This window comes from Pseudomonas sp. TE24901, from assembly GCF_054058375.1.
This window is the reverse complement of record NZ_JBSSAF010000006.1, coordinates 337,445-389,360: the sequence shown is the minus strand read 5'-3', so window position 1 is coordinate 389,360 and position 51,916 is coordinate 337,445. Positions and strand designations below refer to the sequence as shown.

70 protein-coding genes and 1 pseudogene (2 of these 71 cut by a window edge) are annotated in these 51,916 nt (G+C 58.4%); 15 read left to right on the top strand and 56 right to left on the bottom strand.

Features of this window, described 5'->3' with window-relative positions; translation table 11 throughout:
- From ACVWVP_RS15090 to ACVWVP_RS15060, 7 genes are all read right to left on the bottom strand, one after another.
- Nucleotides 1–1,375: the 5' portion of a TonB-dependent siderophore receptor gene (locus ACVWVP_RS15090; protein WP_457406883.1), read on the bottom strand. 1,016 nt of this gene lie to the left of the window's left edge; 1,375 of the gene's 2,391 nt are visible here — the first part of the coding sequence; the start codon lies at nt 1,373–1,375; its stop codon lies beyond the left edge, outside the window.
- A 228-nt stretch (nt 1,376–1,603) separates the two neighbouring features.
- Nucleotides 1,604–3,214, bottom strand: coding sequence for a gamma-glutamyltransferase family protein (locus ACVWVP_RS15085; protein ID WP_457406881.1), 1,611 nt, complete (start codon nt 3,212–3,214; stop codon nt 1,604–1,606).
- Nucleotides 3,215–3,231: 17 nt separating this feature from the next.
- Nucleotides 3,232–4,323 carry a polyamine ABC transporter substrate-binding protein gene (locus tag ACVWVP_RS15080; protein ID WP_178925223.1) on the bottom strand — a complete coding sequence of 364 codons (1,092 nt, stop codon included), beginning with the start codon at nt 4,321–4,323 and terminating at the stop codon, nt 3,232–3,234.
- A 20-nt stretch (nt 4,324–4,343) separates the two neighbouring features.
- Nucleotides 4,344–5,123: an amino acid ABC transporter ATP-binding protein gene (locus ACVWVP_RS15075; RefSeq protein ID WP_259173510.1), complete on the bottom strand. Its 780-nt coding sequence runs from the start codon at nt 5,121–5,123 to the stop codon at nt 4,344–4,346.
- Nucleotides 5,124–5,125: 2 nt separating this feature from the next.
- Nucleotides 5,126–5,902, bottom strand: coding sequence for an amino acid ABC transporter permease (locus tag ACVWVP_RS15070; protein WP_176998767.1), 777 nt, complete (start codon nt 5,900–5,902; stop codon nt 5,126–5,128).
- 11 nt (nt 5,903–5,913) lie between these two features.
- Entirely contained in the window at nt 5,914–6,720 is an 807-nt protein-coding gene (locus ACVWVP_RS15065; protein WP_259173511.1) for an ABC transporter substrate-binding protein, read from the bottom strand.
- Between the two features lie 77 nt (nt 6,721–6,797).
- Nucleotides 6,798–7,466 carry a GntR family transcriptional regulator gene (locus tag ACVWVP_RS15060; RefSeq protein WP_457406878.1) on the bottom strand — a complete coding sequence of 223 codons (669 nt, stop codon included), beginning with the start codon at nt 7,464–7,466 and terminating at the stop codon, nt 6,798–6,800.
- 349 nt (nt 7,467–7,815) lie between these two features.
- Between ACVWVP_RS15060 and ACVWVP_RS15055 the strand changes: the two are divergent.
- Together ACVWVP_RS15055 and ACVWVP_RS15050 are read left to right on the top strand one after the other, a co-directional pair.
- Nucleotides 7,816–7,914 (top strand): annotated as a pseudogene (locus ACVWVP_RS15055) (glucose 1-dehydrogenase); the annotation flags it as partial.
- Between the two features lie 10 nt (nt 7,915–7,924).
- Nucleotides 7,925–8,758: a CmcJ/NvfI family oxidoreductase gene (locus ACVWVP_RS15050; RefSeq protein WP_457406876.1), complete on the top strand. Its 834-nt coding sequence runs from the start codon at nt 7,925–7,927 to the stop codon at nt 8,756–8,758.
- 223 nt (nt 8,759–8,981) lie between these two features.
- Here ACVWVP_RS15050 and ACVWVP_RS15045 read toward each other — a convergent pair whose 3' ends face one another.
- From ACVWVP_RS15045 to ACVWVP_RS15035, 3 genes are all read right to left on the bottom strand, one after another.
- Entirely contained in the window at nt 8,982–9,302 is a 321-nt protein-coding gene (locus tag ACVWVP_RS15045) for a hypothetical protein (RefSeq protein ID WP_178925211.1), read from the bottom strand.
- Nucleotides 9,303–9,308: 6 nt separating this feature from the next.
- Nucleotides 9,309–9,497: a Com family DNA-binding transcriptional regulator gene (locus ACVWVP_RS15040; RefSeq protein ID WP_457406872.1), complete on the bottom strand. Its 189-nt coding sequence runs from the start codon at nt 9,495–9,497 to the stop codon at nt 9,309–9,311.
- A gap of 344 nt (nt 9,498–9,841) precedes the next feature.
- Nucleotides 9,842–10,633, bottom strand: coding sequence for a LexA family transcriptional regulator (locus tag ACVWVP_RS15035; protein WP_259173515.1), 792 nt, complete (start codon nt 10,631–10,633; stop codon nt 9,842–9,844).
- Nucleotides 10,634–11,026: 393 nt separating this feature from the next.
- On the opposite strand from ACVWVP_RS15035, the gene ACVWVP_RS15030 reads away from it, so the two are divergent.
- Entirely contained in the window at nt 11,027–11,389 is a 363-nt protein-coding gene (locus ACVWVP_RS15030) for a hypothetical protein (protein ID WP_457406870.1), read from the top strand.
- A gap of 28 nt (nt 11,390–11,417) precedes the next feature.
- Nucleotides 11,418–12,119, top strand: coding sequence for an SOS response-associated peptidase family protein (locus ACVWVP_RS15025; protein WP_457406868.1), 702 nt, complete (start codon nt 11,418–11,420; stop codon nt 12,117–12,119).
- Here ACVWVP_RS15025 and ACVWVP_RS15020 read toward each other — a convergent pair.
- The 11 genes from ACVWVP_RS15020 to ACVWVP_RS14970 all read right to left on the bottom strand — a co-directional run bounded on the left by ACVWVP_RS15020 (nt 12,103) and on the right by ACVWVP_RS14970 (nt 21,580).
- Nucleotides 12,103–12,654, bottom strand: coding sequence for a hypothetical protein (locus ACVWVP_RS15020; protein ID WP_457406866.1), 552 nt, complete (start codon nt 12,652–12,654; stop codon nt 12,103–12,105). The genes ACVWVP_RS15025 and ACVWVP_RS15020 overlap by 17 nt on opposite strands.
- A gap of 167 nt (nt 12,655–12,821) precedes the next feature.
- A complete protein-coding gene (locus ACVWVP_RS15015) occupies nt 12,822–13,325 on the bottom strand; it encodes a lysis system i-spanin subunit Rz (protein WP_457406863.1) in 504 nt (167 codons plus the stop codon).
- On the bottom strand, nt 13,322–13,753 hold the full coding sequence (locus ACVWVP_RS15010) for a lysozyme (RefSeq protein WP_457406862.1): 432 nt from the start codon (nt 13,751–13,753) through the stop codon (nt 13,322–13,324). Before ACVWVP_RS15010 ends, ACVWVP_RS15015 begins: the two co-directional genes overlap by 4 nt.
- Nucleotides 13,754–13,811: 58 nt before the next feature.
- Nucleotides 13,812–14,180, bottom strand: coding sequence for a hypothetical protein (locus ACVWVP_RS15005; protein ID WP_457406859.1), 369 nt, complete (start codon nt 14,178–14,180; stop codon nt 13,812–13,814).
- Entirely contained in the window at nt 14,177–15,544 is a 1,368-nt protein-coding gene (locus tag ACVWVP_RS15000; protein WP_457406857.1) for a hypothetical protein, read from the bottom strand. Before ACVWVP_RS15000 ends, ACVWVP_RS15005 begins: the two co-directional genes overlap by 4 nt.
- 8 nt (nt 15,545–15,552) lie before the next feature.
- Nucleotides 15,553–16,182: a hypothetical protein gene (locus ACVWVP_RS14995; RefSeq protein WP_457406854.1), complete on the bottom strand. Its 630-nt coding sequence runs from the start codon at nt 16,180–16,182 to the stop codon at nt 15,553–15,555.
- Entirely contained in the window at nt 16,183–16,527 is a 345-nt protein-coding gene (locus ACVWVP_RS14990; protein ID WP_457406851.1) for a hypothetical protein, read from the bottom strand. It lies immediately after the preceding gene.
- A complete protein-coding gene (locus ACVWVP_RS14985) occupies nt 16,524–20,093 on the bottom strand; it encodes a host specificity protein J (protein WP_457406849.1) in 3,570 nt (1,189 codons plus the stop codon). The genes ACVWVP_RS14990 and ACVWVP_RS14985 overlap by 4 nt, the downstream gene beginning before the upstream one ends.
- A 59-nt stretch (nt 20,094–20,152) precedes the next feature.
- On the bottom strand, nt 20,153–20,746 hold the full coding sequence (locus ACVWVP_RS14980; protein WP_457406847.1) for a tail assembly protein: 594 nt from the start codon (nt 20,744–20,746) through the stop codon (nt 20,153–20,155).
- 55 nt (nt 20,747–20,801) lie between these two features.
- Nucleotides 20,802–21,224 carry a hypothetical protein gene (locus tag ACVWVP_RS14975; RefSeq protein WP_457406933.1) on the bottom strand — a complete coding sequence of 141 codons (423 nt, stop codon included), beginning with the start codon at nt 21,222–21,224 and terminating at the stop codon, nt 20,802–20,804.
- A gap of 2 nt (nt 21,225–21,226) precedes the next feature.
- Nucleotides 21,227–21,580, bottom strand: a complete 354-nt coding sequence (locus ACVWVP_RS14970) for a hypothetical protein (RefSeq protein ID WP_457406844.1) — start codon at nt 21,578–21,580, stop codon at nt 21,227–21,229.
- Between the two features lie 148 nt (nt 21,581–21,728).
- Between ACVWVP_RS14970 and ACVWVP_RS14965 the strand changes: the two genes are divergently transcribed.
- Entirely contained in the window at nt 21,729–22,226 is a 498-nt protein-coding gene (locus tag ACVWVP_RS14965; protein ID WP_457406843.1) for a hypothetical protein, read from the top strand.
- Between the two features lie 25 nt (nt 22,227–22,251).
- On the opposite strand, the gene ACVWVP_RS14960 is transcribed toward ACVWVP_RS14965, so the two are convergent.
- From ACVWVP_RS14960 to ACVWVP_RS14865, 20 genes are all read right to left on the bottom strand, one after another.
- Entirely contained in the window at nt 22,252–23,007 is a 756-nt protein-coding gene (locus tag ACVWVP_RS14960; protein ID WP_457406840.1) for a C40 family peptidase, read from the bottom strand.
- A 2-nt stretch (nt 23,008–23,009) separates the two neighbouring features.
- Entirely contained in the window at nt 23,010–23,762 is a 753-nt protein-coding gene (locus ACVWVP_RS14955) for a phage minor tail protein L (RefSeq protein ID WP_457406838.1), read from the bottom strand.
- Nucleotides 23,763–23,773: 11 nt separating this feature from the next.
- Nucleotides 23,774–24,112 (bottom strand): phage tail protein, encoded by a 339-nt coding sequence (locus ACVWVP_RS14950; RefSeq protein ID WP_099491173.1) that lies wholly within the window; start codon nt 24,110–24,112, stop codon nt 23,774–23,776.
- On the bottom strand, nt 24,112–27,192 hold the full coding sequence (locus ACVWVP_RS14945) for a phage tail tape measure protein (protein ID WP_457406836.1): 3,081 nt from the start codon (nt 27,190–27,192) through the stop codon (nt 24,112–24,114). The genes ACVWVP_RS14950 and ACVWVP_RS14945 overlap by 1 nt, the downstream gene beginning before the upstream one ends.
- Nucleotides 27,193–27,219: 27 nt before the next feature.
- Nucleotides 27,220–27,492, bottom strand: a complete 273-nt coding sequence (locus tag ACVWVP_RS14940) for a DUF1799 domain-containing protein (RefSeq protein WP_457406930.1) — start codon at nt 27,490–27,492, stop codon at nt 27,220–27,222.
- Between the two features lie 47 nt (nt 27,493–27,539).
- Nucleotides 27,540–27,920, bottom strand: a complete 381-nt coding sequence (locus ACVWVP_RS14935) for a phage tail assembly chaperone (protein ID WP_457406833.1) — start codon at nt 27,918–27,920, stop codon at nt 27,540–27,542.
- Between the two features lie 3 nt (nt 27,921–27,923).
- Nucleotides 27,924–28,580: a phage tail protein gene (locus ACVWVP_RS14930; protein ID WP_457406832.1), complete on the bottom strand. Its 657-nt coding sequence runs from the start codon at nt 28,578–28,580 to the stop codon at nt 27,924–27,926.
- Between the two features lie 72 nt (nt 28,581–28,652).
- Nucleotides 28,653–29,069 (bottom strand): phage tail terminator-like protein, encoded by a 417-nt coding sequence (locus tag ACVWVP_RS14925; protein WP_457406830.1) that lies wholly within the window; start codon nt 29,067–29,069, stop codon nt 28,653–28,655.
- A complete protein-coding gene (locus ACVWVP_RS14920; protein ID WP_457406828.1) occupies nt 29,066–29,662 on the bottom strand; it encodes a hypothetical protein in 597 nt (198 codons plus the stop codon). The genes ACVWVP_RS14925 and ACVWVP_RS14920 overlap by 4 nt, the downstream gene beginning before the upstream one ends.
- Nucleotides 29,659–30,030: a hypothetical protein gene (locus ACVWVP_RS14915; protein WP_457406826.1), complete on the bottom strand. Its 372-nt coding sequence runs from the start codon at nt 30,028–30,030 to the stop codon at nt 29,659–29,661. Before ACVWVP_RS14915 ends, ACVWVP_RS14920 begins: the two co-directional genes overlap by 4 nt.
- Before the next feature lie 17 nt (nt 30,031–30,047).
- Nucleotides 30,048–30,551 (bottom strand): DnaT-like ssDNA-binding protein, encoded by a 504-nt coding sequence (locus ACVWVP_RS14910; protein ID WP_457406824.1) that lies wholly within the window; start codon nt 30,549–30,551, stop codon nt 30,048–30,050.
- 57 nt (nt 30,552–30,608) lie between these two features.
- Entirely contained in the window at nt 30,609–31,184 is a 576-nt protein-coding gene (locus ACVWVP_RS14905; RefSeq protein ID WP_457406821.1) for a hypothetical protein, read from the bottom strand.
- Nucleotides 31,185–31,233: 49 nt separating this feature from the next.
- Nucleotides 31,234–32,202 carry a major capsid protein gene (locus ACVWVP_RS14900; RefSeq protein ID WP_008431834.1) on the bottom strand — a complete coding sequence of 323 codons (969 nt, stop codon included), beginning with the start codon at nt 32,200–32,202 and terminating at the stop codon, nt 31,234–31,236.
- Between the two features lie 11 nt (nt 32,203–32,213).
- Nucleotides 32,214–32,921: a hypothetical protein gene (locus ACVWVP_RS14895; RefSeq protein ID WP_457406819.1), complete on the bottom strand. Its 708-nt coding sequence runs from the start codon at nt 32,919–32,921 to the stop codon at nt 32,214–32,216.
- An 86-nt stretch (nt 32,922–33,007) separates the two neighbouring features.
- Nucleotides 33,008–33,241 (bottom strand): hypothetical protein, encoded by a 234-nt coding sequence (locus ACVWVP_RS14890; RefSeq protein WP_457406817.1) that lies wholly within the window; start codon nt 33,239–33,241, stop codon nt 33,008–33,010.
- A 29-nt stretch (nt 33,242–33,270) separates the two neighbouring features.
- Nucleotides 33,271–34,356: a minor capsid protein gene (locus ACVWVP_RS14885; RefSeq protein WP_457406815.1), complete on the bottom strand. Its 1,086-nt coding sequence runs from the start codon at nt 34,354–34,356 to the stop codon at nt 33,271–33,273.
- On the bottom strand, nt 34,331–35,791 hold the full coding sequence (locus ACVWVP_RS14880) for a DUF4055 domain-containing protein (RefSeq protein ID WP_457406813.1): 1,461 nt from the start codon (nt 35,789–35,791) through the stop codon (nt 34,331–34,333). Before ACVWVP_RS14880 ends, ACVWVP_RS14885 begins: the two co-directional genes overlap by 26 nt.
- On the bottom strand, nt 35,788–37,089 hold the full coding sequence (locus ACVWVP_RS14875) for a terminase large subunit domain-containing protein (RefSeq protein ID WP_457406811.1): 1,302 nt from the start codon (nt 37,087–37,089) through the stop codon (nt 35,788–35,790). Before ACVWVP_RS14875 ends, ACVWVP_RS14880 begins: the two co-directional genes overlap by 4 nt.
- A complete protein-coding gene (locus ACVWVP_RS14870; protein WP_457406809.1) occupies nt 37,076–37,537 on the bottom strand; it encodes a DUF2280 domain-containing protein in 462 nt (153 codons plus the stop codon). Before ACVWVP_RS14870 ends, ACVWVP_RS14875 begins: the two co-directional genes overlap by 14 nt.
- A 31-nt stretch (nt 37,538–37,568) precedes the next feature.
- Nucleotides 37,569–38,192: a putative metallopeptidase gene (locus ACVWVP_RS14865; protein ID WP_457406807.1), complete on the bottom strand. Its 624-nt coding sequence runs from the start codon at nt 38,190–38,192 to the stop codon at nt 37,569–37,571.
- Nucleotides 38,193–38,265: 73 nt separating this feature from the next.
- Here ACVWVP_RS14865 and ACVWVP_RS14860 point away from each other — a divergent pair, with 73 nt between their 5' ends.
- Nucleotides 38,266–38,475 (top strand): hypothetical protein, encoded by a 210-nt coding sequence (locus ACVWVP_RS14860; RefSeq protein ID WP_057014259.1) that lies wholly within the window; start codon nt 38,266–38,268, stop codon nt 38,473–38,475.
- Nucleotides 38,476–38,506: 31 nt separating this feature from the next.
- Here the strand turns inward: ACVWVP_RS14860 and ACVWVP_RS14855 are convergent, their stop codons facing one another.
- The 13 genes from ACVWVP_RS14855 to ACVWVP_RS14795 all read right to left on the bottom strand — a co-directional run bounded on the left by ACVWVP_RS14855 (nt 38,507) and on the right by ACVWVP_RS14795 (nt 46,222).
- A complete protein-coding gene (locus ACVWVP_RS14855) occupies nt 38,507–38,935 on the bottom strand; it encodes a hypothetical protein (RefSeq protein WP_457406805.1) in 429 nt (142 codons plus the stop codon).
- Nucleotides 38,936–38,983: 48 nt separating this feature from the next.
- Complete coding sequence (locus ACVWVP_RS14850; RefSeq protein ID WP_457406802.1) at nt 38,984–39,187, bottom strand: hypothetical protein; 204 nt, start codon at nt 39,185–39,187, stop codon at nt 38,984–38,986.
- Between the two features lie 49 nt (nt 39,188–39,236).
- Entirely contained in the window at nt 39,237–39,581 is a 345-nt protein-coding gene (locus ACVWVP_RS14845) for a hypothetical protein (RefSeq protein WP_178905153.1), read from the bottom strand.
- Nucleotides 39,578–39,916 carry a hypothetical protein gene (locus ACVWVP_RS14840; RefSeq protein WP_003218335.1) on the bottom strand — a complete coding sequence of 113 codons (339 nt, stop codon included), beginning with the start codon at nt 39,914–39,916 and terminating at the stop codon, nt 39,578–39,580. Before ACVWVP_RS14840 ends, ACVWVP_RS14845 begins: the two co-directional genes overlap by 4 nt.
- 142 nt (nt 39,917–40,058) lie before the next feature.
- Nucleotides 40,059–41,189, bottom strand: a complete 1,131-nt coding sequence (locus ACVWVP_RS14835; RefSeq protein WP_457406800.1) for a RelA/SpoT domain-containing protein — start codon at nt 41,187–41,189, stop codon at nt 40,059–40,061.
- Between the two features lie 299 nt (nt 41,190–41,488).
- On the bottom strand, nt 41,489–41,788 hold the full coding sequence (locus ACVWVP_RS14830) for a hypothetical protein (RefSeq protein WP_457406798.1): 300 nt from the start codon (nt 41,786–41,788) through the stop codon (nt 41,489–41,491).
- Nucleotides 41,789–41,949: 161 nt separating this feature from the next.
- Nucleotides 41,950–42,627, bottom strand: a complete 678-nt coding sequence (locus tag ACVWVP_RS14825) for a hypothetical protein (RefSeq protein ID WP_457406795.1) — start codon at nt 42,625–42,627, stop codon at nt 41,950–41,952.
- Entirely contained in the window at nt 42,624–43,259 is a 636-nt protein-coding gene (locus ACVWVP_RS14820) for a recombination protein NinG (RefSeq protein ID WP_457406793.1), read from the bottom strand. Before ACVWVP_RS14820 ends, ACVWVP_RS14825 begins: the two co-directional genes overlap by 4 nt.
- A complete protein-coding gene (locus ACVWVP_RS14815; RefSeq protein WP_457406790.1) occupies nt 43,256–43,771 on the bottom strand; it encodes a hypothetical protein in 516 nt (171 codons plus the stop codon). Before ACVWVP_RS14815 ends, ACVWVP_RS14820 begins: the two co-directional genes overlap by 4 nt.
- A gap of 1 nt (nt 43,772) precedes the next feature.
- Nucleotides 43,773–44,579: an ATP-binding protein gene (locus ACVWVP_RS14810; RefSeq protein WP_457406787.1), complete on the bottom strand. Its 807-nt coding sequence runs from the start codon at nt 44,577–44,579 to the stop codon at nt 43,773–43,775.
- Nucleotides 44,569–45,420: a replication protein gene (locus ACVWVP_RS14805; protein WP_457406784.1), complete on the bottom strand. Its 852-nt coding sequence runs from the start codon at nt 45,418–45,420 to the stop codon at nt 44,569–44,571. The genes ACVWVP_RS14810 and ACVWVP_RS14805 overlap by 11 nt, the downstream gene beginning before the upstream one ends.
- Nucleotides 45,421–45,485: 65 nt before the next feature.
- Nucleotides 45,486–45,911: a phage regulatory CII family protein gene (locus ACVWVP_RS14800; RefSeq protein ID WP_457406782.1), complete on the bottom strand. Its 426-nt coding sequence runs from the start codon at nt 45,909–45,911 to the stop codon at nt 45,486–45,488.
- A gap of 77 nt (nt 45,912–45,988) precedes the next feature.
- Entirely contained in the window at nt 45,989–46,222 is a 234-nt protein-coding gene (locus ACVWVP_RS14795; RefSeq protein ID WP_073842711.1) for a helix-turn-helix domain-containing protein, read from the bottom strand.
- A gap of 103 nt (nt 46,223–46,325) precedes the next feature.
- On the opposite strand from ACVWVP_RS14795, the gene ACVWVP_RS14790 reads away from it, so the two are divergent.
- The 7 genes from ACVWVP_RS14790 (at nt 46,326) to ACVWVP_RS14760 (ending at nt 49,506) form a co-directional block, all read left to right on the top strand.
- Nucleotides 46,326–47,060 carry a S24 family peptidase gene (locus ACVWVP_RS14790; protein ID WP_457406779.1) on the top strand — a complete coding sequence of 245 codons (735 nt, stop codon included), beginning with the start codon at nt 46,326–46,328 and terminating at the stop codon, nt 47,058–47,060.
- Nucleotides 47,061–47,081: 21 nt separating this feature from the next.
- A complete protein-coding gene (locus tag ACVWVP_RS14785; RefSeq protein ID WP_457406777.1) occupies nt 47,082–47,516 on the top strand; it encodes a hypothetical protein in 435 nt (144 codons plus the stop codon).
- Nucleotides 47,517–47,635: 119 nt separating this feature from the next.
- Nucleotides 47,636–47,824 (top strand): hypothetical protein, encoded by a 189-nt coding sequence (locus ACVWVP_RS14780; protein ID WP_457406775.1) that lies wholly within the window; start codon nt 47,636–47,638, stop codon nt 47,822–47,824.
- A 2-nt stretch (nt 47,825–47,826) separates the two neighbouring features.
- Entirely contained in the window at nt 47,827–48,054 is a 228-nt protein-coding gene (locus tag ACVWVP_RS14775; RefSeq protein WP_457406772.1) for a hypothetical protein, read from the top strand.
- Between the two features lie 24 nt (nt 48,055–48,078).
- Nucleotides 48,079–48,312, top strand: a complete 234-nt coding sequence (locus ACVWVP_RS14770) for a hypothetical protein (RefSeq protein ID WP_457406769.1) — start codon at nt 48,079–48,081, stop codon at nt 48,310–48,312.
- Nucleotides 48,309–48,524, top strand: coding sequence for a hypothetical protein (locus ACVWVP_RS14765; RefSeq protein WP_457406766.1), 216 nt, complete (start codon nt 48,309–48,311; stop codon nt 48,522–48,524). The genes ACVWVP_RS14770 and ACVWVP_RS14765 overlap by 4 nt, the downstream gene beginning before the upstream one ends.
- A gap of 73 nt (nt 48,525–48,597) precedes the next feature.
- Nucleotides 48,598–49,506 (top strand): DUF7946 domain-containing protein, encoded by a 909-nt coding sequence (locus ACVWVP_RS14760; protein ID WP_457406764.1) that lies wholly within the window; start codon nt 48,598–48,600, stop codon nt 49,504–49,506.
- A 48-nt stretch (nt 49,507–49,554) separates the two neighbouring features.
- Here the strand turns inward: ACVWVP_RS14760 and ACVWVP_RS14755 are convergent, their stop codons facing one another.
- A complete protein-coding gene (locus tag ACVWVP_RS14755) occupies nt 49,555–49,743 on the bottom strand; it encodes a DUF2188 domain-containing protein (protein ID WP_457406762.1) in 189 nt (62 codons plus the stop codon).
- Between the two features lie 1,228 nt (nt 49,744–50,971).
- Between ACVWVP_RS14755 and ACVWVP_RS14750 the strand changes: the two genes are divergently transcribed.
- Nucleotides 50,972–51,163 carry a hypothetical protein gene (locus ACVWVP_RS14750; RefSeq protein ID WP_457406760.1) on the top strand — a complete coding sequence of 64 codons (192 nt, stop codon included), beginning with the start codon at nt 50,972–50,974 and terminating at the stop codon, nt 51,161–51,163.
- 229 nt (nt 51,164–51,392) lie between these two features.
- On the opposite strand, the gene ACVWVP_RS14745 is transcribed toward ACVWVP_RS14750, so the two are convergent.
- Nucleotides 51,393–51,677, bottom strand: a complete 285-nt coding sequence (locus ACVWVP_RS14745; RefSeq protein WP_457406757.1) for a hypothetical protein — start codon at nt 51,675–51,677, stop codon at nt 51,393–51,395.
- Between the two features lie 214 nt (nt 51,678–51,891).
- Between ACVWVP_RS14745 and ACVWVP_RS14740 the strand changes: the two genes are divergently transcribed.
- Nucleotides 51,892–51,916, top strand: the 5' end (the start) of a protein-coding gene (locus ACVWVP_RS14740) for a hypothetical protein (RefSeq protein WP_457406755.1). Its footprint extends 413 nt past the window's final position; 25 of the gene's 438 nt are visible here — the first part of the coding sequence; its start codon is at nt 51,892–51,894; the stop codon falls past the right edge of the window.

The following is a 51,916-nucleotide window of genomic DNA, read 5'->3' as shown; positions in this document are numbered from 1 at the left end:
TGACCTCGTGGCTGACCGGCCCGGTGTGGAACCAGTTACGCACGCCAGCCGTGTAGGTGCGTACGTTTTCATCACGGGTGAAGTCGCGCGGCAGCACGCTGAAATCGCCGGCCGCATTGGTGACGGAGACCGCATGGCGCAGGAAGTCGTGGTTGCTTTTGCGTAAGCCGACACCGCCGTACAGCATCACGTCATCGCTCACATCATATTCAGCGTTGAACGTACCAAAGGTGTCCTTGGTGCGCGCCTTGCTCCAGGCTTGCGCATAGTTGCGGCGCACGTCGTTGGCGCTGGGCACCGGAGCGGCAGCCGCGACCTGGACACGCTCCTGGGGGGCGTCGGTGTTGCGTTCGGTGTGACCGATATCGGTGGAAAGGCGCAGGCGCTCGCCACGGAAATCCAGGCCCAATACGGCCATTTCGCGGTCGACGCTCTGGTGGTCCCAGTCGGTATCGCCAGCCTGTTTCACGCCGTTGAAGCGAATACCGAACTTATTGTCTTCACCAAAGCGCCGGCCCACGTCCACCGCCCCACCCGCCTGGCTTTCGGAGGCCCAGGTGCCGGTGAACGAGTTGATGTCTTTGTCGGTGGCACGCTTGGGCACCACGTTGATCCCGCCGCCCACGCTGCCCCGTGGCGAGATGCCGTTGATCAACTGGCTGGGGCCTTTGAGGATGTCGACGCGGTCGGCCATTTCCATGTCGATGGTGTAGGTGGGCAGCACGCCGTAGAGACCGTTGTAGGCCACGTCACTGTTGAATAGGCTGAAGCCGCGAATGGTGAACTGCTCGTAACGCCCACCGGCCGGGTTGGTGGCGCGCACCGACGGGTCGGCGGCGATCAGGTCGCCCAGGGTGCGGGCCTGCTGGTTCTTCACCGCCTCGGCGGTGTAGGTGGTGATGCTGAACGGGGTCTCCATGAAGTCCCGCGTACCGAGCATGCCCTGCGCAGTGCGGCGCGCCACCTGGCCGCCGGCGTAGGTGTCGCCGTCGTACAGGCCGGTGGTGCCGAGGATCGCAGTCGGCGCCAGTTCCAACGTACTGCCGTCCGGTATCGGCACCAGCATGTAGGCCTGTTCACCCATCGGCTGCAGTTGCAGGCCGGAGCCTTGCAGCAAGCGGGCAAAGCCCTCCTCCACACCGAACTCGCCCGACAGCCCGCCGCTGGTGCGCCCGCTGACCAATGCAGGGTCTACCGACAGGTTGACCCCCGCCAAACCGGCAAAACGGGTGAGCGCCGCGCTCAGGCTGCCGGCCGGCACCTGGTAGCTGCGGCGGGTGGTGGTGTCTTCGGCATAGCTGACGGCGGCGAAGAACGGGCTGGCGCTGAGGCTCAGCAGCAGGCTCAACTTGAGCAAGGGACGGACAACGGGCATTGGAGGAAGCTCTCGATTTTGTTCACTTACCTGGAATGACCGGTGACGGCAAAAAAAGGGACAGGCTTGTTCAATTATTTTATCAACGCCTCCTCCGAAATCTGGGTGGCCCCCCGAGCCTCTATACGCCACCCCGAAATCTATGAACCACCCAAAACCTGTAGTGAGCGGGCTTGCCCCGCGCTGCGGTGTGTCAGGGTAGACCGCAGCGCAAAGGTTGAAGCCGGGTTACCACACCGCGATGTGGGAATCTGTGCGGGGCTCGCTGCCGCCGCACAGCACGCCGCTGACCGGGTCGCGCAGGATGATCTGCCCTCGCCCATAGTCGGTGAGGTCACTGTCGATCTGCACCTTGTGGCCGCGCCGCGCCAGGGCGTTGGCCAGGTCGCGGGAGGCGCCCTGTTCAATGCCGACCTTCATGTCGCCCAGCCATTGCCAGCGCGGTGCATCCAGAGCCGCTTGGGGGTTGAGGCCGAAGTCCACCAGGTTCATCACCATCTGCACATGCCCCTGGGGCTGCATGTAGCCGCCCATCACGCCGAACGGACCGAGGGCCTGGCCGTCCTTGGTGAGGAACCCGGGGATGATGGTGTGGAAGGTTTTCTTGCCCGGCGCCAGGCAGTTGGCATGGGCCGGGTCGAGGCTGAATTCCTGCCCGCGGTTTTGCAGGGCAATGCCGCTGTCAGGCAGCACCACGCCGGAGCCAAAGCCGTGGTAGTTGCTCTGGATGAACGAAACCATGTTGCCCTCGGCGTCGGCCGTGGCCAGGTACACCGTGCCGCTGGCATGGGGATCGCCAGGTTTGGGCGGCTGGGCTTGCTCACCGATCTGAGCGCGGCGCCGGCTGCTGTAAGCATCGCTGAGCAAATCCGCTACGGCCACGCGCATGTGCAGCGGGTCGGTGATGTAGTGCAGGCCGTCACTGTAGGCGAGCTTCATGGCCTCCAACTGACGGTGCCAGGTCTGCTGGCTGTCGCGGTGATCGAAGCTGAACCCTTCGAGGATCTTCAGCGCCATTAACGCCACCAGGCCTTGGCCGCTCGGTGGGATTTCCCACACGTCCACGCCCCGGTAATTGATGTGGATCGGGTCCACCCACTGGGCGCGGTAGTCCTTGAGGTCGCTGGCCCGCAGGTAACCACCGCTGGCACGCGAATGGGCGTCCAGGCGTTCGGCCAGGGCGCCGCGATACAGGCTTTCGCAACGGGTGGCGGCGAGTTCTTCGAGGGTGCGAGCCTGGGCCGGGTTGCGGAATATCTCCCCGGCGCGAGGTGCACGGCCGTCCATCAGGAAGGTGTCGAACCAGGCGTCCAGTACCGGGTCGCGATGGGGGCTGAACTCATCCAGCGCGGCCTGCCACAGCTGGGCGATCACCGGCGACAGTGGGAAACCGTCGCGCGCCAGGCGGATGGCCGGTTGCAGCAACTCGGCAAACGGCAACTGGCCGAAGCGCTCGGACAGCTCGGCCCAGGCCGATGGGCAGCCCGGCACCGTGACGGGCGTCCAGCCATACAGCGGCATCTGGTCGTGCCCCGCCGCTTTCACCGCCTCGATGCTCAAGGCGGCCGGCGCGTGGCCGTTGCCATTCAAGCCGTGCAGTTGGCCTTTACACCAGACCAAGGCAAACGCATCGCCGCCCAAACCGCAGCCGGTGGGCTCCACCACGGTCAACGCGGCCGCCGTGGCGATGGCCGCATCGATGGCGTTGCCGCCCCGTTGCATGATCTCGATACCGGCCTGGGCGGCCAAAGGTTGGGAAGCCGCGACCATGCCGCGCCTGGCGAACACGCTCTGGCGTTGCGATGGATAGGGATACTCGTGAGCAGAAAATTTCAACATGGCAGGGACTCTTCGATTCATTGGCCGGACTTGATGCGGTTCCATTCCCGGGTCATCAGGCGCTGGATGTTTTCCGGCAGGTCGGCGGAGACAAAGGTGTGGTTGATCACATCATCACCGGGGTAGATGCCCGGGTTGCCACTGACTTTGGGGTCCATCAGGGGCGTGGCGTCTTTGTTCGGGTTGGCGTAGCCCACGTAGTCGCTGACGGGCGCGATCACCTCGGGGCGCAACAGGTAGTTGATCAAGGCGTGGGCGTTGGCGGGGTTGGCGGCGTCCTTGGGAATGGCGAGCATGTCGAACCACAGGTTCACGCCCTCCTTGGGGATCAGGTAGCGGATGTCGATATTTTTACCGGCTTCCTTGGCGCGGCTCTGGGCCTGCATCACGTCGCCGGAATAACCCACCGCCACGCAGATGTCACCGTTGGCCAGGTCGGCGGTGTATTTCGAGGAGTTGAAGTAGGTCACCGACGGGCGCAGCGCCATCAGCCGGGTCGAGGCCTGCTTGTAGTCATCGGGCCGGGTGCTGTTGGGGTCCAGGCCGAGGTAGAGCATGACCTGGGGGATGATCTTCACCGGCGCATCGAGGAAGGCCACGCCGCAGCTTTTGAGCTTGGCCAGGTTGGCCGGCTCGAAGACCATCGACCAGGAATCCAGCACCGCATCCTTGCCCAGCACGGCACGCACTTTCTCTGCGTTGTAGCCGATGCCCACGGTGCCCCACATGTACGGCACGGCGTAGCGGTTGCCGGGGTCGGCGGCTTCCAGGCGTTGCATCAGGCGTGGGTCGAGGTGCTTCCAGTTATCCAGCAAGTTACGTTGCAGCGGCTGGTAGGCGCCGGCGCGGATCTGCTTGGACAGGAACTGGCTGGACGGCACCACCACGTCATAGCCCGAGTGACCGGAGAGCAGCTTGGCTTCGAGCATTTCGTTGGTGTCGAAAATGTCGTATTGCACCTTGATGCCGCTGTCTTGCTCGAAGTTCTTCAAGGTATCGGGGCCGATGTAGTCGGACCAGTTGTAGACCTTGACCACCGAGTCGGCAGCCTGGCCCATGGGCACAGCGACGGCGCAGCACAGCGCCGCTAACACACTCGATAAACGCATGGCACAGTTCCTTATGAAGGTCACAGCACGCGGCTGAGAAAGGCCCGGGTACGGGGATGGCGGGGGCGGCTGAAGATCTGTTCCGGCGGCCCTTGTTCGATGAGCTCGCCCTGGTCGAGCACCACCACGCGGTCGGCCACTTCACGGGCAAAGCCCATTTCGTGGGTGACGACCACCATGGTCATGCCCTCCTCGGCCAGCTCCTTCATCACGTGCAGCACCTCGCCGACGGTTTCCGGGTCGAGGGCGCTGGTAGGTTCATCGAACAGCATGGCCTGGGGTTTCATCGCCAAGGCACGGGCAATCGCCACCCGCTGCTGCTGGCCGCCGGAGAGCATCGACGGGTAATGGCTGGCCTTGTCCGCCAGGCCCACCCGCGCCAGCAAGCCACGGGCCTGTTCCAAGGCTTCGGCGCGTGGCGTGCCGAGCACGTGAATCGGTGCTTCGATGATGTTTTCCAGCGCCGTCATGTGGGGGAACAGGTTGAAACGTTGGAACACCATGCCGATGTCACGGCGCTGACGGGCGATGTTGCGCTCCGAATCGCGCACCAGGCTGCCGTCGCTGCGCTCGCGATAGCCCATGGCGCGGCCGTTGACGCGGATGCGCCCGCCCTGGATGTCTTCGAGCAGGTTGATGCAGCGAATGAAAGTGGTCTTGCCCGAACCGGAGGCGCCGATCAGCACCACCACTTCGCCACGTCGCACTTGCAAGGAGATGCCCTTGAGAATCTGCAGGTCGCCAAACGACTTGTGCAGGTCGAGGGCCTCGATGATCAGTTCTTCACTTTGGTGCGCCATGGTCAGCGTCCTCTCAGCAGTTTCAAGGTGCTGCGCCCGAACATGCGGCTGGACGCGGGAGGCGGTGCGGAAGGCCGGTCGGACTGGCCGAAACGCGCCTCCAGCCAACGCTGGAAGAAGCCCCAGAGCGTGGTGAGCATCAAGAAATAGATCGCGACCACCAGGTACAACTCGAACACTCGGAACGTCGCCGAGGTGACCATCTGGGTGCTGAGCAGCAACTCCTGCACGCCGATCACGCTGACCAGGGTGGTGTTCTTGAGCATCACGTTGAACTCGTTGCCCAGGGGCGGCACGATCACGCGGAACGCCTGGGGCAGCACGATGCGTCGCATCAACTTGGCAAAGCCCATGCCCAGGGAACGCCCGGCTTCGTACTGGCCTTTGTCCACGGCACCGATGCCGGCGCGGATGATTTCGGCCATGTACGCGCCTTCGTTGAGGCCCAGAGCGATGATGGCCGCCTGGATATTGCCCGGCACGATCAGGCCGAAGAGTTCGATATCTTCGAAGCGGAAAATCCCGCCCGCCGCCAGCGCCGTGTACAGGAACACGATTTGCACCAGCAGTGGCGTGCCGCGCATCAACCACACATAAAAGCGTACCGGCAGGTGCAGCAGCGGGTTCTTCGACAGGCGCAACAGCGCCGCCGCCAAGCCCAGCACGCAGCCCAGCAGCATCGCCGACACCGCGATCAGGCACGTCAGCCAGAGCCCGGTGAGGTACACCCCGCTGGGCTGCAGCAGGTACTGCCAGAACACATCCCAATTGAAGTTCATGGCTGGAAACCTCAGTCGAGAGTGTCGCTGCTGACATGCCATTTATTCAGCAACGCCACGTAGCTGCCGTCGCTGCGCATATCGCTGATCACTTGCTGCACGGCGGCGGCGAGTTGCGGATCGTCCTTGCGCATGCCGAGGCCCGTGAGGATGCGGCTGAAGGCGGGCACGCCTTCCTGGAACAAGTCGGGCGCCATGGCGGCGTAGTAGCCAGCGGTTTCCACGGTGGTGCCGTAGGCATCGACTTGGTTGATGCGCAGGGCCTGGAAGGCGTCGGTGTCGGTGTTGTAGACCACCAGCTTCATCGGTGGCTTGCCGGCCTTGGACAGGCTTTCGTTTTGTGTGTCCAGCAAGGTCTTGATGGTGGAGCCGTTGAGCACCGCGACTTTGTGCCCGGACAAGTCATCCAGCGTCTTGATGCCCTTGGGGTTGCCCTTGGGCACCACCACCGACTGGCTGGAGTACATGTAGTTGACGATGTCGATCACCTGGCGCCGCTCGGGCTTGTCGAACAGCTGGTCGACGATCATGTCGCACTGCTGGGCGAGCAAGGCCGGCACCAGGCCGGAGAACGGAATCACCCGCCACTGCACCTGTTTGTCGCCCAGGCGCTTGGCGATTTCCAGACCCAGGTCGACGGTGAGCCCGCGCGGTTTCTGCGCTTCATCGAAGGACACGAGGGGCGGTGAATCCATCCCCGAGCAGTAGACGAGTTTGTCGACGTTCTTCAAGCGCTCCGGTACCTGGGGCGCAGCAGACGCCCATTGGGTACAGAGGCCGAGGGAGACAGCCACCAGCAAGGCGCGGCGTTTATGCATGACCAGACACTCCAGTTCGTTGGTTAACGGGGCAGGACTCAAAGTCAAAACACGGGTGGGCTTGGGCCCACCTCTGATTATTTTTCCGACTGCAAAAACTGGATCAGCGCCGGCACGGTGCCTTCGATGTGTTCGCGCACCACGGCTTCGGCGCGAGCGGCATCACCGGCGCGGATCGCATCAAGGATCACCGCGTGTTCTTCGCGGGCGCTGAGGGGTTTATCGCCGTGTTGCAGCCATAGGCGCATGGGCGCTTCCACCAGCGAGTACAGCGCCGAGATCTGCTTCATCAAGCGCGGTCGGCCGCTGAGCCTGCACAGGTATTCGTGGAAGGCGCGGTGGCGGCTGACCCAGGCGGCGCTTTCGTCGCGGTAGTCGTCCATCTCGTCGAGCATGCGCTCCAGCGCGGCCAATTGGCGTTCGCCGATCCGGCTGACGGCCACACGTACTGCCAGGCCTTCGAGGGCGCTGCGCATCTCGAAGACTTCGTGCAATTCGTCGATATCCAGGCCGCTGACGACGGCGCCACGGTTGGGCCTGAGGGTGACCAGGCCCTGGGCATCCAGGCGGCGGAAGGCTTCGCGCACCGGCATGCGGCTCATGCCGATTTCACTGGCGATGTCCTCGGCAATCAGCCGGTCGCCCTTGCGGTAGCGGCCACTGCAGATGGCATCAAGCAGGAAGTTGTAGGCCTCCTCCTCGGCGGTGAGGGGCTGGCGGTCAACGTAAGCGGGGGCAAATTGCATCGGCAGCACCTTTTGTATTTTTGTATCCAATTATCCATGGATGCAAAAAAGCAGGATGCGTGCCAATTGGGTGGGTGGTGGGGCAAGTGGTTGATTCGGATGGGATAGATGAGGTCTGCGGCTGATCGGCCGGAATGCAGATGTAGGAATCTGCTACCAAAAGGCTCAGAAAACGCGCCGTTGGTGGGCGGAAGTAACAGCGTGAGGGCATATCCTTAGCTGTCGATATTCTTATTCCTGGCGGGGCCGGATCGGTAGATTGATAGCCATGGACTTCATGGGAGCGAAGGTTGATGGCGGAATCAGTGGTGTGGATCGCAGGGATCGGCGCGGTGGCTGGACTGGGTAGCGTTCGGTAGCGCAGTCCTTCGCGAGGAAGTTCGGCCCTGAAAATGTCCATGTCGCTCATTTTGTCATCGATGGCTCGATCGACGGCGACCGCATAAAGAGGTGGTTTTATGGGAACCCATCAGACTCAGCTCGCCCCCGCTTCGGTGCGCGGCGTGCTCAATTACCTGCTGGACACCGGAGAACGTCCGGTGAACTACACCTATCCCCCGCCCGAAGGCGTCGCCCAACGCAGCGGTGTGCTTGATCCCACCCAGGTGACGATCCATAACGCGCGGCTGCTGGCTGAACCGGCCCATATCAATCGCAACGGCTTCGAGAAAGTTGATCACATCAGCGCCGTCGCCAACCTGGAAGATGATGAACAAGTGCGCCTGCTGTACTACCCAGAAACCGAAGCCCTGCTCAAGCAGCAGACGGGTGCCGTGAAGGTGGTGATTTTCGATCATACGATTCGCGTGGATAACCCAGGTCGAGAAGCACGCGGGCTGCGCGAACCCGTGCGGTACGTGCACAACGACCAGACCGAACGCTCGGCCGTTCGCCGAGTGCATGACCACCTGCCCAGCGATGAAGCGCAGCAGCGGCTGCTCAAGCGGTTTGCGATTATTAATGTATGGCGACCGATCGGAACGCCGGTTTTGAGCACCCCGCTGGCGTTGTGCGACGCACGCAGCATGGCGGCGAGTGACCTGTTGCCCAGTGACCTGGTGTATCGCGACAAGGTCGGCGAGACGTTTTCAGTCAAGGCCAACCCGGCACATCGTTGGTATTACTACCCGCAATTGCGACCTGATGAAGCATTGCTGTTGAAGATCCATGATTCGCAGCAGGATGTGGCGAGGTTGAGCGCACACACGGCGTTTGACGACCCCACAACGCCAGATGGTGCACCACCACGGCGAAGTATCGAGGTAAGAGCGCTGGTGTTCTTCGACGCGTGATTGGGGCGGTGACATTTGGTCGACGCGGGAACGGGCCAAACACCTGAGCGGCTCCCAGGCAGAACGCCTCGCCCGCGCTGATACGTCGGCAGATCAGGCCTTTTCTGGCGCTGGAGACGAAAAAGCCCCTGCTTTGCAGAGGCTCTGAATAGGTAAGGCCCAGCACTGAGCTGGGCCTTAGGGGTGGCCAAAGAGGGCAAAACCCTCTTTAAGACCCGTTCAATCAGGCAAGATCGTCATAGGTGGTGTAGGCGTAAGAGGGACTGAACCCCCCTTCGACCGGCGCCCACCAAAGACCTTGACCTGCCGGAATGACAACTTCGCCCGACGGGCTGCCCAAGCCAAGGAACACAATCGGGAACGCCGTAAACTCGCCATTAGTTGGAACGGGAGTTACCGTGCCGGTAAGCATTTTCCCGCCGTAGGCGTAGCAGGTTCGCAGCACGATGCCGGTGGTATTTTCTGCCGGTGTGATAATTGGACGAACAGGCTCAACGAAGCCGTCGTAGTTGATGAATTTTGCACCTACTTTCAATTGTTCCATGATTATTTACCTTTGAGTCGAATGATTGGTCGCGGAGAATTCCGCTTTGCTGTCGCTCAAAGGCGATTGCTCGAGGCTCGTGGCCTTCACATGATTCAAGGTCCCGCATCGGGTGCACTTGATCTGGAGCTCTGTAAACCCACCCGTACGGGCGAGCAGTCTTTTGCAGTTGCCGCATCTGAACTCTTTCAACATCAGCAAACTCCTTTTTGCTGAACCGCCCTTTCCGTGGGCAATCACAAACCTCGCATTGGGTGAGGCTCAAGTCAGTGTAGGAAGCCAAAAATTCCAGGACCGGACGGTGCTCGCGGAGGCCGGTTCGTCGCTGCCTACTGTCTGGCCGGTTGTTACCCGGCGATGGAGTAAATATCTCCTATGGAAGTATTGATGTCAACTCCATTGGAGATTTTATTTCCCAAGGAGATAAAAAAACACTCAGTGGCAAGCTTGCGGGTGAAGCCGTGGCAAGCAGAAACAAGAAGCCCGGCACTGGGCCGGGCTTGGTGAGCTGGATGAGGCTTGCAAAGGCATTCAGGTAACTAAAGCACGCCGCCGCGCCAGACCACGCGCCCAATGATACGAATTTCATTTATCTCCCCGTCACGCAGCGCCTCGTCGCCGTAGCGCGTCTTGTCAGGGTTATCACTGCGGATAATCCAGCCGTCAACGTCGGACCGCACCAAGCGCTTTACGATCGTCCCCTTGGAAACGCTCTGCATGGCAAAGACTTGGCCGTCCTTTGGCTCGATCTTCGACTCATCAATCAGCAATACGTCACCATCATTGATGGTCGGCTCCATGCTGTGGCCGCTGGCGTAGATCACGTCCAGATGCCGCTGGTTGAGGTTGTTGGCGCGCAACCATTCTGTCTTGAAAGCCAGCACACCACGTATCTCGACGTGCGAGTTGTCATCGCCGCCACCGGTTGATCCGCGAGCGCTCAGTTGCAGCACGCCGGTGTAGCTCTCGTCACCAGCGAGGTCAAAGCCGCGCGGTGGAATGCGCTCGTCTACATTCGCGCCGGCGATTGTCGAGTTGATGCCAACGGCAGAGGCCATTCGGCCTATGTCGGCTTCGATCCGCTTACTGAAACACCCAATTGGGATGCCGAGCATTTGCGCCATGGAAACCGCAAGTTTTTGGGATAATGGTCGGTGCCCATTGAGATGGCTGCCCAGCGTTCCCTGGCTCATCCCTACCGCATGGGCTATCTCGTCCTGGGTGAGGCGCTTGTCCTTTGCGCGTGCGGAATTGTAGTCCGCAAGGGCCTTTTTCAAAGCTGCGCACTCATCGCGCTCCCAGTCCAGCAATTGGCGTCTGTCGTTCGTCATTCAGCAAGAATATTCCCAATGGAAATAGTTAGCCATCTCCAAGTACCCGCCCAATCAGCTTTTGCGTTTTTCGCGAGTTTCGCGCAGGCACAAAAAAGCCGATCTAGTTGATCGGCTCAAATGTCTGACTTTACTCAGGAATAATGGTCGGGACGGAGTGATTCGAACACTCGACCCCTAGCACCCCATGCACGCAGTACATCTGTAAGACCTTGTTAAGTGGCTGTTTTTATTGGCGCTCGCTGCAATCGAATGCCCACAAGAGCTTACAAGTGCGTGAGAGTGTCACGCAAAAGTCACGCACCCTCCCCGGCGTCCTGCCGACGAACACCACTCCCAAATCAGATACACCTCGATTACTGTATGCGCATACAGTATTTGAGTTTTCACACCATGAACATCGACGAAGACACCTCAGCGTGGCTTGGATGCCCTACGCCCCTGGAAATGTACAAGCACCAGTGCGCCCTGCTCGAGGATGAGCTAACCCAGGCCCTGGCGATGCTCAAGAAAGCACGCGCCAACGTTGCCGGCCTGGTGCAGCTCAGCGACGAACTGTCCACCGGCAAAGCGTCTGCGGAGGCTGAACTCAAGAAAGCGCTGTCCGAAGTGACCAGGCTCAACCTGGCTACTTCAGATTTGGGCGCCAAGAACTACAGCCTTCAACTAGTCGCCGAGCAGCGCGACCACCTGTTCAGAGAGAACCAGCGGCTCCTGAGCGAGATTCGTAAAGCTCAACCCCCCAGTGCCAGCTAGGCTCAAATGACGCTTAGAGGGAAGGATTATGTGCGGAAGACTTTCACAGTATCGGGGCATCCATGATTTCGTTGCGGCGTTGAGCATGCCCAATGCCTTGGCAAACTCCGTGGGTGATCAGCCCCTTGAGCGCTACAACGTGGCACCGACAACTCAAGTCGCCCTGCTCCACCTGCAGGGCGACCTTCTGCACGCCGACCCGGTGCGCTGGGGATGGCGACCGCACTGGGCCAAGGACCGTGCCGCGCCGATCAACGCACGCGTCGAGAAGGTCGCCCACGGCCCTTTCTTCCGGGCGATCTGGCCACACCGGGCAATTGCGCCCGTCGATAACTGGTTTGAATGGGTCGATGAAGGCGGCCCGAAGAAGCAGCCCTACCTGATCCGCCGGCGGGATGGCGCGCCCGTGCTGTGCGCAGCCATTGGCCAGCTACCCGATGCCGATGAAGGCCCGGGCGAGCATGACGGCTTCGTGATAATCACCGCCGACAGCGCCGGCGGCATGGTGGACATCCACGACCGGCGCCCGGTGGTGCTAACGCCGGACTTGGCACGGGAATGGTTGGACCCTGCCACGCCCAAGGAGCGCGCTGAGCAGATGGTGCTACTTCAAGGTGAGTCATCCAAGGCTTTCGCTTGGTTCAAGATTAGAAAGGAAATTGGCAACACCCGAAATCAAGGATCCGACCTAATTTTTCCCATCGGCAATCTAATTACAGATGACGAATAACTTCGTAATAGTGCCTCATGGCCAACACCCAGACTTTTACGTCCAAGTTCAATTGCCAAGGCTTACCACGCAGTTCACCAAACAAGCGGCACATACCACTCCAATAAAGGAACCCATAATCTTGGCTTTCAACAAATTCAAACTCCAATCTTTTCGCGTGAATTATTTTATTGCATATTTCACGCATTGATAGCTTTACGCCCTCAGTAGGAGAATGAGCAACACTCGGATATCTGTCGTAGGCTTCGGCGTCGGGGCAATAAACTCCTTCATCACCATTATCTATCGTAAAATTATAGGTATCCTGAATTATTCTCGTCTTGGTGGCGCATTGAATCAGGTAGTCCCCTACGAAATATTTGACGAAATCCTGATGGCTTAGCATCTCCATCTCCAGCCCAGTCTGCTCAACGAGGCTAGGGCTGATGACGCTAAAATTATCATGTAGGCTTTTTGCTGTTGAGTAACTCCCATGAGCAATCTGCTGCAATAAAAAAAGATTCTCCTCAACAGCACTGAAACTAATTACGTGCATCAATCCAACTCCTTGATAGCGGCTACTTGTTCATCAAACTGATTACTCAGACTCTCGGGATGAGCAGTTAGTTATCACCAGCGCGCCAACGGATCTAGCCTTGCTTAATGCATATGGTCATCCCTGGCCGCCGCTAAGTGTGACACCATTCAAGCGGTAAACGAAGTTCAGCGAAGCGCTCGGACATATGCCTGGCACGCCCGCAGAGCGATCAGTCCTTGGTCGCCGTCGCCGGTGATGGCGATAATTCGTTGAGCATGCGCTGGGTCAAGTTGGGCTCGACGGGCTGCATGAACCACGCCGACGGCGCCGGCGGTGGCAGGCACTTTGCAGCCACTGCCTGTATCCGTGGCGTCGAGAAGGACTGACAGCCGCACATCAGCAGTGGCAAGGCGATCGCGCAGAGCAGCCTGGTTACGTTGGGCATCGGAAAGTTCTCGTGTGTGCTGTTGGTCCTGGGCGGCGAGCTTCTGCTCTATGGCCAGGCGATTGGCCTGCTCGCTGCGGTCCTGGGCTGCTGCGGCATTGCTGATTGCTGCAAGGTCATCCTTGTGCAGGCCGGCCTGCTCGGCGAGCTGATTGCCCATGCGCCAGTCTTGCACCTGCCAGGTGCCAGCGGCGGTGATTACCATCGCCAGCAGGATGGCGGCCAGGATCTGCCCGGGGCTCATGCCGCCCCCAGAAACATCGCCCGCTCGGCCAGGCGGCGCTTGGTCAAGCCGGCCAGAACCTGGCCACCGGCCTTGTTCCAGCGCTGAAACTGCTCGGCCGCGCTGGCGTAGTTCCCGGCATTCAGCAGTTTCAGCAGCGTCGACGAACCTAGGTTGGCGCCGCCCAGATTGTAGGTGAAGCTCATGAGCGCATCCCACTGCGCCTGATTTAATGGGACCTTTACCAGGCGTTCTATCTCAGGCTCAAACCGCCCTATGTCGTTCACCAGCATCCGCTCGGCCTGCTCGCTGGTGATCGTCATACCGGCAGTGATTCCGCGAGTGGCGCCGTAACCGATGGTCCAGACGCCAACCGAATCTTGGTAGGACTTGAGGCGTAGTCCTTCGAACGACTTGATGAGGCTCAAGCCCTTTTGCGATGTGCGCATGCTTTTCTCCAGGCAAAAAAATACCCGCTCATGGCGGGTGTTGGGATTTAGCTATGGGTCAACTGGGCGCGACCGGGCGCTTGCTGCTGTCGGGAAAGTCCGGGTTGGTGTCGGTCCACTTACGCAATGCCAGCCAGTAAGCCTGCCACTGCCCCGCTGTACCAGGAATGTCCGCTTCGCCATACTCGATGGCTGTTACATTTTGCTGGGCCAGGGGCATCTGTTCTTCTCGCCATGCATTTTCTACAGGCACCAACTTGGCATTGATCGTTTCCTGGGTAATAGACCAAGAGCCATCTGCCTGGGCGGTGTAGTCCGCCGAGTCAGGCCTTGGCCCTGACATTTCAATCCATCCCTCATCGGGGCCTTTGTCGGTCTCATCAACCTCAACAAGGTTTGAACCCTCCTTTGAGTAATACCTGATCATGTAACCGCCCCTTTAAGCTTCCACACTTTGACTCGACAAGGCGCCGAAGTAGTGGGAGTTGTGGATGTGATCCCGTGACCACCACCAAGCAAATTACTTGCGGTAGCGACCGAGCTGGTGCCTGTCTGCACAATCACTTTATCCGAGGGTAGAGATTGAGCAGCAATAGCCCCATACGTGCTACCTCCGGACCCCGTATTACCATCCCATCCCGGATCACTCCATACACCACCGACAAGAAGATCTATTTGAACCATCACATGAAACCCGGGAAATGGATTGTCCGTAATGTACCTCGCGTTGGTTGCGACAGTTGCAGGAGCTGCCGAACTTCCTCCATTGGGGTAAACGATCGCGAAGTCGGCCTGGGTTGAGCCCAACTTCCCATCAAGCGCCGCCTTTAAATCAGCTTGGTTAGAAAGAGTTCCCGATATAGCACCCCAGGCCGCCCCGGGGGACTGCTCGACCCACGAGCCCCAGGTCCCTGCGAACTTCCAGCGGGTCCGAGGGAGCACATCCGCATAAATGCTCTTCCAGGTCTGGACTGCATAATCTGCGCCAAAGTTGTCATGCGTGAGATATCCGTCACCTCGTGCATTCGGGCTCGGGAGCACTTCTCCAACCCATCCGGAGCCAGGCGTTGCATATCGACCATTGTTCAGGGCGGCGTTAGCATCTGTGATTACCTTGGGAGCAATGGCTCCGTTGCCACCCTGAGCCACAGACAGCGGGGTAGTCAACCCGGAAAGAGACGTGATGTCGCTGTTTGCTCCCTTGTTGGCTTTGTTCGCTGCAGCTTGCTCTGCATGCTCGGCAGATTGGGCGGCAGCCTCTGCGGAATCCGCTGCGGCCTGTTCTGATTGGACGATAGAGTCCCTAGCGGACTCGGCGCGAACTGCAGCAGCATCTGAAGCGCCGGCCGAGCTCTGGCTCTGCTCTGCGGCCTGCTGAGATGCGTTCTTGTTACTTGTGGAGAGAGCAGCGGCGTCGGTTGCAAAAGTTGCTTGCTCGGTGGCCACTGTCTTCGATTGACCGGCTGACTCAGCAGCCTCAGTTGCAGCGGCCACCTGCTCCTCCATGTCGGCAATACCGCCCGCAATGGTCCTGGTAGCCTCGCGCAAAGCGTCGGCCGAATCCTTCACGTACCCCTGAAGCGGTGCAACCGCATACGCCGAAGGGGCGCCATAGGCTGGCGTGATGGACAGCGCCGTATCGCTCGCAATGTTGGTGATCTCGTACCAACCGCCGTCGGGGCCGCGAAAACCATCACCCACTCGTGCGTTTCGGATAAATGCGGTCCCTACGCCGATAACAACGTTACTGCCTGGAGTGACAGTAACCGTTCCCGTGTTGTACCAAGTCATAGTCCCTCCTAAGAAATAGGCTTTGCAAATACGATAGGAATAAAAAAGCTTGTTGAGTTGTTCACGCCGATAATGTAAGGCTCCAACCGATTATTTCCGTAGTTCCAGACTACATATAGCTTTGCGGCACGGGTGGAATTCCCACCAACGTCCATTCCGATGTTATTGATCATCACGTAGTCGCCAGTATCAAGCGGTGAGTATGCGGTCCAGCTCGACAAAACAGTGCCCTGGCCAGTACTACTAGACCCTAGATAAGTCCAGCTTCTAACAGTCCTAGTAAACTGTGCGCATGGCGTACCGCTATCAAACAGAAGGCCACCCGTACCGTCCCACAGCCTCAGCCCGTAAGTTGCCAGCTCTCTCGATTTGAAAGCGGCGCAGAAATAGTTTCCCGCACCCGACGACACAAACGAGAAGCCCGTCCAATTGCCTGGCCCACCACTGATAGTGGTGTATTGGAGCGTTGTGGTGCCGTCAGGACGAACAAAAACGAGAGGCGGCTCTTGGGTAGTGATAGGAGGAGAAAAAGCGGCTCCTCCCGAGTACCGACCCGACTGCAGAACAACAAGCCGGGAAAATTCTGAATCAAGAGTTACCACATCGTTGTTATTGGTAAATTCCAAACCATATGTCATCTACCTATCCTTCATAACTAAAAGACGCTGCGGCCCAAGTCCGTTAATGGCATTGAACGGCGCGGCCCGATTGCCAAACCAAACAGTCACACCACCGACGTAAACATCGGGCTCATACTGGATTGCATAGTTGTTTTGAGCATTGGGGTCTTGAGGGTAGGCACCGATTGGAATACAAACTGCCGAGTGGGTTGTGGGTGATATACCAGGAATTGAAATATTGATGTACCGGTTGCCGCCAGTGATAAATGCCACCACAGCAGAGTAAACAATCCTGACCGTGAATGAGTTTTCATCCAGTTCCAACTTCCCTGTCGGCCCCCAAATCCTCATCCCGAAACTCATGCTGTCAGATCTCCGAGTTGAACCCGCTTAACGTTGTTTTCGTCGTAGACCTTGATCGCACGATTGGTCATCGTCAGGCGCCCACCGCCCGGCGCGGGCCCGTTGAATTCCAGGTTCCCAGCTTTATCTAGGCGCCAGCCTTTCACCCCGGCGACGTAGTCGTCGGACTGCAAGGCCTGGCCGATCTTCAGCATGGTGATGCTGCCGTCTTGGATGAATGCCGATCGCATGAAGACCTGTCCGTTTTCCACCGTGAATGGCGTGAACACCTGGCCGCCGGCAAGCGTGCTGACAATCGCGAAGCGATCAGCACTGACCAGAAACTGGCTTTGAAGCACACCTTCTTCGTCCTGCTCGATACCCAGGCCAAAGCCAGCAGCAACCAATTGGTTGTTGGCGTTCACCTGCATCTTCACGGAGTACATAGTTTTAAACTTGCCGTCGGTGTCGGCCTGGGCTTCACTCACGACCTGAACGGCGGCCGAAGTTTCGCCAATCTCTGCCCTGACCTGCTGGATGGCCTGAGCGGTTGCTTCCCGATCGGTGACCACAACGCTTTCCAGCTCACTTACCGAGCCGCTGACTTCGCCAACCTCAGCGGTGAGTTCGGTCTGGCGCTGCACCATGGCAGCGTTCTGCGAGGCGCGCGTCTTCACTTCCTGCGCAAAACTCGCCGACGCGTTGTAGCCCTGGAGTGCGTCAGCCAAGTCACCCTCGCCGTTATCGTCCCGGTACGCCGACTGCAGGGCCTGAAGGCTAGACGCCTGGGCTGTCACCACGCCATCCAGCTCGGTGATGCTGGTAGTGTTGGTCTCGACCTGGCGCGCCAAACCGTTCGCGTTGACCAGCACCTGGCCCACGTCCACCCAGTAATCGGCGTTCGGCGGCGAGGTACCCACCGGCACCAACTGGGTGGCCTGGTAGATCCGCTTACCGACCACGACCAGGTCGCCTTCCAGGTAGACCGATTCAGGGTTGTAGGCCGATAGGCCGTCAAGCGCGTCAAGCTGCGCCTGCAGCCCTGGGATCTTGTCGATCTCGTCGTTGATGTCCTGGCCAAGCTCCGTGCGCCCAATCTGCCCGGCAATCAGGTCCAGCACCGGAGCAGCATCTGCGCTGGCCATGCCCATCACGCCGTTGCCGACAGGATAGAACGGGCCCACGTTACCGGTGCGGTCAACCAGGCGAGCCCAGAAGAAGAACTGCGCGCCGGCCTTGAGGGCCTGCATGCTGTAGTTCGCCTGGGGGTATGCCAGGTCGGCGAGCTTGGTAGCCACCGAGAGGTCATTGGCCTGGCCATACCACAGCTCGGTGCGCTGGGTGTCCTCGGTACCGGCCGGGAAACCCCACCGAACGCCGATACCGAACAGTTCGCTGGTGGTGGACAGGAATGCCACCGCAGGCGGCAACCCGACCTTCCCTTCCAGATTGGTCAGGTTGGAGTTTTTCCAGATCGAAGAGATCTCGAAGGCGCTCACCGACCGAACACGCACAAGATAGGCGCCCGAGTAAATGCCGGTGACGTCCTCGCTCGTCGAACCGGTGCGTTGCAGCTTGATCCAGTTGCCGCTGTCCTTGCGCCACTCCACGTCATAGGCGACCGCTCCAGCTACGGCAGGCCACGAGATGTTCATGGTACTGATCGCCAGCCCCTGGTCCACGGAGTAGTTCGACGTGATGTCGACGCTCGCCGGAGCGGGAACTACGGTGATCGGCACAACGCTGATTGGCCGTTCCTCCAGCCGGGCGCCGGTGTCGATGTGATCGAACTTGCTCGGGTCGTACTGGACTGCCGATATCTCGAATACGCCGGGCTCCGGGCGGGCCACGCTGACCACGCGGTACAACGGGATAGCAAGGTCATCGGCATCCAGCGCCCACACCAGTTCGCGCTCAGGCGTCACGGAGTAGGCAACGGTTACGGTAACTTGGCGGCCGCTGACCAATTGCACGGTGCGGCCCTCGCACTTGCCGTCCGGCAGGTTGAGGATCAGTCGGTCACCCGGCTTGGCCTGGGTGTCGCGATCCAGCGTGATGACCTTGCCATTCACCGCAGAGATACGCCCGCCCACCGGCCGGCCTGCAAGCAGTTCATCCGCGATCGGAATCACGTAGCCTGGAAGCGGAATGCGGCCATCCAAGCCAACCTTGAAGGTAACGGCTCTGTCCTTGGAGTTCGTGAGCAGCGCCCACTTGCCCCGGCGCTGGGCCTCGGATTCGCGGGTGCAGCCAATAGCGCTGATCTCCAGCGGATTGTCGCCATAGCGCCGCTGCAACTTGGCATCGGTCACAGCTGTGACGTCGGTGTCGAAGTTGTTCAGCGGGTTGTCGTAGCTGATCAGCGCCCGGGTGTAGCGAGTGCGCTCCGATGCGCTCGAGTAGGTGAACTTGCCATCGATGACATTCGCCCGGGTGTAGGCGAAGTCGAAGTCGGTAGCGCGCGGCATATCCGCCAGGGTGAACACCTGGCCCTGTGCCCAGTAAGTCATGCCCCGGTAGATGGCTGAGATATCACGCAGCAGCGACCAGGCGTCGGCCTTGCTCTGCAGATTCAGATTGCAAATGAATCGCGGCTCCTGGCCACCCTTCCCGTCCGGCACCAGTTGGTCGCAATACTGCGAGATTCGGTACAGCTCCCACTTGTCCACCATCCATGGCTTGATGCGACGGCCCAGGCCGAAACGGTCGTTCGTGGTGATGCCGAGCGTCGCCCAAGTCGGATTGTTGGTGTAGGCCTCCTTGAAGGTACCGTCCCACACACCGCTGTATGTTCGCGATGCCGGGTCATAGTTGCTCGGTACCGACCACTTTCGAGCCTTGCAGCCCACGGTCACGGCCGGGATGCTGCGGAACTGTTCTGCCGAGAACTCAATGAAGAGCAGCGCGGTGTTAGGGTATCGAATCTTCGCGTCGATCACCTCAGTGAAGCCGGCAATCTGCATGGTGTCGGAGATTTTGTTGTTGTTCTGGTTCGCAGTCAGTCGAGTGATCCGCATCAGCCAACCTGAACTCGCCCTCGGCAAATCGATGCGGCGCGTGCGCTCGTAGACGCTTGTAGTCTTTCCGGACACGGCCTCATTCAGCACTTCCTGGTAGGTACCGCCGTCAGTTGCCAACTCGACCTTGTAGCCAATCGTGTACCCGTTGATGTTCCCGCCCGAGTCGACCGATTGGAGGGCTGGCCAGGCAAAGCGCACGCGCACAGCAGAAAGCTGAGTATTGGTGATGGCTCGAACCCAGGGCGTGCCACTGCGCAACTCCGTACTGATCGTTGTTTCGTTTGCGATGGACGGGATGCCTTGGATATAGGTTTGGTCTACCGCCCCGGTGCGCCACTCCCATTTAACGTTCGGGAAGTTCATATTGCCTTGGGGGTCTTGAAGCGGGGTGTTGTCGAGGAAGATATCGCGCGCGGTAGGTGTGCCTTCGAACTCTCCCTCGCCCACTGCGATCAGCATCTTTGCCATGGCGACAGAGCGCAGGCTATCCGGCGCTTCAGTAGGTGTTTTGGGCTTATCCGATCCGCCCTTGGCGCCATAAACGTCGATTTTGCGTGCTGCGCCCATACTTTTCTCCAGGCAATAAAAAGCCGCCTCATGGGCGGCTGCGGTGCTGCAAGTGATAGTTACATGCGATCTTCTGCGTAGATCTCAGCGCTGATAATCGCGCCGCCCCACCGGCGCTCGCCAATGCAGAGCGGTACCGGGTTGCCCGACGCAGTAGTGTTCTTGGCGCTGCCGAAGGCGTAACCGGGGGTGTTCTCGGGCGCTGCGCTGGTCTTCAGGCCGCCGGCCTGGGGGCTGAGCATCTGGATAACACCGCCGGCAACGAGGCCGATACCAGCGCCGATGAGCGGGGTGCCGAAAGGTGTGGCGGAGAAGATAACCCCGACCACGATCAGAATCGCGCCGACAATCGTTTGAAGAACGCCACCACGCTTGCTGCCCACTACCACCGGCGCAATGCGAATATCCCCTGAGCCGTTGTAGGTCAGCTCCTTCTCCCCGATATTGCGTTTATCGCGAAACACCGCGAACTCAAGGCCGCGCGACCTGGCATTCGAAAGGAAACGTTCGAATCCAGGGATCTGCACGCATAGTGCTTTGATCGCCTCCGCCGGCGATTTCACCGCGAGCCTGAAGGTCTTTCCGAACTGTCGGAGCTGCCCGTGCAAGCGTATTGTCGTCATGGGTTGGTAGCTGATTGCTGATGACTGCATCACTATCTCCGGGCAATAAAAAACCGCCCGGAGGCGGCTTCAAGGTTTTCTTGACTCATTTGTAATCGACATAAGGCCCTATGTAGAACCCAGCCATGTCACCGCTGATACGATAGAGGCTTTCCTTGCCTGGCTGCACTGTTGCTGCGATGGTTCGAATTGCAGCGCCCGCGCACAAGCCAGAGTCAGCCAGGCCTGCGCCGAGGTTGGTCGACCCCGGCGGAAGGTAGAATGTGGCCCGCTGCCCAGTTCCGATCTTTGCTGCCCTTCGACCGTCGACATAAACAACGATGTCGCAGCCAGAACCGACCGCACCTGAGTCGCGCACCACGGTGATTTTTCCGCTCTCGCCGGCTGGCTTAGTCTGGAACGCATAGACCTCGTCCGACGGGACTGGCTTCGCATCCCGCACCGAGATCGCAGATGAGGCGCACCCCGCCAGCGCTGCCATCGCTACCGCCGCTATCAAAATTCGCATGATCACTCTTCACTCCAGCGGTTTCGAACCAAACAATCCTCTTTGTAGTAATCCCCAAATTTTCTTGCCGCAGCGGCCTTTGCATTCGGCGACGTCTCAATTGGATAGAAAGCTGAAGTGGTCATCAGGTTATTCCTTAACGCTTTTGCGCGCTCACTCGAATCTATCTTTTCGTCTTCAGACTCTATGGTCGCGGGAGGCAATTTTACCTGCCTGCCAAGCATGATTTTTTCAGCCCTTAGCGCGACCGCATCACAGCGACCAGTAGACGCAGGAGCACCATCTTCAGTACCTGACAAAGCAATTGGAGATAGCCCCATGCCAATCACCAATCCCGAGGCCGTAAAAATCCGCATGTCGTTCCCTCTTTTGGTTTGGCGGGACTGTAGCACTGCGAGACTCAAGGATGAATTCGGCATAATGAAAATTGGATTTAAGAGGTGCGTCACCCATGGCCTTTCGCTATCATTCGTGCCTTTTTACTCCATGGATGTAAAATAAACAATGAGTAGTTCCAACTGGGTCGCAATCGTGTCTGTAGTCGCCACATCCCTAGCAACCGGCTATTCCACTTACTCGAACAACAAATCCAATACCGACTTAGAAAACACAAAACAAGAGCACTTGCTTTCAGTGGAAAAGCTGAAGCAGGATAACTTGATAGCACTAGAGCATGTAAAATCAGAACAAGAAAAAGACCTCTTCTTACGAACCAGAACTCTCGAAGTGCGCACGCAGTACTGCAGCGAGGCAAAGACACTGTACAAAAACCTTGGAGACGCCGTTATCACATCGAAAGATAGAAATATTGAGGTGCAGAATGCAGCATCAAAATTAACATCAAAACTTAAAATCCAAGCATTCGCCTATCTGGACGATGCCATTTACGATAACTATATGAAGCAATCTAAAAATCTAGATGGCTCCGATGACAGCGCAATCGTGGCCGCCCTTGCAACACAGGTTAGGCGTTGTGCAGCTATGAAACCAAGCGACACGTGAAAATTTTTGGGCTCGCATTAGTTCTCTAGCTTGTTTTTTTGTGCCGGAGAATCAGGCGTGTTCGGTCATGCCATGGACCGCCGTAAACGATGATCTCGGACGGCCTGCCGTACAGGTGATGCAGCAGGAAAGGGCCTGGGCCGAACGCAACTGAATCCTCACCAGGCAGCGACGGATCAGTGCCAAGGTAAATGCCAGCGTGGTTCGGGTGAACTGTCCGGCCAACCTGCATAACGATCATGTCACCGCGCTGGGGACGGTCGACGCGTACAAACCCGGCAGCCTCGTAGTGCTGCTCGTATAGGCTGGCGTTCTCCGCACTCTCCCACCAGCCATCGGTGCGCTGGAAGGATTCAAACTCCTGCCCCCATTCCCGCTCATACCAATCTGCGCAAACCTGCCAGCAATCCCAGGCCCCATGCACAAACGGGCGCTTGAGCAGCGGCGTGCTGCCCGTGGGCGTGATCGTGCGCATGTCGCCCTCCGGCCAAGACAGGATGTGCCAGGGCAAGGCCGTGGCCTCGCACATGGCCAGGTCGTGCGGTGACGGCCGGCTGGTGGCGTCTGGGTGTGAATGAACAATGCCGATCACCTCGCCCAGGTCTTCCGCCGCAGCGTAGTCCTCGGGATCGAGGCGGAACTCTTCGTTCGGCTCAGTGGCGATGTTCCTGCACGGGAAATACTTCTGCTTTCGACCGATGGCCAGCAGCAGGCCGCAACACTCTTTCGGATACTGGGCCGATGCGTGCGCCTGGATCGAAGCGATGATGTGCTTGCGCATGGTCAGCTCCGGGCAATCAGGGAAACGGCGGGGAACCCGCCGAAGGACAGTTCGTTGTTCTCGCCGAACCGCAACTTGCAGGACGACAGACAGCCCTTGCACTGGTCAAGCGCCGGGTCATCCGTAGGGTTGTCCTCGTCGTCGAACATGGCCGCGCCGGTGTAGCCGCAGTCCGGCCCACGGTAGCCATTGGTCATGGCCCAGTGGCAGAAGGTAGTCATCTGCCGGCCGGGCAAACCGTGGTTATCGATCTCACCCGGTGAGGACAGCTCCCAGACCACCGCCTCGCCGTCCTCGCTGGTTTTCTGGTCGATGTACCAGATCTCCAACGCCTCCTGAGTCGGGTCAGCGGATGGATTACCGTCAGGGTAGTTCGCCGCGTCCAGGTACTGGGCCAGCGTATCACGGACCGTGAGCTTGAACTTGAGCATATCCTCGAAGGCCAGGCACAGCGCCGTCACGCGCCCGTTGACGTTGCCGGCGGCGAAAGTCGGCCGAGAGGCGGTGCCGTCACTACTCGAGGAAATTCCCTCGATCTGCACCGGCCAGGCTGCGTACTCCTCGCCTTGCCAGATAATCGACTTGGCGGGCAGGTCCTCTTCCGAGCCCTCATAGGCCAGCAATTCCTCTGGCGTGTGTGGGATGGTGTGACCGTGGAAGCGCAGGTAATCGGCGCCGTACTCCGTCCCGTCAATTTCAAACAGGCGAATCTCGCCGCCGGGCTCCAGTTTCTGGATGTCCGTGATCAGTGCCATGGGCGGTTATCTCAGGGGTGAAAGGTTTGCTGAAATGTGGCGGTGATCGCGTAGACCTGGCCGCCGCGGTGCACGGGCTTGTAGCCATTGCACTTGTATAGGCCAAGCTCGCCCAGGGGCGGTTCCCAGAGGAAACCCTTCGCCCCCTTGTGGCGGTCCAGGAAGTCCATGATGTCTTTGATGCGCCCCTTCAAGCCCGTAAAGGTCACGGGCCAGGATTGCGACCGGTTGTTGAGGCCGTCCTCTACCGACTGTTCGTATCCATCGCCGAACTGCTTAGAGCGAACGCGCTGGGCGATGTCGCCCTCCGCGCCTTTCTCCGTCGCCCAGGTGAATCGTTCGATAGCCATCATCGCCCCTTGATTGCGTTGTTGATGACGCCGCCCTGGCGCATGTCCCTCGATCGCAGTTCCTGGTATTTCTGCTCTACGAACGTCGCCAGCTCCTTGCCGAAGAGGTCATAGCCAGGTGCATCAGCCGAGGAGGTAGCGTTGCCGTCGCCATCGATATGCACCTCGACATTGATCTGCGTTCCGCCAGCCCCGCCGCCGCCCATGGCCATAACCCCAAGCTTGCCGCTCGATGTCCGGGTCAGCGGCATGATTGCTTCCTCACCAGCTTCACCCATGACGCCGGTCTTGCCATTGGCCATGCCGAACGCTGTGGGCTTGCTGACGATCGAGTTGGTGAATGCGCCGCCGTCTGCAAACATCTGCACGCCGCTGGACCAAGCCCCGCCCAGCGCTTGCGGAAAGTAGGTGCTGGAGTATCCCGCTTGAGAGGCGCCGAGATTCGACGACACCGCACCAGCGGAACCAGCCGCCAGACCATTACCGCCTCCTCCACCTCCGAAGTAACTCAAGCCAGCGCCGAATAGACTGCTAAGCAACGATGAGCTTGCCTGCCGCGTGGCAATGCGCGCCATGTCCGCAAGAATCGATTTGGCGAAGTCAGCAAACGACAGTTTTCCAGTCATGGCAAAGTTGACGACGGCATCCTCCATAGAGCTGAAGGCGTTACCGAACAAGGTTTTGGTTTGGCCGGCAATGTTCCTCGCAGAATCCAGATAGTTCGCCCAGGCAGAGGTTGCGCCATTGGTCCAGTCGCCCTGGGCGGCCTCCACATCCGCGTAGTTCTGCCGGATCTGGTCGGTAGCCGCCTTGTTCGCGTCCGCGAGCGCCTGCGATTTACGCTTGAACTCTTCCTCAGACATGTTCCGCGACGGATCAGACTTCTGATTGGCGAGTTCCAACGACTGCTGAGCAAACCGGTCTTGCTGGCTGTTCAGCTCGCCGCTGAGGGCGTTCTGACGATCGCCCTGCCCCACGCCGATAACTGCGCGCTGGCCTGCCAACTCCAAGGCCCGCTGTTGCTGCCCCAGCGCCTGCACGTAAGTGCTGATCGCCCGTTCCTGCTTGGCTAAGCGGCCGGTCTCGTTGGTCGCGAGAACCTCCAGCTGGCTATCGGCATCCTTCTGCGCCTTGACCATCCCTGCGCGCGCGTCGGCGATCTTCTGGTCCAGCTGGATGCTTTGCGCGGCCGACGTTGTCTTCTTGCCCTTGGCGGCTTCCAGCGCGGCGATCTCGGCCTTGTAGGCCTCTGTCGTTTGGTCGAGTTGGTTGCCGATCAGAGCTTGGCGCCGAAGCAGGTAGTCCTCCTCGGACAGTAAGCCTGCCTTCTGCGCCGCCTCCAATTCCTTCTGGTAGTTTTTGTAGGTGTCGGTGATCGCCGCCAGGTCGTTCTTGGCGTTGTTGAAGCTGGTCAGATCAACTTGGGTGCCGGGCGCTTTTGAATCCTTGAACTTGTCGTTGATATTCGCGATGTTTTTTTCTACCGCCGCCTGGGCTAGGCGCGGATCATTGGGCGCTACCTTGCGAATATCTTCGAGCTGTCGCCTGTACTCCTTGATCGCATCAGTGCGCTTCTGCTCATTCGTCCATGAGGACTTGGTGAGGGCGTCGACTTTTTCTCCGGAGACAATGGCTTTCTGCTGGGCTTTGGCCTCGTCGTCGAAGTACTTGATGCGAGCGTCATCCGCATCGCGCTGCAGCGTTAGGAAGTTGATCTGAGCTTGAATCTCAGCGCGAGCCTTCGGGCTCACCTCTCGAGCGTTCATCCGCGTACCACCAACGTCGAACGCATCAGAACCGGTGAGTTTGGTCTGCAGCTCCTTGATCTGGTCGTTGTAGCTCTTCTTCCGGCCTACATCGCTGATTCCATCCAGAGCACCGCTCGCAGCGCTCTTGATACCCAGCCAAGCTCTCTCCCAAAGGCTCAGGTTCTCGATCACCTGGCGAGACCTTTTCTGCACAGTGTCGGCGTAGGTGTCAGTCAGAAGCTTGGTAGCCCCGATCTCGTCGCCCTGGTTTTTGAGCGCGACAATCTGCGAGTAAACCGAAGCAGTAAGGAAGTGATACTGCTCGTTCAACGATTTGGCTGCTGCTACCGGGTCGTCAGCAATCTTGACGAATTCGGCGACAGTCGCCTCGATTGACTTACCGGTGGCCTTCTCCATGGACAAGGCCGCCTCGGCTATACCCACGAAACTGCCGCTAGCGAGCTTTCCGCTTGCCGCCAGGGTGGCCAATACATCAGCTGCAGCCCCTGTAGTGCCAACAACGGCTGACACCTGGCGCGACATGTCACTCAGCTGGGCCGAACTGGTCCCCGCAAAGTTGCCAGTCAGAATTAGCGCCTTGTTGAACGCATCCGTTTCTTTGTTGCCGCTGTAGTAGGCGTATGCCAGTCCACCGATAGCAGCAGCTACCAAGCCAATCGGCGCGACCATTGCCAGCAGCGAACTTGCCGACGCACCAGCGCCAGCACCAAGCTGAGCAACAGCACGCACGCCGCTCCCCCAGTCTCCCGAGGAAAGGGCATTACCCAACTGCACAACGTTTTCCTGCGCCTGCCGGGTGCCGAGCCGGAGCTTGTCGAAACCGGTGGTGGTCTTTTCGAGCTTGGCATAGTCCTTGTCGATCTTGCTCAAGGCAGTATTGTACTGATCCTGGCTGATGCGGCCGGCGTCCAGGTGCTTGCCCAGCTGCTCGACCTGCGTGTCCAGCTTCGCCAGCGCCGCGCGGGCCGGGTCAATAGCGCCCAGCAGGCTGTTCAGCGCCTTCTGCTCGTCCATCGCAGACTTGGCCAAGGCCACCTGCTGTTTGTCGAGCTGAGCGGAGATCTTCGCCGCCTCGGCCTCGCCATAGGCGCCGGTCTTGGTCAGCTTCGCCAGCGCGTCACGCTGCTTTGCCAGGTCCTGGGTGGTCTTTGCGCTGGTGGACAGCGACTTTTCCAGAGCCTGCATTTCGTTCATCAGCGAAACGGCGGACTGCTCGGCCCGACCCCCAGCCTTCGCCATTTCATCCAGGCTTGTTTTCGCCTGGATTGCATCGGCCGAGTCGATCTTGACGCCGAGCTCTGCAATGTTCATCGACTCACCTTGAATAATTGCCCGTGGTTACGGGCTGTTTTCCCTTTCCTCCGCCATGACGCGCAGGGCCTCGCCTTCCAGCACCTGCAGGTCAGGGAAGATTTCAGCGAGTTTCTTTTTCTTGATGCCGAGGAATCCGGCCACGTCGCGGATGCAGTTGTAGTCGAGGCCGATCGCGCCGCCGGCGCCTGCCCGCCACTGAGTCGACATCCTGTTGAACAGGTAGAACGCCGACCAGTTGCAGGGCCAGACCTCGGTCACCTCTTCAAGGTCGCCCGGGGAAAGCCCAAACAGACCGATCAGTTCAGCAGGTGCCGCCGGCGCGTAGAGTGCGCGGGCGGCGTCAGTCAGTTTCCCAGGCGGGCCTGATTGAACGCGTTCTGGTAAGCAATCACGACTGCCTCAGTAGCGCCATGGCAGGACGTCACCAACGCTCGAATGCTTTTGTCGTCGAACTTGTCATCGAAGCCCCAGCCGACCACCAGGTCCTTGATCTGCTGCGACTGCTGCTCAGTGTCAGCGGTAACGATCTCGGAAAGAGTCGGGCTTTCGCCCAAGGCGATCCGAGTTTCCTCGCGCTTGAGGTTCCACTCGTCAAACAGAGCGGCAAGCCCCGGGCGATCCCGATACTTGAAGGTGAACTCGATTTTCTCGGGCTCACCCCCAACGATAGGGATCGACACAAAGGCCTTGAACGTCGGGTTTTGGGCGATTCTGATCTTTGCCATGGGTTACGCCACCGCAGTCAGGTAACGGGTCGGCTCAGCCTGCAGCGCCAGGTTGACGGTGCGCGTCAACAGGTTGTTGCGAGAGACTGCCGGCTGCTTGGAGAACGACGTGTAGGTGCCGTACAACAGCATGTCGTTACCGGGTAGGTTCAGACGTGCCGCTTCGATCTGCTTGCCGGCGTCCGCCTTCAGCAGCACACCGTTGAACGCCTGGGCCGGGTCGTCAGCGATTGTCAGCACCATGCTTGCTGCCGATTTATCAGTGGGGATCTGTTTGCCCTGGTCATCCTCAAGGAACACCACATCCAAGTAGTTCTGCTCGCCGCCGGAGAAGGCAACGTCGGAGATCTGCGGGATCTGCACCCAGGTCAGAATCTTGCGCATCGTGCCCGCGCCGCCGCCGGCGGGAAAGATTTGGGTGTCGGTGGTGTCGATGCCTTCCAGTGTGATTGCCGTGGCGGTCGCGGCTTTCACACGCACCACTTTGCTATCCAGCTTGCTCCAGCCGGAGGCCAGCAGGACGATATCGCCGGCTGAAAGAGTGGCGCCGACTACGGTGGCAACGGCTTCGGTGGCGTTGGTGATGGAGGCGAAGGCCAGAGCGGCCGCGTAGGTTGCAGCGTGCTGGAAGGTGCCGCCGTTCGGGAGTTTGTAGCCCATGGGGATTTTCCTCTTTTCAGAAATGACAGAACCCGCTCAGTGGCGGGTTCTGGGTTTGCCCAATGGGCGTAATTAGTTGGTGTCAGCCCGGTAGGTGAACGATACCGACACGGTGTAAGCAGAATCGCCAGTGATACCCGGCCCCGGGTCAACTGGCGACATGGTGACCACGGTGACGGCGCCCTTCGTGTCTCGCGCGTAAAGCGGGAACAGGTCGGTCAGTTCGGCCGCAATGGGGTTCGTCTTGGTTTTACCGGTTGCCGCCGGCGCGACAATGCTGACCTGAAACACGCCGGTGTACAGTCGGTGATCGCCGCCGAGCGTGTTGCTCGCGGTGTCGCCCGGGATCGTGAAGGCCCTCAGGTAAGTTTCGCCCGCCGCCGGCGTGTAGGCCGTGTTCTCAAAAACGATCTTGAGCTTTTCTCCCCTGCCAGCGTTCCAGGTGATCAGCCTGGCCTCGTAAATCGAAGCGATGATTGCGTGAGTCATACCTGGTTGTTCCTGATGGCCTCCAGCACGATCTGCTGGAAGCGAGCCACGGTTACCCGGACCATTCCGTTTGGCGATTGCGAACTATGGCCAAACTCCAGCGGGATCGCGTAGGGCAAGTTGTTTACGATGTAGGCCATCTGGCCTGCGGTGAAGTCGCTCATTGCGGCGACCAGCGCGGCAGTGGTTTCGGCGCCGCTCGGGTCTACCTCGTCAAAGGTGACGTTCTCGACCACGCCGAGCGAGATGTGCCAGTTCGCACGGAACCGGCCGCCGACGTAGCCTTCAGGCGCCTTGATGTCCATGCCGTCGTTGAGCTTGCGGCCCTTCTTGAGCCTGCCGCCCTTCGTGAGGTTGGCCGGGTCGCTGCGCAGCGCACTGTTGTGATCGTCAACGGCCTTGTTGTACTGGGTCGCAACGGCGTTCTGCGCCCAGATCTCCGGATTGCCAACGGGGGACATCCGTATCAGGCTGCTGCCGACCTCGATGATGATTTCACGCACGCTGGCATCGATGGCTTCACCGGTCTGCGCGGCGAACTCGGCCAGGCTCAGGGCGAAGCTGCCGGACTGTCCGGCGCCTGCCCGGCTCACGACCGGACCTGCAGCTCGTACAGGATCGGCGTGCCGGCGGGGTTCACCTCTTTCAGCGGTGGGACGATTGACCAGGTGCGGCCCTGGGCCACGACTTTGTCGAGCAGGCCCGGCACCCAGACCAAGCCCTGCGCGGCGATTTTGAGCTTCTTGTCGCCCTGCCGGATAAGGCTGTTGTTTTGGAATTCTTGGCCGGTGAAGTCAAGCAGGATGCCTTGGGCGATTTGCTCGACGGTTGCGCCCGGCGCTTCCCCGCCCGTCTCCGGGTCGTACTCGCCCGTCTCCGTCTTGCTGATGTTCACTGCCTGGCCGAACTCTGTGATCATCTCCAGAGCCATCACGGCCATTTCGTCGTAGAAGGTGGCCATGGTGGTCTCCGTTGAAGCTATGCGCGGATTGCGAATAGCCCGCGCTTTTGAAGGTAGTCGGCAAACTGCGTAGCACTCGGCCGATCTGGAGCCGCCGGCAGCAGTCGGTTGCTGGTGGACGGGATCGCAGCGTACTGCCGCGTCACCGCCCCCTCAACACGATCCAGCAGCACCGCGCCTTTGCGCTTCTCCACCGGGTCGATGTCGTCCTGATGGATCTCGGCAGCCAAGGCCATCTGCCCGTACTGAATCCGCGCCGGCAGGTAGTTGTCAGGCTTTATTTGATAATCCAGCTCGACGCCCCGACGCGGCCAGGACAGGGCCTGATCACTGTTTGTCTTGCGCCCTTTCCAGACCATGCCATCCATCGCCAAGGCAGCCCGACGCAGCAGCGCTTCCTGTGCCGGCACTTCTGCCGGGATGACCACGCCGAACTTCACGGCGTACATGGCCAGGTCCTCGGCGCTCGCGTAGCTTTCGGCGTCGGGCTTGCCTGTGCCGTCCTCGATAATGAGTGTCATGCGTCAACTCGCTGGAATGGTTTGAAGCTTGGCCACCGGATGCCCGGCAGCCAAGTATTACTCCTTGGGCAGCTCAGCTACGAGCTTTTCCAGGGATTCTTTGGAGGCGTTGGCCCGATACGGCACCTTCGCGTCATCCAGCCTGGCCTTCAGCCCGGCGACTTCCTTCGCTTCGGCATCGGCCAGGCCCGATTTATCGAGCCGCTCGAGCAGGCTGTCCACCTGCTGCTGCAAAGCCTTTGCCTTTTCAGCTTCGCCGTCACGCTCAAGGATGAGGCTTTCCACCCCGGCGTTCACCGCCTCGAATACCTGGAACAGGCGATTGGCGACAGGACCAAGCTCGCCATCCGGGCGGGCCAGCTCTTGACCGGCGAATGACTCGACGATCAGGCCGACAGATTCGAGTTCGGCACGGAAGGCATCGATACTGACGTTGGAGTTGCCACCATCGATCAGCAGAATCGTCGGCACTTCTTTGACCGTCACGTCAGGCACGTCTTCGGCAGCATCTTCGCGGCTTTCGGTAACACTTGCGTCGACAATGCGCAGGCCATTCGCCTTGGCAAGCGCCTTCACGTCTTCCTGGTACTGGTGGAATGGACCAGGCAGATACCAGATGTTCTTGTCGCTCATGATCATGTCCTCGCCAAGCCGGGCACTGGGCCCGACTCAGCTTTCAGGGTTACTTGGAGGCGTCACCGATCAGAGCCACACCGGCGGTGTGCTTGATGCTGGTGGCGGTCTTGTCCCAGTTGGTACCGGTCGCCAGTTCGGCGTCGGTTGGCGACTTGCCGCCGGTGGTGGTGTCCCAGGTGTAACCCTTGAGGCCCAGGCCGAAGGTGTAGTCGGTTTGCAGCGTGGTTTCGATACGCTCTTTGCCGTTGGTGGTCTGGACGTTGCTGATGATGTCGCGGCCGTCATGGACCAGCGCAGCGCCTTGCACCAAGGACAGGATGATTTCCTTGTTCGGGGTGCCGGCCTGCATCAGCGCCGGGGCATCCGTCACAACGGAGATCTTGCCGAGGATGTCCACCACGCGGACGTTGCCCGCCTGGAACAGCTGCTGCTGGTTCGCCAGGTTCTGGCCGACCAACTTGTGATAGCTCGTGCCCTGCATCACCTGGGTGACCAGGTTCTGGCTTGCGTCGCCGAACTTCGCATGAGCGTTGTTCAGGCCGGCGTAGGTGATGCCAGCGGTAGCCGACACATCGTTGACCGCGGCGGCCTGAGCGGTGATTGCCGCAACCAGTGCAGCGATCGCGGTGTTCAGCTGGTCCTTCAGCAGGATTTCAGCAAACGCGCGGCTGGCAACTTCGATGCCTTGCGCGGTTGGGCGCTCCAGCCAGGTCATCTGCGACGGCTCGTAACGGATTGGACCGAAGCCACCAGCGACCTTCACCGAAGTGTTCTTAAGCTCGGTCAGATCAGTTGCAGCGACGGCAGCGTTCGCGCTGTAGCGATCCACGCGGCGCTGGGCAGCGGCCAGGGTCTGGAAGAACGACTCTTGGAGAAAGTCACCAGTGAAACCGTCCGGAGACAGCACGATTGCACCGCGGCTTGCGGCGTTGAAAGCGGCGAGATACTGATCCAGCGTCTCGAGAGTCGCCGGCATGATGTATTCGTTGAAAACCTGCATTTGCGACAGGGACATGAGTTATTTCCTTACGATTGTGGGAGATCCGGGAACCGGCTCGCGATCGCGGCCGTACGTTCCTCTTTGGTGCCGCCGATTTTTCCTTTTGCGGCCCCGCCGCCACCTCCAGCACCAGCAGCCCCGCCGCCAGATGCCTTGCTACCCGCGATCAACGGCGCGAAGGCCGTGTCGTTTGCGAATTCTGCTTTCAGCTCATCAAGCGTTGCCGCCGAGAGCTTGCCCTGCTGGTCGAGCACGACCACGACAGGCTTCCCGTCGCGCTGCTCGACGCTCAGGCGGCGTTCGATGTGCGGCAACAGGGCTTTGGCGCTGCCTGGGATTGCCAGGGCAGACGCGATGTCAGTAGCGGTACGGCCGACGGTCAGATCCCGGATCTGAGTGCTCAGCGTTCCACGCTCCTGTTCCAGCAAGCCGTTCAGCTCAGCTTCGCGGCGGTTGAATTTTTCAGACCAGGATTTTTCAAGCTCTTCGACGTTGCCGGACTTGCGAGCGGCCTCTTCACGCTCAGTACGGGCCAACTCTTCGGCCTCGCGCGCTTTCTTCTCGGCCAGCTTCTTCTCGCCGAGCAGTTCATCAACCTTGGCCTTCAGGCCGGATACATCTTCTTGCTGTGGCAGACCTTCAATGCCGAGCACGAACTTGCCGTCCTTCTCGGTGTAAAGAGCGCGCACGGTTTCGTCGACACCATCCAGGCTGTCCAGTTGAAATTTCAGCATTGGGTGTCTCCCAGAGACGTAGGTGCAGGCCCTGCCTGCGGGCATAAAAAAACCCGCTCAAGGCGGGTTTTATTGGTGATTAATTGTTACCAGGGCGCGTATTTATCGTTCGAATCTAGCTCATTTCCATTCGGCAATATGTAGCTATTACGCTTCAGCGTGCCGTCGGAATGTGTACCCTGAACAACACGCCCCCCTCTTAAATCCTCGACATGCGTCGGCGGCAGACCGTTATTTTTGTCGTTATCGCTGTTGTACACCGCGTTCAGATGATGAATCTCGCCGGTTTTAACATCGTTTGCCTTGAAAAGTAATCTCATTGCCCAGCTCCTTTGGAAGAAGCCGGACTTTACAATCCAGCCCTTTGAAACGCCAGAGGCTCAAGAGCCTTCATCTGCACAAGGGTCAGAGGCGCAAAGTTGCGATCAAGCTGCAGCTCTGAGAACCGCTCGATGCTCAGCCCGCCTTCACGGAACAGCTTGGCCCGAACCGGGCCGATAGCCTTGTCCTGAAACGCCGCTGGCTGCTGCTTGAGCCAGTCGTAGTAGCCGAGGTCTGCCCTCACCTGCTGCGCACCGCTATCGCCGATGGATGCCCGCGTGGCGTCCTTGGCGAACAGAGCGCTGAAGCGCGTCACCGCCACCACCGTGGAGCGGCAGTTGATGTGGATCGGCGGCCTCGGCCCCTCGGTCAGCTTGAATCGTTGCTTATCCAGCGTCCGGCACTGACTGGTGGTCTTCAAATCCAGGGTGCTGACCCACTCAACCGACTGCACGACATCGCTGTTTTCCTTCAGCGTCTCCATGCGCGCCTGTGTGGCGACGTGCTGCACCGCCGTCCGCACGATGGCCCCGGCGTTGCGGTTGGTGGTGGCCAGAATGCCGTCGTTGTACTGGAGCGCCTTGGTGCCGCGAATGTTCTTGATGATTTGGAAGTTGGTCTGGCCTTCGAAGAAGCCCTGCCTGATCGCGCCTGTGAGGCGTTGCCGCTCCGTGGCGGTGAAGCCATCAATGAACGATTTGAGCAGCTTCCCGCCGTCGGCACCGCGCACGCTGAGCGGATTGGTGAGGATCGCCGCCCTGATTGCCGCAGCACCTGGCACCGCAGCATCGAACGACACGCCCACCGGCGCCGCCCGGGTCAGGCTGGTCGCCTCAAACTCGGCCTCGTAATTGGCGATGTCCACCAGGTCGAGGTTCAGCTTTTCGCTGTACCGGTCGAAGATGCCCAGAAGGAGGCTGTCGACTTCGCTCAGCAGCCGTTCCAGGCGGGCGACGGTGTAATCCGTCAGGTCCGCCCGGGTCAGTCGCTCGCGGATCGAACGGTCGATCTCCTTGAGGAAAGGCGCGAACTTCGCAACCTCACCCGACTTCAGCTGCTCCAGGAACACGGCATGCCGGATCGTGGCGTCAAGGATTGCCTGATTTGCCGCCATTCGGAATTACCTCGTCGTCATCCAGGTCAGGGCCAGTGCTTTGTGCCTCCAGTTCGCCCCGGATTTCGTCGTCCGTCTTCTCCGGGTTGATCACGCCGCGATCACGCAGGTACTGCCAGAAGTCGCCTTCCGGCAGCTTGCCGCCCTGCACCGCATTGAACAGTGCCGCCAGGATCGTCGCGTCCAGAGTGATTTGACTGAAGTCCTGGTTGAGTTTGTAGATCGCTTCGCCCGGAGCGTTCACGAACTCGGCCATCCAGACCAGGCACTGGCTGTACGCCTCGCTGACGTTGCTCACCACCAAGGAGAGGACGCTGTGTTCGGCGGCGCTGTCGTTGTCGGCCTGGGTTGCGGTTTTCACTGCACTACCACGCTCGATCAGACGGGCGCCGAGGGACACCATGTCCTGCTTCTTGGCGTCCATGGCCTCTTTGGCGACGGTGTTGGGCTGCGCCTGCCATACGCCACATGCGCCATTCACAGGGAGCAGCCAAGGCGCCCTGGAGCCCAGGAAGATCCCTGCATTTTCGAGGTGGTCGCGCCATTGCTCATCAAGGCCAGACATCCATGGTTGGGGCTGGCCCACCAAGTAAGCTGCCTCTTCATAATCCGCGCTGTTGCGGTAATGACCGATGTTCACTTCGGCCATGTCGTACAGCGGCGAATCGTCGATGCTGGTGTCGTTGTTCTCGCTGCCCAGGAACTGGAACGGGATGATTCGCCACGGCTGACCTGAGCCGTTCAGCGGGGCGAAAGGCGCCACCGTCATCTCCGTCTTGCTGGAGCCCTCCTCCCATACTTCCTGGGTGTACACGCCGGACACATCCAGGCGCAGCACGCGGTATTGCACAACCTGCTCACTGCCGAACCCGTCGTCAGTATCGACGTCGATCTTTTCGCGCAGCACAACCAGGCTCAACAGATGCTGACCGCCAACCTGGCGCGTCTTCCAGTTGATAATTGATTCAGCCGGGTAGCTGGCGACGTTTGCGCGGGCGCGCCCGGCCTGCTCGTCTGCCTTGCTCACAGTGCCAGGCTCAACGGCGGCATAGTCCACCAGCAGCCCGTGACGACCAACTTCGAGCAAATGCCCGATGACCGACTGCGATTGCTGGTAGACGCTGACGCCTTGCCCGTCGATGTCCTTTGTAACGTAGTCGAGCGCGCCGGGCACAGTCAGCGTTGGCCAGGTGCGGAAGACGGCGCCTACCAAGCTGTGCTTCGTGCGCCCAGTGGCGTTGTAGAACACAGCACGCTTCTTGTATGCGTCGTACCGATCCTTGTTGTCCTGGGACTTGTCCGAGGCATTCGGCCTGGGCAGGTAGTAATCGCCAGCGGCCTTTACCGTTTCCGAGCCCTTGCAGACGTCGCGCACCAAGCGCCAGCGGTATTTCGCCGCCGTGTACTCGGGACGCGTGAAAGTGACGTCCGTCATCGAGCGACCCCCATTTTCATTGCGGTGACCGGTTTGATGATCGGGTACTCGCGGTGGATGAAGTAGCCGCCGGCGTCGTTCGCGTGATCGATACCGGCGGTTTTATCTGGCTCCCCGTTCGCTCCCCACACTTGCTGCTCCAGGCCATCGGCATAGGTTGGGCAGGTAAATGGGTTGATCAGGTAGCGGCGCTCACCCTGTGCATTGCAGAAGGCAGCGTTCATTGCATTGATTCGGTCCTTCACCGGCGGGTTTGCCGCCGGAGCGATGACCGCGAAGCCTGCCTGTTTCAGCATGGCCAGGTCAGTGATGCTGGCGTTCACGGACTTGCGCGAATCGCCCGAAGCATCCGGGTATATCCTGATCTCGCATGTCTTCTTGAAGTCATTGCCGTCGTGCCGCCAGTAGCGTTCTTTGATGCGGCGGATCATGTCGGGCGTGTCATAACCGTCGATCAGTTCATCCACGGCCCTGGGCAACCCCTGTTCGCGCTTGACGTGCGTGATCGCCGCCATCTTGCCGACGTTGAAGTCCATCCCGATGAACAGCGGCTCGCCAGGCTGCACGGTGTCGAAGCACCCGTTTAGCTTGCGGTCGTAGGCCGTGTAGATCGTGCCGGACGTCAGGTTGACGAACTGCCCACGGAGATAGGCTTGAATCAATTGCGGCGGATACGACTCCATCAGCGATGCGATGTAGTCATCCGGCAGATTCAGCTCGTTGTCGAACGTGCTGGCCTGCACCAGGCCATACATGTCGTTCAGCGCCGGCTTGTCACGCAACTGTTTGACGAACTGCTGGTATACGAACTTGAAGCCTTCCGGCGTCGTGGTGACGTCCACCCCGTTCTTCAGCCCGGGCAAGTTGTAACGCATCCGTGCAATGATCTTGCGCCAGGCCTGCTGAGCCTTCAGCAAGCTCATCACGTCCAGCTCATCGACCAGGGCCTGACCGATCTTGAAGCCCACGATGGTCTGCGGCTTCTCCATCGAGCGGCAAATCACAGTGCCGCGATACTGCCGGCCGCTGTAGATGTGAACTTCGTGGTTCGCCTGGTTGATCTTGGTCTTCAGCCCCCAGTCGTAGGCCACCTCATCCATAGTCGGATAGAAGATGTCCCGGATCTGCGGGTAAGTCGGTGCGAAGTAGCCAGCGTTAACGCCGGGCCACTCCATGAAGTGCTTGCTCAGCGCCGAGCATCCCACCCAGGTCTTGCCTGAGCCGAACCCTGCGACGAACGCGCGGAATTTGTGGGGAAGCGTGAGGAACTGAGCCTGCGGAACGTTAAGGCTCGGCATTCGGCTTCCTCGCATCCACCACGTCGACCTGGATGCGGGTCGGGATTACCGGTTCGTCGCCCGCCTCTTCCTTCCGCGCCCGGTTGACGTAGATGTCGCCGGTTTCTTTCGCGGCCTGCTCGAGAATTTGCAAGGCCAAACCGATGTTCTTCATCGTCTCGGCCTTTTCAACAAACCGGTTCATGGCCCGGAGGCGGAAGGCACGGTTTGCGATCGGGATCTCTGCCGTCTCTTCGCGGAATCGCTTCCTGGTGTCTTCGAACATCGTCACCCAGCGCTTTGCCAGGCCTTTACCCGATGTCTTCGTCGGGTCGTGTGTTTCCACCTGCTGGCGGGTTACAACGACCCCGTATTCTTTCTGGACAGCTTCAACAACCTGTGAGGGCGTGTCGAAGCACGCCAGGGCCTGAACGATAAAGGCCTTCACGTCGCTTTGAAGGGCTGCCATAGATTCTCATCCGTCCAGAGCCTGTCCAGAATCAGGCCGACTTGAGCAGACAGGTTCCGCAGGCCCTCGCAATGTTCAATTTCCCCACCTCGGCAGGACTGTTTGCAGCATCCACCAACGCTTGAACGTCAGGGCTTGCACCGTAGCGGCGAACCACACCGACGAACTCTTCTACGTCGTGTCCGCGCATCTCAAGCTTGGGCAAGCCTTCCTGGGTGAACTTGGGTGCGCCGTACTGATCCTTCGCCTGGGCGATGTGATACAGCTCGTGCTCGACCAGTGCGCAGAACTCGGCGTCAGAACACTGGGCGCAGTAGTCAGCAGCCAAGGTGATGATGAAGGTCGGCACGTCGCCGAACCAATCACGCATCTGCTGCTCCATCCGGGCTTTCTGCCACCCGCCAGCACGGAACGCTACCTGTTCGGCCTGGCCCAGTACCGTGCGCCCCTGCTTGGCGAAGCTCGATGACGCCCACATGATCCGGATGTCTGCATCCAGTAGATGGGCATGGTCTTCGTTGTGAATGCTGCCGGTGTCGGCAAGGATCTCGGCTTGTAGCCACTCCCATACTTCAGGTGCTGGTGTCAGACGGATGCCGAAGTCGCTCAGGTCGGGCAATTCAAGCAGTGACGATGGAGGATATGGCCTGTCCATGGTTCACCTTGGGCTTGAAATAGTGGCGCGTTGCCGGTATTGGTAAGGATCGACTCAACGGAAGGAAAGCAGCATGTCTGAAGCTTTGAAAGCAATAGCAACAACCGGGAACCTTTCTTACAACCGACTCGCGCCGGATAGTCAGCGCGGTGTTGCAGGCGCGATTGCGCTTGAGTTGATCTTAGGCGCCGTTTCTTCCGGAAAACCGCACGATCTTGAAACCGAACTTGGCCGGCTTTCATTGTACGTTGATCAGATTCAAGAAGCCCTGAAAGCCAAGTGATCCATCCGTGCCGCACTCACCTGCGGCACATCTAAATTAGATAGGTTGCAAAAACCTTCGTTGCCACATAGCAAGTAAACGACATGAATAGAGTGGTGTTGCGCGCCTTATAAAAACTCAATGTTCGGCGCGATCTCCTATTAAGCGCTGCTTGGTACCGGTTAAAACGATCTTCGGTTTTGACCTTACCGGTCTCCAAATCCGCCAGGTACTGAGAGTTGAATTTCACCATCTCAATTACGGCTTCGATTCGCTTAAACCCAAAAAAGGCTGCTGCTGCCATAACGACCAGAGTCCACAGGTACATGGTTTCGATGTTGTGCCCCAGGGGCGCAAAAGGAATCGTCTGAGCCAGATAAGCGCATGCGGCTAAAGTGGCACCTAAGACAAAACGGTCAAACCCCATCGACTCTGTGCTTGCCGACTGATGGAGCAGCACACTACGTGTATCCACGCTCATTTTCATTCCCTGGCATAGTAATGAGCTGATGATAGCGCGCTTACAGATTTATGTAGCACTGCCTCCACTAACCATCTGGTGAGTTTGTGCATGGGCGTGACCGTGGAGTAACCCTACGATCAGTCCTTGGGGCAAACCTGCTTGCTTGGCGGCGTCCACGGCATCGGCAATGGCCTTGTCGAGAGCGCTCACTGCCTTGTTGATGTCCGGGCTCATCGGTAGCGCGTGGCGCAGTCGGGTGACGTTGCTCATCTGCAAAACCTCGCGCCACGATTTGGCGCACTCGAAAACGTGGCGCGGATTACTTACCCCGGCGCTCTATGCCACCTGGCGCCTTGTCGCAGTGCAGGCAGTGCTCGCAGTTCAGCGTCCGGCACAGCCAGACCTTCACCCGCTGCCAGTAAGTGACCATGAAGATGTGCCGGGCACCAGCCAGGGCCAGCGCGACATGCAGAGTCAGACCGGCAGTGGTCGGGCCGAAGAAGATGTTTTGACTGCGCGCCATTACGACGAAGCCGCTGATGGCGATGGTCGAGTAAATCAGCTTCCCGAGGATGCCGTCCCTCACCTTCCCGCTCAGTACGCACCAGGCTGCCCACAGCGCGATAAGGCCGCAGGCGATGGAGTTGATCAGTTCAAGATTCATGGTGGATTGCCTCCCCCGAACCGCTGGCGAATGAGCGCCCAGAGATCAGCGGATTTGATGGCTCGATTGATGGCCGCCAGGAGCGAGCCGCCGAATGCACCTAGAAGGAAACCGATGCCGGCGACAATCTTCGGCTCGGTCACGCCCAGGTAGGTGCTGACCATGCTCGTAAGGTAGATCGAGCAGGCCATGCCAGTGATGAGGAAGATCATCCAGGCACGCCAGTCGTTCAAGTCGTCCTTGTGCCACCAGCTGGCGATCACAGCTCCAACGAGACCAGCAATCAGCAATTCGAACCTGTCGATCTTGTCGAGCAGGCGCTGTAGATACTCCATGCGCTCGACTCCGTGGGGCATGTTTGAAATAGGTCAGCCCCGGCGGCACTCCCTGCTCAGAGCGAAGGGTGTGGCGGGACCGAAAACGGAAAAGCCCCGCTGTAGGCGGGGCTCGGTAGACTTGAAAGCTGTAGCGCAGGCGTTACTTTTTAGGAAGAGCAGGCAATGCCTTCACGGCCTTACGTTTCTGCGCCTCTCTTATTTTTCTGAGATTCTCTACAAAATGCTTTGTATCCAAGAAGTAGTTGGGATAAGCCTTCTTCAATGACTCAAGAGACTGTGCAGCCACCAAAACGATCTGGATCTCGGGAGAACCTTTCGCAGTCTTTTCTGCCTCCAGATAATCTTCTGTAGCCTTTACGAGCTCAGCCCTCGCATATCCGGTAATTTCAATCTGATTGTCTTTGGGCTGCAGTTCCATAAGGAAATAGTGTGCCTTGCCCTGCACATCCTTAGGAATTTCCACCACAGCCTTATACATCTCAAGCTTCGAAATCACCTCGAGCTCTACCTCCAAAGCCAGCGTTTTATCAAAAATCTCATCCTGAGTGAGGGTACGATGCCCTTCAAAAACAGGAAGGTTCTCAACGATCGCAAACGAAGACGAAGCGTAAGCGAAAAACTCGAGCCACTTTTCATTTCCAATACTTGACTTGAGTGCCTGTTCAAGAAAAACACCAGCCGTTTCTACCGCTGTAGCCCAAGCATGCTGGATTCGATTTCGAATCTGTATTTCCAGTTGCAGTCCTTCGTAAGAAGGTCCATCACCCTTCCGATTATTGTACTTATAGATGAGATGAATACCTCTATACCCAGACGCCTTTGGCTCAGCAATGTAGTCGTACTCAGAAACAAGCACATGATCGAAACGGCTTTCACGGTAAGAGTCCCACAACTTGTAAATTGCATCAGAGGACTCTACTACCGCACGCAACCCGCCAATATCTTGCATTCGCGACAGGCTCATTTTGGGGAACCGATGCAGCTTTGCGAGAATAGAAGGGATACGCTTTAGGCGCTGAGCAACTGTCGCTTCCAAATTCAGTTTATTGAGCTTGGCGCGCAGACTGGCCTGGAAAGTATTTACAGGGTAGCTATGAATTGACCGCCAATTGTTAAGGACCTCCAAGGCCTGATCGATCTCATCAAAATCCGCAGTGTCACTTATAAGCGCCATCCCCGCCTTCTTAACTCGCTCCTTGCTGTATGCCGGCTTAACCCATGCCATTTTCACCTTCCCACTGGCTATTGAAGATTCATCGTCAAATTTCACGCTTGAACCTCGAATCATGCCTCACCTCTAAGCCACTTAACCAGTGCTATATCAAGTCTGAGCATTCAGGAAGACATGGCAACATCGAGAGACTGGATCGATGCGCGCGGCTCCTCCACTGATCCGGCACCACTCCACAAGCATGTGAGGCCAGAGTGCACAGGCTGACGGTGTCGTTCTCGTACGTCGCACTACCGGCTATCGACGTCCAGAACTCCCGAGGGCTGTCCTGGCTATAGGTGAATTTGAGGCATAAAAAAGCCCCGCTAAAAGCGAGGCTCAATCACAACAAAATTCGGTTACCTGATGCCTTTTGCAGCGGCCATACGCAATAGCATTGCGCAAGCAACTTTACCATTATCACTAAGGCCTCGGATGATAGAGCCCTCATTAATCGGGCGATCGATATCGAACAAGTCGTCCCCATCAACAAGCTTGAACGTATCCAGCAACACCTGCGCATACTGTGCTTGTTGTTGATCTGTGTGGCGCTCAGGAAGCTGAAGATCCAAATAGCGGCCCATTGACAGAGGCGAGTTTTTTTGGAAAAAACTGAACATTTCTACAACGTTTTCCAACTGTTCTTTTGAATTAATCATGCTGTCCATGCCTAAAGCTGAAAGAGGCGCCAATGTAAGCAAGGGCAAGATCAAAGACAACAAAAACCCGGCGCTTGTCCGGGTTCAGGGTTTCGTGTGCGTTTCGCGTTACTTGTGCACTATGGGAAAAGTACCTTCAATGTTCATTCATGTCAATACCTTTATGCCGCATCTTTGTCATTTTCCGAGTGAATCACCTGCCATAGTGGTTGTTGCGCCTGTATATCCACTTCTTCGATGACCTTTCTCAGTGCAATCCACAGGTCTCGCCAATCGCGGTTCCAGTTGTTCTGGTCCACTGTGGCGCCGAAGAACGCCATCATCTCTGCGGATACCCGAGCCGGCCCCCACTCTGCAGATCCTGCGACCTCCCCCTTGTATGATTGCAGGGCCAGGGTAACCAGATACTGCGCCTTCACGCGCTTGGCCGAAGTCAGGTCTGGCAGCGCCGCCTTGGCAGTGATCAGCAGCACCGCGTTCAACAGGTGCTTCATGTTCATAGCCGGGTGGTACAGGTAGTGCCCGAACTGCTGCACCTGGAACGGCAAGGTATCGATGGCGCGCAGTACCTTGCCGATGGTGGCCAGGTGCGCGGCGCGAGCGGTGGAGCGGCCGGCAGGTGTGCGCCGGGTTTCGCTGATGCTGATCTTCTGGCGCACAACCTGAATACGCTCCTCCTTGTCTTCCCCAAGCGCAGCGAACACAGCCTCGGCGCGGCGCATGCGCTGCCCCTTCTTGATCGGTGCCGATTGTGCTTTGTCGATGGCCACTGCGCTGATCGACGCGTTCGATTCGTGCTGAGCCTCAGTCCATACCTGCCTTGCGTTGATCAGTTTCATGCTGCGAGCCCCTTCTTCAGTTCTTTGGTCTTTGCCCGGTACTTGGCCTTGATGGCCTTGATCTCTTCCACGGTGTACTTGCAGGCCGGGTGCAGCCCTTCCAGCCAAGCCACCTTCTCGGCGCCGATGCGCTGCACCAGGCGGATGCGGTACTCCACTGCGTTGCCGGATAGGTTGCGGTTGCACTTCACACACTGCCGGTGGATGTTCAGCGGCTCGAAGCGCAGTTCCGGGCAGGCACCCACCGATCGGTAGTGCCCGGCGTCCCAGCGGCTACCGGTCATGAGGTCGTTGTCGTTCGGCGTCGAGTCACAGCTGATGCACGGCAGGTGCGCGTCACGCAGGCGCACGTACTCGTTCACCGCGGCCTGGGCTTCGCGCAAATGGTCCGCCCTGCTCTTCAGCTTCTCCTTGCGAACCTTGATGTCGCGGCGCCCTACTTCGGCCAGGGCCTTGCCGGCGATCGCCCGGCCCTTCTCCGACTGCCCGTGAGCAATGGCGCACTCGATCTCACCGCACACGGCTTGCGTGGCGCGAGCGGGAGTGAACATCACCCGGCACGAAGGGCAGCGCTTGCGACGTGGGCCGCCGGACGTGAGCGGGGTTTTCCGCTGTAGTGGGGTGCGCCTCATGCGGCCTCCTTGAATGCTTCGAACTCGGCCATTTCGGTCAAACGCTCTTCCGTTAGCGTCGGCCAGTCATGCAGCACCAGGTACGCGCAGCACTGGCGCCAGAAGTCTTGGAATGTCTCCTCCCCCATCGAGTCGTAGGAAAGGCTGCGGGGTGTCTTGCGAGTGAGCTGACCCAGACCAGGGATGTCGAACAGCTCCTCGTCGCAGTACACGCCAGACTCCAGCTGCAGGGCCTTGATTGCGTCGTGAGACTGCTTGCCAGAGAACCGATCGATGTTCTGGCTCAGCACCCGGCCCAGGCCGTGGACCAAACCGTTGAACCGTGGGTTGCGAGGCTGCTTGAGGTCGGCGCGGATCTTCGCATTCATCTTGAATTCACGCTCGCGCAGGATCGACCGATCGGCATCGGAGGACGGCACGAACGCTGCCACCTCCTTGCCGGTGGCTGGATCAACCAGGCGGCGCAGCACCAGGTATACGGGCATTGGTCGGGGCTTTGCCGGTTTCGCCATGTCAGAATCCCTCCTTGCCGCGCTGTGATTCCCACTCGAACGGGATAACGATCACACCGCCCTCCCGAAGCCTGTCTGCGCAACGCTCGCCGATAGCGCTGGCCAATGCCTTCGCGTCGAGGTTGGACACGATGACGGTGGGCCTCAGCTCTTCGTACCGGCCGTTGATGATCGAGAACAAGGTCGTCAGCTCGAAGTCGCTGGGCTTCTCCTTGCTCACGCCGATCTCGTCGAGAATCAGCAGCGAGGGACTGATGAGGCTCGACAGGATCTGGCTTTCTGACTTGTCGCCGGAGTGGTCGTAGGTGGCGCGGATAGCCTGAAGCACCGAACCGATCGTGCGGTACACAGCGGTGTCGCTCGACTTGGCCATGATCTCGTTGGCGATGGCGACTGACAGATGCGTCTTGCCGGTACCGGGCTTGCCCAGCAGCAACAGGCATCGGCCGGCGGCGGAGATCTGCTTGAACTCTGCCGCGTACCGGATGCAGGTCTTCAGCGCCTTCTGCTGTTCGGCGGTATCGGCGATGTACCCGGCGAACGTCTTGCCAGCGAAGCGCTTGGGGATCAGCGCGGCGCCCAGCTTTTCCGCTATGCGCATACGCAGCATTTGGGCTTCCTGGGCCTCCTTGCGTGCGGACTCTTCCTCGTTGCGGATGCGACTGCACTCTAGGCAACCGGTTTTGAACTCCCGGCCAAAGATCACGTTCACCTGCTGCGGGAACTGACCGTGGTCCTCACAAACTCCCGTGGTTTGCTGGGGGGCTGGGACGGCGCTGGGCATCGAAACGACTTTGTCAGAACGCATAAGATCCGTCCTCCCGCTCGATCAAGCCGGATTTGTAATCACGCTCAGCGAAACCGGTGTGGCGGGACTGGGTGGGTTGTGCCGAGGCCGGTGCGGATTCCGCCAGGCGCTTGATCACCCAGGACGCCTTGAAACCCTGCCAACCAGAATTCAGCGCCTCGGTAATTGCGTCGGCGGCGGTGATCCCAGCCTCAGCGCACTTGGCCAGTTCGGTGTTCACGGTCGACCAGACGGTGGCTGTTACTGCGGCCCGCTTGGCCTTGCGCTGAGTTAGCCAGTCGGCGAGCAGTTGCTCAGGGACGTTGTACGGGTTGTCGGCCAGCAACTGGGCCATGCCGTACGGAGTCTTGCGATCAGGCTTCGGCGGTTCGATTTTTGGTTGGGGCGGATTAATCTCTTTCGAAGAAAGAGTTAATAGGGGTTCTTTCTTTGTATAAAGAAGGGAGTCGTCGGTTTGGGTCTGTTTCGCTGCTGAGCCGATTCGGACCACTTGAGCCGAATCAGACGATATGGTCTGTTTCGGCTCTACTACGAAGATCCACTCTTTTGGGTCGCAAACGCCGATGTCACCGCGGGCACCACCCTCTCGGTACAGCACACGACGGCGCAGCAGGCCAGAGATAGCCTTCGACACCGTGTCAGGGTGAATATGGGTTGCCTTGGCGATATCGACTGCTGGAATACGATGTGCGCCTGTGCTGAAGTTCAAGGTGGCCTTTGCCACGTACAGAACGATCTTCATTTCACGCGCCGACAAATCGATGGCCATCAAGCCATCCATCATCTGGTTGTCCATTCGGGTGAACCCCCGAGGGTTGTGTATCGGAACAATGTTTGGCATGATTTCTCTCGCATAAAGCTGTTGAAGAAGCCGACCTCGACCGTCGGCTTTTTTGTGTCTGTAATTCAGGCTGCCTTCACGGACTGCTTGAAGACTTCCAGGCTGACGATCACTTCCTCAGCCTCCTTCAGCAGCACCGACTTTTCCCGCGAACAGACGTGCCCGTCGGCCTGGGCATCGAACGCCAGTCGGGTCACGTCAGCCAGATCTGCATGCAGCCGCAAAAGCGCGGTATTGAGGTTGATGCCCTCGGGCTTGTCCTTCGGCACCAGGTCAAAGCCAAACGCCTCGGCCCACGCTTTCAATGGGCGGAAATCCTGGGTGAACTTCATAATCCGGTGCAGCTCTTCCACGTTCATGCGGTGGGTTTCGTAGTGCGGGTTTGCTTTTTGTGAAACCAGCGTGCGACTGGTGAAGTCAGCACCCTCCGCGATCCGACCTGCCCCGTGCGTATCCACCACGTCATAAATGGCTGTCATCAATTCCTGCATGTAACACCTCGAAATTCTTTACGTGGCGCCCTGCAGGTGCAGGGGCGATCATTTGCTCAATGGAACGGACAGGGATGTCAGGCGGCAGAGGCAAGCTCTGGCCAGATCAAATTCCAATCAGCAGGGCGTAACGACCGGCGACTTAGGGCGCCTGCCGATTCACGCTCAAGCGAAACCGCAAGCGCAGCGGAGGCTTGCTTGTTCCCGTAGGCAATTTGTTTCAGGTAGCCGCGAGAGGTCCCGGTGCGCTCGACGGCATCGTCGGAAGCGCTTTTGAGCCACTCCAAAAGCTGGGTGTGCTTAGTTCGCATCACGGTTCTCCTCTGTGATGCGCAATTATTACCGCACGGTAATCTTTTAATCAATACCGAATGGTCATTTACCAATGAGTAATGACCCGTAGAGAATCGCAAGATGGATATTCGCGAAGTGCGCAGGCACAACCTAAAAAAGCTGATGGACACCGAATACGGGGTTGGCGCTCGCGGCGCACAGTCGCGCCTCGCAGAAAAGCTGAAGAAGCCTCAGAACTTCATCTCCAGATGTCTTTTTGAGCCGGGAAAAAACGGCGCAAAAACCATTGGAGAGGACTTCGCCCGGGAAATAGAAAGCGAATTCGGCCTTGCCAGATACGCGCTAGATGCACCGATTGGTGAAGGCGACGCCAGGGAAAGCAACGTGATTCCTATTGATTCGCGAAGGAAGTCTCGGGACGCCAACTTCATCACCATCCCCCAGCTAGATGTAGCTGGCTCGATGGGGCCTGGAAGAGTGCCACCTGACCATATCGAGGTGATCAGGGATATCACCGTTCACCTTGACTGGCTCAAGACTCAGGGTTTGTCGTATTCCAAGCTAGAGAACCTGGCCATCATCGATGGCGATGGTGACAGCATGGAGGGCACGTTCCGTAACGGCGACGCCCTGCTGGTGGATCGTGGCATCACCGAGATCCGAACCGATGCGATCTATGTCTTCACGCTGGAGGGCGAGCTTTTTATTAAGCGTCTTCAGCGCCTGACTGGCGGCTCCCTGCGCATGATTTCGGATAACCCGGTGTATCCGGCAGTCATGATTGAGGGCGATATGCTCGCCAAGGTGCATATCCAGGCTCGCGTACTGCTTGTCTGGAATGCCCGGAAGCTCTAGGCGATTACCAAAATGCCACGGATGACGTACAAGAGCGAAGCACCGCAGTGGGATGATGCAGAACTGATCCTGCACTTCAAATTCTGCGCGACTATGCAGCTAAGGACGCCGCTGAGGATATTGCAGCACCATAACGATACTCACTGGGATCGCACGCAGCCCCCGCCAAAGATTATCGAAAAGTCCTGGCAGGGCATTTGGGTGCCGTGCACGAGGCTATCCGGCCTTTTCGAATACGAGGCGACGATGGCCTCCGAAATTGGCCAGATCCCATTAAGTGGCGGCGACTTCTTGCGCTTTCTACTGACTATCCGTGAGGCTGTTGAATCCCGCGATACAGGAAAGCACGCGGCGGCTCTCTCCGTTGCCAGCAGCAAGTCTTGGGAGTCAATAGTTGAAAGACTTGGCGGTGCTCAAAACGTGGCGATGCGACTTTGCAAAGCTAAAGCAGGGTAAAAATTGCGTGGAATTTTGCTGGAGGCCCCTATGCCCCTGACCAAACCCAATCAACAGCTGCGCCGCGACTTGTTGCTTAGACCTAATCGCTTAGGCCTTGATTTTCCAGGGAGATAGCAATGGGGCACTCCGCTGATTACCAAACCGAGCTGTACATCAAACAGCTTGAGCAAATGGCGCAGACCCTTTGTGATCAGGGCGAGAAATTTAGAGAGGGTGGCTTGGAGGCTTTGACGGTATCGACTTTCGAGCAGGCGGAACAGCTAAGACGCGCTATTGCCCACCTAAGAAAGGTTCTGGAGAAATAGATATGTCCCTCACCAAGCCCAACCAGCAACTACGTCGCGACCTGAAGGCGATCGCCTCAAACCTTGAGGAGACATGTATTGAATTGGGCAAACTGGCAGCGAAGCTCAGCGATTACGATGCTATGGCCCTGATGGGTTTAGTGGTTACGCTCCATGAGGAAGCAGACAGGCTGGTCGGGTATGCGGAAGAGGTGAAGCTGGGCTCCATCACTCGATCCAAAAAAGAATGAAATACCACTCGCCTTGGACGCGATATGAACCAAAAAGAGATACACGAACAACTTCACGCTGACCTGGTGGCTGCAGCAGAGGCCATCGAAGACGCTGCTTGCGATCTGTTTATCGCGTCCAAGAGCGCCACTATTGCTGACTACCCCGCCGCACTGCAGCGGATTCGCAAGCTCAATGAGCATGCGGATCGACTGAATGGGTATGCGAGGGATGTGAAGAGCGGGCTGATAAAGCGCGCGCTCGAGGCGCAAGAGTGACTGCGTGGCGAGAGCAGAGCTTCTGGAGCAAGGTTGGGGTCATTGCTTGCCTGGCTTTCCTTATGATGCTCCCCGGGTATTCCGACGTCGCTGGGCTGGGCGGAGGCTCATCTGGCCGCAAGCGGGTTTTCAGCCCTGGATTCGTTATGCTCTGCGTTTTCGTGGCTGTGTTTGAATTGATTGCGCTGAACCACTTCTATGGAGTGCGGTGAGGTGACGCCGAGGCGAATCGCGGGAACGAAATAACACAAGCGGAATAAGTCATTTCAAATTCAAGGATGTGCAATGGTCGGTTGGAATGAGATGACTGGTGTTACCGGTCACATGAACATGAAGTACGAGGGACTAGACGCCAACCGCCATTTACTGGAAGCCGGGCAGTATGCGAAGTCGGTGGATGGAGCATCCAAGCTATATAGACTCATCAGCCATTACTGCATTTATGGCGAGGTCTTGGCATCACGCCAACAGTCCGACATAAGGTGCTTCTCAGCACCTCCCAAAGAAGGATCTTTTGAGCAGACACTGGTTATACTTACAGGCATCACACACCAGATGCCTGCTTTTGCGGATGTCTACAAAAAGGCATTCGACTGGTTAACCGCTCAGGTTCTGGCCTACGTCAAGAAAGCACTATCGGGAAACTCGGACGTGAAAGAGCTGGTAGAGGTCATAAGAGAGCAAGCTAAGCAGTCTTCGGACCTCAATCACGTGATGGCGAACGGGTTAATCAAGGCAAACGATAATGCCCATCTTTCCTCTGAAAAACTGACTGAGAAATTGCTCGCGACGCTCCCGTTATTGGTTGAGGCGGCAAGGTCTCCCATGCGGAATGCCTTAGCTCCAATTGGTAAGTCGTGCGACCAAATCACGCAATTTGCGGACTCTGATCATCCTGTTGAGATCACTGAACCGGAGGCCCTAGCCATTCGATCAAATGGCGAAGTTTCTGTTGGTGATCCTGGCGACTACGTTATTTCTCGGATTTACGCTCTTAGCGTTGATACAGGGGTGTGCCGCGTTCAGATCGAAGGTTTTTCAGGATCTGTTCATGGGAAGATTACTGACGTCGCATTATCCTTTCCAAACAATGCATACACACAAGCTATGGGCAGTCACGCGAGCCTCAAGGTGCGTGCGCGTCCGGTCTTCAAGGACGGGGAACTTCATAGGTTATTCATTACAGAAACTTGATTCCTACCAATCAAAAGCCCGGCCCAGCGCCGGGCTTCTTGTATCTGCCTAAAATCTCAGCTCCTGGAAATTTCCGTTTGCTCCCTGTATGCGGACGGATGCGTTGGAGCCCTCCAGTAACTGGGCTGCCTGGACTATCAACTCATGCCTTGTATCGGCCTCAATGACGGGGCGAGATCCCCGCGCTCTGAACATCGCCCATCCCTTGCTCGTTTTCTCGATTCGGTAGCTGATCATCCACCTGTACCACCCGAAAACCCTGATGGTCATAGAGCGTAGACTTGATGAGCCCAAGCTTTCACGTTTCTTTCACAATCGAGCACATATGGTTGAGCCAACTCCTTGTGAACACCTTTTAGCCCGCCCTCCCCATCGCGGGCTTTTCTTTGTCTGCAGTTTAAACGTGTGATGCCATACCAGAGTCGGCTTCTGGTACCTACCCTATCCCGGTCCACCCATGCACTCGGCGGTGCTGGCAAGCAATGTTCCTGCCTCCTTTACAAGCCTGACCCATTCGTCACTGGTTATGAGTTCTGCAAGCTCCATGGCGTCAGCTCGCCGCAACAACCCGAAGTACTTCACCTCCGCGTCGATTTTACTTCCTGGCAGTGCGAACAGGTCGCGCCAAGCTGTCATAGCCAATCGTCGCTGTACCTCTCTCATCGCGAACCCCTTATTGATGGCTTGAGGGAGTATGGGCCTACTCGCGGGGTGCACTTAGGACAATCTGAGCCAGTGTGACAAATGGTGGCTGTGCGCCACGAATGGTAAAGTGCTGGCTCGACAACGGGAGGGATCCAATGAAAGAGATTACCCAGCGTCTACGCGAAGAGCGTAAGCGCCTAAGCCTCACTCAGGAAGAGCTTGCGATCATGGGCGGAGTGAAGGTGAACGCCCAAAGCATATACGAGTGAGGGGTTCGAGTACCGAATGCGATCTACCTGGCCAACATCGGCAAGGCTGGCGTGGACGTGCTTTATGTTGTGACCGGCAAGCGAACACCCTGTACTGCAACGCATAAAGCCTAGGCCGCCCTCCCCGACCTGAATCCAGAGCCCGCCATCGAGCGGGCTTTTTTGTGGTCGACACAAACTAATTACCAATTGGTATTGACTTAATTTATTACCGTACGGTAATGTTAATTCATCGCAGCGATGCACAGCCACTGCGAAGGGCATCCGCCTACCGCTCTTTGGTTATACCCCTTGCCGGATCACCACCGGCCCAGATTCAAAGGCAGCGATGAACCGGCCTAAACGGTTCAGAGGGTTGGCAACTGACCCGGGCGTGCAGCGTAAAGCGCCAAGAACAGTTATCCAGCGGGAGAACAAGCCGAAAGGCCCGCGGCTGGAAGAACATTTGATTCAAGCCGGTGACCGACGCCAGTAGCGGGTCACGGCGGAAAGCATCACTGAGCAGCCTTCTTGCGAGGGCTGCTTGGGATGACAACCAAGAGGAATTCACCATGGCTATTCGCAACGACAAAGGGCAGTTCGTCAGCACCACTGCGGCGATGGTCGCCGACCTGCAGGGATTCATTGATGACTGGACGCATTGGGCCAAGCAAGCGCTGCGCGGAGGTGACAAGGCGGAAGCCGCTCGCTGCATGGTAGAGGTTCGCGACTGCCGCCAGAAACTGAGTGCGCTGCAAGCATAACGGGGCTTTTCACTGATGCCCATCCAGAGCGGTGGGCAGCGGGAAAACAACCGAGGAAAGACGATGAACGAAGCTCAGATAGAACGGGTTCGAGTAATTGTGCAGGAAATCGCGACTGACGAAAGCATGAGCTTTGATGGGGCTTTCGCAATCGCGATGGCGCACTTGAAGTATTGGGCAGACAGGATGCCTAAAGGAAGAGAGGCATCCAATGGGTCAGGCAGGGGCCCTAGTCAGTGAATAGGCGGGCGGACCACTCCTGAGATTGACACACGAAAATTGATGGGCCGCCTGGAGATGATAGCGGTGTTGCAAACCCCAATATCTTATCTCGCAACGATGACGCGCTAAGACTGCTTGACCCGAAATAGGTGCCTATCGGCATCGCATACTTCTTGCCGTCATCAAATATGACTGTCCTCTTCAGGCCGATGGCTTCCATCTTCTCGTGAAGATCTTTGTATTCCTCGCCATCCGCCTTGAACAGCTCAACTCGAGCCATGTATTCCGCCATAACTGTATTCCTTGTTTCGACCGTGGAAGTCAAAGCATATGGGTTTCCCTCGACTGTGGAAAGCGAGGACACAGGGAGCCTGCCCCTGTAAAAACAGGCTTTCCCCTTCCCCACCTCTACCCGTCAGCACTCCTCCCCCGCGCCCATCGGCAACCAGCGGGAGGCATGAGTGTTGACGAATATAGGTGAACAACCCGCCACCTTGGAGGCGACCATGAACGCAGCATTGAATATTTGCC

Excerpts from the sequence above, each read along its gene's own strand:
- ACVWVP_RS15085 (WP_457406881.1), bottom strand. The coding sequence starts at position 3,214 with ATGTTGAAATTTTCTGCTCACGAGTATCCCTATCCATCGCAACGCCAG.
- ACVWVP_RS15080 (WP_178925223.1), bottom strand. The coding sequence starts at position 4,323 with ATGCGTTTATCGAGTGTGTTAGCGGCGCTGTGCTGCGCCGTCGCTGTG.
- ACVWVP_RS15075 (WP_259173510.1), bottom strand. The coding sequence starts at position 5,123 with ATGGCGCACCAAAGTGAAGAACTGATCATCGAGGCCCTCGACCTGCAC.
- ACVWVP_RS15070 (WP_176998767.1), bottom strand. The coding sequence starts at position 5,902 with ATGAACTTCAATTGGGATGTGTTCTGGCAGTACCTGCTGCAGCCCAGC.
- ACVWVP_RS15065 (WP_259173511.1), bottom strand. The coding sequence starts at position 6,720 with ATGCATAAACGCCGCGCCTTGCTGGTGGCTGTCTCCCTCGGCCTCTGT.
- ACVWVP_RS15060 (WP_457406878.1), bottom strand. The coding sequence starts at position 7,466 with ATGCAATTTGCCCCCGCTTACGTTGACCGCCAGCCCCTCACCGCCGAG.
- ACVWVP_RS15050 (WP_457406876.1), top strand. The coding sequence starts at position 7,925 with ATGGGAACCCATCAGACTCAGCTCGCCCCCGCTTCGGTGCGCGGCGTG.
- ACVWVP_RS15045 (WP_178925211.1), bottom strand. The coding sequence starts at position 9,302 with ATGGAACAATTGAAAGTAGGTGCAAAATTCATCAACTACGACGGCTTC.
- ACVWVP_RS15040 (WP_457406872.1), bottom strand. The coding sequence starts at position 9,497 with ATGTTGAAAGAGTTCAGATGCGGCAACTGCAAAAGACTGCTCGCCCGT.
- ACVWVP_RS15035 (WP_259173515.1), bottom strand. The coding sequence starts at position 10,633 with ATGACGAACGACAGACGCCAATTGCTGGACTGGGAGCGCGATGAGTGC.
- ACVWVP_RS15030 (WP_457406870.1), top strand. The coding sequence starts at position 11,027 with ATGAACATCGACGAAGACACCTCAGCGTGGCTTGGATGCCCTACGCCC.
- ACVWVP_RS15025 (WP_457406868.1), top strand. The coding sequence starts at position 11,418 with ATGTGCGGAAGACTTTCACAGTATCGGGGCATCCATGATTTCGTTGCG.
- ACVWVP_RS15020 (WP_457406866.1), bottom strand. The coding sequence starts at position 12,654 with ATGCACGTAATTAGTTTCAGTGCTGTTGAGGAGAATCTTTTTTTATTG.
- ACVWVP_RS15015 (WP_457406863.1), bottom strand. The coding sequence starts at position 13,325 with ATGAGCCCCGGGCAGATCCTGGCCGCCATCCTGCTGGCGATGGTAATC.
- ACVWVP_RS15010 (WP_457406862.1), bottom strand. The coding sequence starts at position 13,753 with ATGCGCACATCGCAAAAGGGCTTGAGCCTCATCAAGTCGTTCGAAGGA.
- ACVWVP_RS15005 (WP_457406859.1), bottom strand. The coding sequence starts at position 14,180 with ATGATCAGGTATTACTCAAAGGAGGGTTCAAACCTTGTTGAGGTTGAT.
- ACVWVP_RS15000 (WP_457406857.1), bottom strand. The coding sequence starts at position 15,544 with ATGACTTGGTACAACACGGGAACGGTTACTGTCACTCCAGGCAGTAAC.
- ACVWVP_RS14995 (WP_457406854.1), bottom strand. The coding sequence starts at position 16,182 with ATGACATATGGTTTGGAATTTACCAATAACAACGATGTGGTAACTCTT.
- ACVWVP_RS14990 (WP_457406851.1), bottom strand. The coding sequence starts at position 16,527 with ATGAGTTTCGGGATGAGGATTTGGGGGCCGACAGGGAAGTTGGAACTG.
- ACVWVP_RS14985 (WP_457406849.1), bottom strand. The coding sequence starts at position 20,093 with ATGGGCGCAGCACGCAAAATCGACGTTTATGGCGCCAAGGGCGGATCG.
- ACVWVP_RS14980 (WP_457406847.1), bottom strand. The coding sequence starts at position 20,746 with ATGCAGTCATCAGCAATCAGCTACCAACCCATGACGACAATACGCTTG.
- ACVWVP_RS14975 (WP_457406933.1), bottom strand. The coding sequence starts at position 21,224 with ATGCGAATTTTGATAGCGGCGGTAGCGATGGCAGCGCTGGCGGGGTGC.
- ACVWVP_RS14970 (WP_457406844.1), bottom strand. The coding sequence starts at position 21,580 with ATGCGGATTTTTACGGCCTCGGGATTGGTGATTGGCATGGGGCTATCT.
- ACVWVP_RS14965 (WP_457406843.1), top strand. The coding sequence starts at position 21,729 with ATGAGTAGTTCCAACTGGGTCGCAATCGTGTCTGTAGTCGCCACATCC.
- ACVWVP_RS14960 (WP_457406840.1), bottom strand. The coding sequence starts at position 23,007 with ATGCGCAAGCACATCATCGCTTCGATCCAGGCGCACGCATCGGCCCAG.
- ACVWVP_RS14955 (WP_457406838.1), bottom strand. The coding sequence starts at position 23,762 with ATGGCACTGATCACGGACATCCAGAAACTGGAGCCCGGCGGCGAGATT.
- ACVWVP_RS14950 (WP_099491173.1), bottom strand. The coding sequence starts at position 24,112 with ATGGCTATCGAACGATTCACCTGGGCGACGGAGAAAGGCGCGGAGGGC.
- ACVWVP_RS14945 (WP_457406836.1), bottom strand. The coding sequence starts at position 27,192 with ATGAACATTGCAGAGCTCGGCGTCAAGATCGACTCGGCCGATGCAATC.
- ACVWVP_RS14935 (WP_457406833.1), bottom strand. The coding sequence starts at position 27,920 with ATGGCAAAGATCAGAATCGCCCAAAACCCGACGTTCAAGGCCTTTGTG.
- ACVWVP_RS14930 (WP_457406832.1), bottom strand. The coding sequence starts at position 28,580 with ATGGGCTACAAACTCCCGAACGGCGGCACCTTCCAGCACGCTGCAACC.
- ACVWVP_RS14925 (WP_457406830.1), bottom strand. The coding sequence starts at position 29,069 with ATGACTCACGCAATCATCGCTTCGATTTACGAGGCCAGGCTGATCACC.
- ACVWVP_RS14915 (WP_457406826.1), bottom strand. The coding sequence starts at position 30,030 with ATGGCCACCTTCTACGACGAAATGGCCGTGATGGCTCTGGAGATGATC.
- ACVWVP_RS14910 (WP_457406824.1), bottom strand. The coding sequence starts at position 30,551 with ATGACACTCATTATCGAGGACGGCACAGGCAAGCCCGACGCCGAAAGC.
- ACVWVP_RS14905 (WP_457406821.1), bottom strand. The coding sequence starts at position 31,184 with ATGAGCGACAAGAACATCTGGTATCTGCCTGGTCCATTCCACCAGTAC.
- ACVWVP_RS14900 (WP_008431834.1), bottom strand. The coding sequence starts at position 32,202 with ATGTCCCTGTCGCAAATGCAGGTTTTCAACGAATACATCATGCCGGCG.
- ACVWVP_RS14895 (WP_457406819.1), bottom strand. The coding sequence starts at position 32,921 with ATGCTGAAATTTCAACTGGACAGCCTGGATGGTGTCGACGAAACCGTG.
- ACVWVP_RS14890 (WP_457406817.1), bottom strand. The coding sequence starts at position 33,241 with ATGAGATTACTTTTCAAGGCAAACGATGTTAAAACCGGCGAGATTCAT.
- ACVWVP_RS14885 (WP_457406815.1), bottom strand. The coding sequence starts at position 34,356 with ATGGCGGCAAATCAGGCAATCCTTGACGCCACGATCCGGCATGCCGTG.
- ACVWVP_RS14880 (WP_457406813.1), bottom strand. The coding sequence starts at position 35,791 with ATGACGGACGTCACTTTCACGCGTCCCGAGTACACGGCGGCGAAATAC.
- ACVWVP_RS14875 (WP_457406811.1), bottom strand. The coding sequence starts at position 37,089 with ATGCCGAGCCTTAACGTTCCGCAGGCTCAGTTCCTCACGCTTCCCCAC.
- ACVWVP_RS14870 (WP_457406809.1), bottom strand. The coding sequence starts at position 37,537 with ATGGCAGCCCTTCAAAGCGACGTGAAGGCCTTTATCGTTCAGGCCCTG.
- ACVWVP_RS14865 (WP_457406807.1), bottom strand. The coding sequence starts at position 38,192 with ATGGACAGGCCATATCCTCCATCGTCACTGCTTGAATTGCCCGACCTG.
- ACVWVP_RS14860 (WP_057014259.1), top strand. The coding sequence starts at position 38,266 with ATGTCTGAAGCTTTGAAAGCAATAGCAACAACCGGGAACCTTTCTTAC.
- ACVWVP_RS14855 (WP_457406805.1), bottom strand. The coding sequence starts at position 38,935 with ATGAGCGTGGATACACGTAGTGTGCTGCTCCATCAGTCGGCAAGCACA.
- ACVWVP_RS14850 (WP_457406802.1), bottom strand. The coding sequence starts at position 39,187 with ATGAGCAACGTCACCCGACTGCGCCACGCGCTACCGATGAGCCCGGAC.
- ACVWVP_RS14845 (WP_178905153.1), bottom strand. The coding sequence starts at position 39,581 with ATGAATCTTGAACTGATCAACTCCATCGCCTGCGGCCTTATCGCGCTG.
- ACVWVP_RS14840 (WP_003218335.1), bottom strand. The coding sequence starts at position 39,916 with ATGGAGTATCTACAGCGCCTGCTCGACAAGATCGACAGGTTCGAATTG.
- ACVWVP_RS14830 (WP_457406798.1), bottom strand. The coding sequence starts at position 41,788 with ATGATTAATTCAAAAGAACAGTTGGAAAACGTTGTAGAAATGTTCAGT.
- ACVWVP_RS14825 (WP_457406795.1), bottom strand. The coding sequence starts at position 42,627 with ATGAAACTGATCAACGCAAGGCAGGTATGGACTGAGGCTCAGCACGAA.
- ACVWVP_RS14820 (WP_457406793.1), bottom strand. The coding sequence starts at position 43,259 with ATGAGGCGCACCCCACTACAGCGGAAAACCCCGCTCACGTCCGGCGGC.
- ACVWVP_RS14815 (WP_457406790.1), bottom strand. The coding sequence starts at position 43,771 with ATGGCGAAACCGGCAAAGCCCCGACCAATGCCCGTATACCTGGTGCTG.
- ACVWVP_RS14810 (WP_457406787.1), bottom strand. The coding sequence starts at position 44,579 with ATGCGTTCTGACAAAGTCGTTTCGATGCCCAGCGCCGTCCCAGCCCCC.
- ACVWVP_RS14805 (WP_457406784.1), bottom strand. The coding sequence starts at position 45,420 with ATGCCAAACATTGTTCCGATACACAACCCTCGGGGGTTCACCCGAATG.
- ACVWVP_RS14800 (WP_457406782.1), bottom strand. The coding sequence starts at position 45,911 with ATGCAGGAATTGATGACAGCCATTTATGACGTGGTGGATACGCACGGG.
- ACVWVP_RS14795 (WP_073842711.1), bottom strand. The coding sequence starts at position 46,222 with ATGCGAACTAAGCACACCCAGCTTTTGGAGTGGCTCAAAAGCGCTTCC.
- ACVWVP_RS14790 (WP_457406779.1), top strand. The coding sequence starts at position 46,326 with ATGGATATTCGCGAAGTGCGCAGGCACAACCTAAAAAAGCTGATGGAC.
- ACVWVP_RS14785 (WP_457406777.1), top strand. The coding sequence starts at position 47,082 with ATGACGTACAAGAGCGAAGCACCGCAGTGGGATGATGCAGAACTGATC.
- ACVWVP_RS14780 (WP_457406775.1), top strand. The coding sequence starts at position 47,636 with ATGGGGCACTCCGCTGATTACCAAACCGAGCTGTACATCAAACAGCTT.
- ACVWVP_RS14775 (WP_457406772.1), top strand. The coding sequence starts at position 47,827 with ATGTCCCTCACCAAGCCCAACCAGCAACTACGTCGCGACCTGAAGGCG.
- ACVWVP_RS14770 (WP_457406769.1), top strand. The coding sequence starts at position 48,079 with ATGAACCAAAAAGAGATACACGAACAACTTCACGCTGACCTGGTGGCT.
- ACVWVP_RS14760 (WP_457406764.1), top strand. The coding sequence starts at position 48,598 with ATGGTCGGTTGGAATGAGATGACTGGTGTTACCGGTCACATGAACATG.
- ACVWVP_RS14755 (WP_457406762.1), bottom strand. The coding sequence starts at position 49,743 with ATGATCAGCTACCGAATCGAGAAAACGAGCAAGGGATGGGCGATGTTC.
- ACVWVP_RS14750 (WP_457406760.1), top strand. The coding sequence starts at position 50,972 with ATGGCTATTCGCAACGACAAAGGGCAGTTCGTCAGCACCACTGCGGCG.
- ACVWVP_RS14745 (WP_457406757.1), bottom strand. The coding sequence starts at position 51,677 with ATGGCGGAATACATGGCTCGAGTTGAGCTGTTCAAGGCGGATGGCGAG.